The sequence below is a fragment of the Paenibacillus sanfengchensis genome (assembly GCF_036864765.1).
Taxonomy (GTDB): Bacteria; Bacillota; Bacilli; order Paenibacillales; family Paenibacillaceae; genus Fontibacillus; species Fontibacillus sanfengchensis.
On record NZ_JBAGJC010000013.1, the window covers coordinates 57,672 to 115,342 of the forward strand.

Annotated in this window: 42 protein-coding genes (2 of these 42 cut by a window edge); 6 read left to right on the forward strand and 36 right to left on the reverse strand. The window is 53.4% G+C overall.

The window, feature by feature from the left end; genetic code table 11:
* Window positions 1-1,111, reverse strand: the 5' portion of a protein-coding gene (locus V4U84_RS21560) for a transcriptional regulator (protein WP_334075092.1). 1,058 nt of this gene lie to the left of the window's left edge; only the first 1,111 of its 2,169 coding nucleotides appear in the window; the start codon lies at window positions 1,109-1,111; its stop codon lies beyond the left edge, outside the window.
* Window positions 1,112-1,516: 405 nt separating this feature from the next.
* Here V4U84_RS21560 and V4U84_RS21565 point away from each other — a divergent pair, with 405 nt between their 5' ends.
* Window positions 1,517-3,625, forward strand: coding sequence for a vWA domain-containing protein (locus tag V4U84_RS21565; RefSeq protein ID WP_416367285.1), 2,109 nt, complete (start codon window positions 1,517-1,519; stop codon window positions 3,623-3,625).
* Here the strand turns inward: V4U84_RS21565 and V4U84_RS21570 are convergent.
* The 9 genes from V4U84_RS21570 to V4U84_RS21610 all read right to left on the reverse strand — a co-directional run bounded on the left by V4U84_RS21570 (window position 3,588) and on the right by V4U84_RS21610 (window position 14,044).
* Window positions 3,588-4,568 (reverse strand): serine/threonine-protein kinase, encoded by a 981-nt coding sequence (locus tag V4U84_RS21570; protein ID WP_334075090.1) that lies wholly within the window; start codon window positions 4,566-4,568, stop codon window positions 3,588-3,590. The two genes, V4U84_RS21565 and V4U84_RS21570, sit on opposite strands and share 38 nt — an antisense overlap.
* Window positions 4,569-4,595: 27 nt before the next feature.
* Window positions 4,596-5,840: a GGDEF domain-containing protein gene (locus V4U84_RS21575; RefSeq protein WP_334075089.1), complete on the reverse strand. Its 1,245-nt coding sequence runs from the start codon at window positions 5,838-5,840 to the stop codon at window positions 4,596-4,598.
* Window positions 5,841-6,454: 614 nt separating this feature from the next.
* Window positions 6,455-7,135 (reverse strand): DUF1266 domain-containing protein, encoded by a 681-nt coding sequence (locus tag V4U84_RS21580; RefSeq protein WP_334075088.1) that lies wholly within the window; start codon window positions 7,133-7,135, stop codon window positions 6,455-6,457.
* A 21-nt stretch (window positions 7,136-7,156) separates the two neighbouring features.
* On the reverse strand, window positions 7,157-8,494 hold the full coding sequence (locus V4U84_RS21585) for a tetratricopeptide repeat protein (RefSeq protein ID WP_334075087.1): 1,338 nt from the start codon (window positions 8,492-8,494) through the stop codon (window positions 7,157-7,159).
* Complete coding sequence (locus V4U84_RS21590; RefSeq protein WP_334075086.1) at window positions 8,491-8,799, reverse strand: hypothetical protein; 309 nt, start codon at window positions 8,797-8,799, stop codon at window positions 8,491-8,493. Before V4U84_RS21590 ends, V4U84_RS21585 begins: the two co-directional genes overlap by 4 nt.
* A 68-nt stretch (window positions 8,800-8,867) precedes the next feature.
* Window positions 8,868-9,221 carry a hypothetical protein gene (locus tag V4U84_RS21595; RefSeq protein WP_334075085.1) on the reverse strand — a complete coding sequence of 118 codons (354 nt, stop codon included), beginning with the start codon at window positions 9,219-9,221 and terminating at the stop codon, window positions 8,868-8,870.
* A 536-nt stretch (window positions 9,222-9,757) separates the two neighbouring features.
* Complete coding sequence (locus V4U84_RS21600) at window positions 9,758-10,447, reverse strand: hypothetical protein (protein ID WP_334075084.1); 690 nt, start codon at window positions 10,445-10,447, stop codon at window positions 9,758-9,760.
* A gap of 459 nt (window positions 10,448-10,906) precedes the next feature.
* Window positions 10,907-12,064, reverse strand: a complete 1,158-nt coding sequence (locus V4U84_RS21605; RefSeq protein ID WP_334077946.1) for an SEC-C metal-binding domain-containing protein — start codon at window positions 12,062-12,064, stop codon at window positions 10,907-10,909.
* A gap of 24 nt (window positions 12,065-12,088) precedes the next feature.
* Window positions 12,089-14,044: a translation factor GTPase family protein gene (locus V4U84_RS21610; protein ID WP_334077947.1), complete on the reverse strand. Its 1,956-nt coding sequence runs from the start codon at window positions 14,042-14,044 to the stop codon at window positions 12,089-12,091.
* Between the two features lie 251 nt (window positions 14,045-14,295).
* Here V4U84_RS21610 and V4U84_RS21615 point away from each other — a divergent pair, with 251 nt between their 5' ends.
* Both V4U84_RS21615 and V4U84_RS21620 read left to right on the forward strand, forming a co-directional pair.
* A complete protein-coding gene (locus tag V4U84_RS21615) occupies window positions 14,296-16,071 on the forward strand; it encodes an ABC transporter ATP-binding protein (protein ID WP_334077948.1) in 1,776 nt (591 codons plus the stop codon).
* A complete protein-coding gene (locus V4U84_RS21620) occupies window positions 16,058-17,833 on the forward strand; it encodes an ABC transporter ATP-binding protein (protein WP_334077949.1) in 1,776 nt (591 codons plus the stop codon). The genes V4U84_RS21615 and V4U84_RS21620 overlap by 14 nt, the downstream gene beginning before the upstream one ends.
* A gap of 610 nt (window positions 17,834-18,443) precedes the next feature.
* Here V4U84_RS21620 and V4U84_RS21625 read toward each other — a convergent pair.
* The 13 genes from V4U84_RS21625 to V4U84_RS21685 all read right to left on the reverse strand — a co-directional run bounded on the left by V4U84_RS21625 (window position 18,444) and on the right by V4U84_RS21685 (window position 35,917).
* A complete protein-coding gene (locus V4U84_RS21625) occupies window positions 18,444-19,286 on the reverse strand; it encodes a hypothetical protein (protein WP_334077950.1) in 843 nt (280 codons plus the stop codon).
* Between the two features lie 41 nt (window positions 19,287-19,327).
* Window positions 19,328-20,695, reverse strand: coding sequence for an amino acid permease (locus V4U84_RS21630; protein WP_334077951.1), 1,368 nt, complete (start codon window positions 20,693-20,695; stop codon window positions 19,328-19,330).
* Between the two features lie 130 nt (window positions 20,696-20,825).
* Complete coding sequence (locus V4U84_RS21635; protein ID WP_334077952.1) at window positions 20,826-21,857, reverse strand: carbohydrate ABC transporter permease; 1,032 nt, start codon at window positions 21,855-21,857, stop codon at window positions 20,826-20,828.
* Window positions 21,858-21,872: 15 nt separating this feature from the next.
* Window positions 21,873-22,778 carry a carbohydrate ABC transporter permease gene (locus V4U84_RS21640; protein WP_334077953.1) on the reverse strand — a complete coding sequence of 302 codons (906 nt, stop codon included), beginning with the start codon at window positions 22,776-22,778 and terminating at the stop codon, window positions 21,873-21,875.
* Complete coding sequence (locus tag V4U84_RS21645; RefSeq protein ID WP_334077954.1) at window positions 22,775-25,351, reverse strand: DUF5696 domain-containing protein; 2,577 nt, start codon at window positions 25,349-25,351, stop codon at window positions 22,775-22,777. Before V4U84_RS21645 ends, V4U84_RS21640 begins: the two co-directional genes overlap by 4 nt.
* Before the next feature lie 12 nt (window positions 25,352-25,363).
* On the reverse strand, window positions 25,364-25,984 hold the full coding sequence (locus V4U84_RS21650; RefSeq protein WP_334077955.1) for a Yip1 family protein: 621 nt from the start codon (window positions 25,982-25,984) through the stop codon (window positions 25,364-25,366).
* Window positions 25,965-27,476 carry an NHL repeat-containing protein gene (locus V4U84_RS21655; protein WP_334077956.1) on the reverse strand — a complete coding sequence of 504 codons (1,512 nt, stop codon included), beginning with the start codon at window positions 27,474-27,476 and terminating at the stop codon, window positions 25,965-25,967. The genes V4U84_RS21650 and V4U84_RS21655 overlap by 20 nt, the downstream gene beginning before the upstream one ends.
* A gap of 10 nt (window positions 27,477-27,486) precedes the next feature.
* Entirely contained in the window at window positions 27,487-28,359 is an 873-nt protein-coding gene (locus V4U84_RS21660; RefSeq protein WP_334077972.1) for a carbohydrate ABC transporter permease, read from the reverse strand.
* A 58-nt stretch (window positions 28,360-28,417) separates the two neighbouring features.
* Entirely contained in the window at window positions 28,418-29,326 is a 909-nt protein-coding gene (locus V4U84_RS21665; protein WP_334077957.1) for a carbohydrate ABC transporter permease, read from the reverse strand.
* 12 nt (window positions 29,327-29,338) lie between these two features.
* Entirely contained in the window at window positions 29,339-32,269 is a 2,931-nt protein-coding gene (locus tag V4U84_RS21670) for an extracellular solute-binding protein (RefSeq protein WP_334077973.1), read from the reverse strand.
* 114 nt (window positions 32,270-32,383) lie between these two features.
* Complete coding sequence (locus tag V4U84_RS21675; protein ID WP_334075072.1) at window positions 32,384-33,745, reverse strand: ABC transporter substrate-binding protein; 1,362 nt, start codon at window positions 33,743-33,745, stop codon at window positions 32,384-32,386.
* Window positions 33,746-34,080: 335 nt separating this feature from the next.
* Window positions 34,081-35,115 carry a LacI family DNA-binding transcriptional regulator gene (locus tag V4U84_RS21680; RefSeq protein ID WP_334075071.1) on the reverse strand — a complete coding sequence of 345 codons (1,035 nt, stop codon included), beginning with the start codon at window positions 35,113-35,115 and terminating at the stop codon, window positions 34,081-34,083.
* 73 nt (window positions 35,116-35,188) lie between these two features.
* Complete coding sequence (locus tag V4U84_RS21685; RefSeq protein WP_334077958.1) at window positions 35,189-35,917, reverse strand: copper amine oxidase N-terminal domain-containing protein; 729 nt, start codon at window positions 35,915-35,917, stop codon at window positions 35,189-35,191.
* 181 nt (window positions 35,918-36,098) lie between these two features.
* Between V4U84_RS21685 and V4U84_RS21690 the strand changes: the two genes are divergently transcribed.
* A complete protein-coding gene (locus V4U84_RS21690; protein WP_334075069.1) occupies window positions 36,099-36,278 on the forward strand; it encodes a hypothetical protein in 180 nt (59 codons plus the stop codon).
* A 746-nt stretch (window positions 36,279-37,024) separates the two neighbouring features.
* Here V4U84_RS21690 and V4U84_RS21695 read toward each other — a convergent pair.
* The 6 genes from V4U84_RS21695 to V4U84_RS21720 form a co-directional block, all read right to left on the reverse strand.
* Window positions 37,025-39,439, reverse strand: a complete 2,415-nt coding sequence (locus V4U84_RS21695; protein ID WP_334075068.1) for a glycoside hydrolase family 3 C-terminal domain-containing protein — start codon at window positions 39,437-39,439, stop codon at window positions 37,025-37,027.
* A gap of 131 nt (window positions 39,440-39,570) precedes the next feature.
* Window positions 39,571-40,587, reverse strand: coding sequence for a glycosyltransferase family 2 protein (locus V4U84_RS21700; RefSeq protein ID WP_334075067.1), 1,017 nt, complete (start codon window positions 40,585-40,587; stop codon window positions 39,571-39,573).
* Between the two features lie 16 nt (window positions 40,588-40,603).
* Complete coding sequence (locus V4U84_RS21705; protein WP_334075066.1) at window positions 40,604-41,215, reverse strand: hypothetical protein; 612 nt, start codon at window positions 41,213-41,215, stop codon at window positions 40,604-40,606.
* Window position 41,216: 1 nt separating this feature from the next.
* Entirely contained in the window at window positions 41,217-43,667 is a 2,451-nt protein-coding gene (locus V4U84_RS21710; RefSeq protein ID WP_334075065.1) for a beta-glucosidase family protein, read from the reverse strand.
* A 78-nt stretch (window positions 43,668-43,745) separates the two neighbouring features.
* Window positions 43,746-46,670 carry a glycoside hydrolase family 3 protein gene (locus tag V4U84_RS21715; protein ID WP_334077959.1) on the reverse strand — a complete coding sequence of 975 codons (2,925 nt, stop codon included), beginning with the start codon at window positions 46,668-46,670 and terminating at the stop codon, window positions 43,746-43,748.
* A gap of 193 nt (window positions 46,671-46,863) precedes the next feature.
* Entirely contained in the window at window positions 46,864-47,745 is an 882-nt protein-coding gene (locus V4U84_RS21720) for a LysR family transcriptional regulator (protein WP_334075063.1), read from the reverse strand.
* 178 nt (window positions 47,746-47,923) lie between these two features.
* Between V4U84_RS21720 and glf the strand changes: the two genes are divergently transcribed.
* Window positions 47,924-49,027: a UDP-galactopyranose mutase gene (gene glf, locus V4U84_RS21725; RefSeq protein WP_334075062.1), complete on the forward strand. Its 1,104-nt coding sequence runs from the start codon at window positions 47,924-47,926 to the stop codon at window positions 49,025-49,027.
* A 227-nt stretch (window positions 49,028-49,254) separates the two neighbouring features.
* Window positions 49,255-50,802 carry a flavocytochrome c gene (locus V4U84_RS21730; RefSeq protein WP_334075061.1) on the forward strand — a complete coding sequence of 516 codons (1,548 nt, stop codon included), beginning with the start codon at window positions 49,255-49,257 and terminating at the stop codon, window positions 50,800-50,802.
* Between the two features lie 86 nt (window positions 50,803-50,888).
* On the opposite strand, the gene V4U84_RS21735 is transcribed toward V4U84_RS21730, so the two are convergent.
* The 7 genes from V4U84_RS21735 to V4U84_RS21765 all read right to left on the reverse strand — a co-directional run.
* Window positions 50,889-51,866, reverse strand: coding sequence for an aldo/keto reductase (locus tag V4U84_RS21735; RefSeq protein WP_334077960.1), 978 nt, complete (start codon window positions 51,864-51,866; stop codon window positions 50,889-50,891).
* A gap of 17 nt (window positions 51,867-51,883) precedes the next feature.
* The gene (gtfA, locus tag V4U84_RS21740; RefSeq protein ID WP_334077961.1) at window positions 51,884-53,353 is read right to left on the reverse strand and encodes a sucrose phosphorylase; all 1,470 of its coding nucleotides are present in this window, start codon (window positions 53,351-53,353) and stop codon (window positions 51,884-51,886) included.
* Between the two features lie 11 nt (window positions 53,354-53,364).
* The gene (locus V4U84_RS21745; RefSeq protein ID WP_334077962.1) at window positions 53,365-54,324 is read right to left on the reverse strand and encodes a carbohydrate kinase family protein; all 960 of its coding nucleotides are present in this window, start codon (window positions 54,322-54,324) and stop codon (window positions 53,365-53,367) included.
* A gap of 21 nt (window positions 54,325-54,345) precedes the next feature.
* A complete protein-coding gene (locus V4U84_RS21750) occupies window positions 54,346-55,425 on the reverse strand; it encodes a Gfo/Idh/MocA family protein (protein ID WP_334077963.1) in 1,080 nt (359 codons plus the stop codon).
* Window positions 55,426-55,446: 21 nt separating this feature from the next.
* Window positions 55,447-56,241, reverse strand: a complete 795-nt coding sequence (locus V4U84_RS21755; RefSeq protein WP_334077964.1) for a carbohydrate ABC transporter permease — start codon at window positions 56,239-56,241, stop codon at window positions 55,447-55,449.
* A gap of 73 nt (window positions 56,242-56,314) precedes the next feature.
* On the reverse strand, window positions 56,315-57,199 hold the full coding sequence (locus V4U84_RS21760; protein WP_213508146.1) for a carbohydrate ABC transporter permease: 885 nt from the start codon (window positions 57,197-57,199) through the stop codon (window positions 56,315-56,317).
* A 78-nt stretch (window positions 57,200-57,277) separates the two neighbouring features.
* A protein-coding gene (locus tag V4U84_RS21765; RefSeq protein ID WP_334077965.1) for an ABC transporter substrate-binding protein crosses the window boundary here: on the reverse strand, window positions 57,278-57,671 show its end. The gene runs 905 nt beyond the window's last position; the window shows 394 of its 1,299 coding nt (coding positions 906-1,299); the start codon falls outside the window, past its right edge; it ends in the stop codon at window positions 57,278-57,280.

Genomic DNA, 57,671 nt, shown 5'->3' on the forward strand with positions numbered 1-57,671 from the left:
CGTTGACCGTGTTCAGGTAGGTTTCCAGCCGCGGAATGTTCGCGCTCTTCACCAACATTTCCAGCTTCGCGTTGGTCACGAGCAGCGATGGAGCCATCCCTTTGTTTTTGACCGCGTATTGGTCGAAGAACATTTTGACGCCGAGGATTTTTTCCACCAGCGGTTTGACCGTCTTCACGAAATCGTCCTTCGCGGTTTTGTAGAACTCCAGGTAAGTGTTGTAGTTCTGAACCTCCTGCTCGACGTTCACTTCGCCGGCTACGGCGGGCAACGGGCTAAAGGTACGTACAACGAGATCTTTTACGTAACCGGACGGCGCCTCCGTAATGGAGTTGTAATCCTCTTCGAAGACGAGCGCCAAATCGCTCGATCCGTTCTCGTCCAGCAGCACCAGTTCCGTGCTTTCGCTCTTCGGAGCTTCGATGATTTTCAGTTCGCCGCTCTCGCCGATCGTCAGCATCCCGATCTGTACGGCTTCCGCGTCGTTTTCCTCGTTCGAGCCGCCCAGCAAGAGCCGCGTCTTGATATCCTCAATCGCCAGCGGCAGCATCGCCATGACGTTGTTGTAATTGGCGCTGGCCTCCTCGAACATGGCGTTCAGCTTGTCGCCCATATCGAGTTTTTTCGGATCCTCTTCGTCCAGCTTTTCGTATTGTCCGTACAGGTAATGAATTTCCTTCCGGACCTGGCGGATATCGTCCATCACTTTTTTCGGGGAAATCATGTCGAGCAGGTGCTCGAATTTGAAATCCACGTTCGTCATCCCCTGGCTGCGCTTGGTGTCGATCAGCGTAAACAGCATTTTCAGGAAATCGTTGTTCTGATCAATCCGGATTTCCGAGATCGCGTCCTCGGCGATGCCCTCCGGCTTCTTCAAGGTGTAAACCACCTTTTGGTTGGCCGCGTTAAAAAACGAGTATACCGTCGGCGAGAACTTGTTCAAGAACTCGTCGAAGCTGCGGACCAGCAAATGTCCGTTGATCTCCTTGATTTTGTCGTCGCTCAGACTGTCGATGCCTTTGACATCGCCCACGATCGTGATCAGGTCGAGCTTCTCGGGATTGATCTCTTCGAACAGCATCGTTCGATTCGTCTGATTAATAATGTCCACCGTGTTTTTCCTCCTCCCGTTTCCGAAGCGTCTTCGGCCTGACGGCTCGCTCCAAACCTTTCCCTGCCGAACGCTTGAATACTGATGTTTTTCGACGGCAGTCGACCGCCTTAGTGTTTCAGACCCAACCGGTTTGCGAATGGTTCGCACTACCCGGGTCTTGAGGGTAAATATAAATGGCGTCCCGCCAAATTGTCAATATCTTGAATCTCTGTGCCTCACAGGGACTTATAGCCTATACAAAAAAGAATTTGAGGGAGTTTTATCCAATAGAAGTCCTAATTTTTGGAACTGTATACAAAATCAATTGTCTGCTACCGATATATCCTTAGATATACATAATCCGATAGTCACTTTCGCTCCAAACGACATATTCTAGTACATAAGGCGGGTATGAAGATGAGGATGGAAATGAAGCAAAAATTCGCGCCGGCAGGAAAATTGATTTTTAGGACTATTATCCTATTTTTAATTTTTTCGTTATTTGTTCCGATTTTTGTCACTTTCCCACAGGTTTCTGCTAATGATTTACAAAAAAATCCGGGGGATGCGTTCGATGCGGTATTCGTGCTCGACACCAGCTATTCCATGAACCATGCCGACCCGAATAAAACGGCGAACGAAGTGATCCATATGTTTATGGATATGAGCGAGGCCAGCCGGACACGGATCGGATTTGTCGCCTATAACCACCATATCGTGGCGTCTTCGCCGCTGACTCCGATTTCCGTCACGGCCAACCGCACGAAGCTGAAACAGGCGATGGCCGGACTGCGAAGAACCGGGTACACGGATTTGGGGCTGGGTCTGGTAAAGGGCGGCAATCTCTTGTCGTCCGGAAAGAGCGGCGCGGAGAAGGGGGAAGCGCGAATCCCGTTTATGATATTGCTGTCGGACGGGGAGACCGATTTCGGCCCCGTTTCGCCGACCAACCGGACGGTTGCCGATTCGACGAAAGACGTGGAGACCGCGATCAAAAAAGCGCAGAAGGAAGGCTACCCCATCTATACGATCGGCCTGAACCATGACGGGACCGTGAACCCGGATGAACTGGAGCGGATCGCGAACGAAACCGGAGGAGCCTCTTATATCACCAGCAGCGCCGACGATTTGCCGGAGATTTTCAACCGGATTTTCGCCGCGCAAATGAGATCCGTGCTGATGCCGGTCGCCGGCGTGACCGCCACCGGGAAGCTTCAGGAGGTGCCGGTGGACATCCCGAATTCCAGCATGGGCGAGGCCAATATCATCCTGCTGTCCGAGCATCCGCTGCAGGAGACGCAGCTGTTCTACAACTCCGAAAATATCCGGATGTTCAAATCGGGGACCTATACCTTAGTCAAAATCAAGGAGCCGGGAAAGGGAACCGCCAAGGTGAAATTCAGGGGAACGACCGGGGATTTGGTCAAAATCAGCCTGCTCGGAAGCTATGCGCTGGAAACCGAGGCTCGGCTGACCGGGGACTCCGTCATCAAGGGCAAGCCGGCCGGGGTGGAGGCCTATCTGACCGCCGCCGGACCGGGCAAACCGCTGGAGGATCTGGAGGTTTATGCGGGAATGACCGCGAAGCTGGTCGTACTGGACAAAAAGACGAACGAGGAAACCAGCGTGGATATGCGGCTGCAAGGCGGGCGGTATACCGCCGACTATACGTTCCCGAAATCCGGCGATTACGCGTGGAGCGTGAAGCTGAACGGCCCGAGCTTTTACCGGAACAGCCCCATCGTGCCGGTGAAGGTGGCCAATCTGGCACCGGCGGTCACGGGCAAGCTTGAACGGGGGTTAATCAAGGAGGACGGGGTGTCCGTATTGCCGATGAAGGAGTTGTTTACGGACGCAAACGGAGATTCGTTAGTGTATGAAATCAAGAGCCCGGCCGGAGAAGGTGGGAGCGTGTCGGCCGAGCTGGCGGACGGGCAGCTGCGTATCTCCCCACTGCGGACCGGCCAGGGCACCGTTACGCTGGTTGCGACCGACCCGGAAGGCGGGACGGCCACCGCGGTGCTGAAACTTTCCGTGAAATCCAAATATACCGTGGTGTTCTGGTCCATCGCCGGGGGGCTGGTCCTGGCCGCCGCCGGGTTCCTGCTGTACCTGTGGCTTCGTCCCAAGCCGGCTTTTACCGGGAAGCTGGAGGGTTACTTCCTGGCTACGGCCAGCGGCAGCGAGGTTCCGGTGAAGTCGTGGCCGCTGACCTCCTTTACGGGGCGAAGCGTCAGTCTGGGCGAGCTGTTCCGCAGCCTGGACGTCAACGAGCCGCTGCCGGAAGCCGAGCAGATCATGTTTAAGCCGGCCAAAGGCGGCAAGCTGTTCGTCAAGAACACCACGCGCTGCTCCCTGGTGCGCAACCGCACGCCGCTGCCGAAGAATAAACAAGAAATCCTCGAATATAATGACAAATTGTACATTACGTTCGAGGATGGCATTACGGAAATTGAGCTTCGATATAAGCCGATCAAGCCGAATACGAATATTTTTATCCGGACCGACGCCTCCGCAGGGAAGACCGGCTAGCGTAATACTCCAGTCGGATCGCCCGCTTCAGTCCTTTCAACGAGGATGCGCGGCGTTCGGGCGGGACGGTCAGGGCGCGGCGCACGGCCCGGGCCAGAAACGGCCAGGAGCGCCGGAGCCCGGCGCCGAGCGGCTCCAGGCTGTCGTCGAACAGCCGCTGCCGGACATCGCGCGGCGCTTCGCCCCGGCAGCAGTAGTACAGCACGGCCGCCATGCCGTACACGTCGCTCATCGGCCCCTGCCGGGAGTGCTCCGAGTACAGCTCCAGCGGCGAATACCCGGCCGTGGTGAGGATCGGATGCCCGCTCGTCTCATAGCGGACGGCCGAACCGAAATCGAGCAGCTTGGCGCGGCCCTGCTCATCGATGATAATGTTGCCCGGCTTCAAGTCCCGGTGAATCACGCCGCGGCGGTGGAGATGCTCCAGCGTTCCGATCAGCGGCAGGATGCTCCGGTACAGGAAGCCGGGCTCCGCCATGTCCGGGTGCCCGCCGATCACCCGGTCGAGCGTCAGGCCCGGGCAGTACTCCATCACGAGGTACGCCGTGCCGTTCTGCTCGAACCGGTCCAGACACCGGACGACGCCGGGATGCTCGCAGGCCTGAAGCAGGCTGCCTTCCTGCAGGAAGGCCTCCCTTAGCGGCTCGTATTTTTCCGCCGGAGTCCCGGTCCGCCGGTGCACCGATTTGCCGTCCCGGCCCCGGCGCACCAGCGCCCGCGGAAAAAACTCCTTGATCACGCACTTCACCCCCAACTGCTCATGGCGTGCCGCGTAAACGATCGCCAGCTCGCTGCTGGAGAGGACGCTGCGAATCCGGTAGGTTGTTCCCGCGTCCGCATCCCCCGCATCCCCGCCGCTCAATCGCATATTGCGCCCAAGCGCTTCGCCGCCCGCCGATTCGATTGCCCCGATTGATCCGATTGACTCGATTCTCACGCTCACGTTGCTCCCCCTGCTTCTGTAGTTTGCTTATTTACTGACGCAGTTTCTGCCCTTTTTCTTGGCCCGATACAAGGCCGTATCCGCGGATTTCATCACGGTGTCCGGCGTTTTATGTTTGTCGCTCTTTTGGGAAACCCCGATGCTGATCGTTATGTAAATTTGTTTTTGCTTCGCCTTGCCGGTGCCGCGGCCCCGCGCTTTCCGCCCGGACTTGCTTTTGCCTCTGCCGCTTCGGCGCAGTGTAAAGGCCCTTTTCGACACCTTCTCCCGTAATTCCTCCAGATGGGGCACAACCTCGCTGCTATTTTTTCCGGGAAAAAGAATCGTAAATTCCTCACCCCCGTACCGGTATGCCTTCCCGCCGCCCGTCACGTCCTTGATCGTGGAAGCGACCAGCTTGAGCACCTCGTCTCCCGTGTCATGGCCGTAGGTGTCGTTAAATTTCTTGAAGTGGTCGATGTCCAGCATCGCGATCGCGTAATTCATCCCGAGCTTCATCATATCCTGCTTGAGTGCCCGCCGGGAAGGCAGGCCGGTCAGCTCGTCCGAAAACGCCATCGAATAGGAATCTTGAATAATCGATATGATCAGGATGATGCCGGAGACCGCAAAAGCTACCGCATAAAGCACCCGATCGCCGCCGGATTTGTGCAGGGCGTAGAACAGGGCGCACAGTAGCGCGATAAATGAAATATCCTGCGAAGAGCGGTGCGACACCTGCCGGATGACGAGAATCACCAGCGCCGCCAGAAACAACAGCAGCGAGGCTTGCGAAAGGGGCGTTAATGCGCCTGACTTTACCGCCGGGACCCAGTCTTTGCCGAGCGTGTGCAGCAGTTCTTGTTGCCCGGGGTCCAGCAGCCAGTAGGCGAGGGCAACCTGAGCGGCGATCGCCGCGATGCGCAGCAAGCCCCATAAGCTTAAAATCCCCCGCTCCCGGAAAAAAGAGAACAGCGCGATGTTAAACGGCAGCAGCAGCCCCAGCAGCAGGTGAATATCGTTTCTTTGCGCCGCCAAGCCCCTCGTGATTCCGGCAAGATCGGTATACGCCGCCAGCCCCAGGGCCAGCACCGACAGAATGAAAAATTCCCGGCTGCGGTTGAACTTCCAGGAAATGACGCCCCCGATCAGGAAGATGACGTAAGGGGCCAGCTTCACCATATCGAGCTGCGCCGGGGATAAGACGGTTGTCTTGATGTAGAACAGATAAGCCAATGCCAAAATTGCAAAAGGAAGCACAAGCTTAAACGTCGTTTTCATGATTGTCTTCAAAAGATAAGCTCCTCCATGCGAGGTTATGTACACTATTATTATCGGCCGGAGAGGGAACTCGGCTTAGTGTTCGGTTCCCTCTTTCATAAACTTTACGATGGCTTCAACCGTTTGGCGCTGCTACTCCTTTTGGAAAATCTTCGCCTTCCCGTCCCCCTTCTGCTCCCCGTAATTCCGGCTGGTACTAACGCCTGAGAGGAGTCTAACGGCTGTGGCAGCCGCTATTTAACGAAAAGTAGCCCTTTCGAAATTCTAACGGTCGTGAGCGCCGTTATTCTCCTGGATTCTCGCCTTAACAGCCTGTTAATGCGAAAATAAGCGCCGTGGCGACCGTTAGAATGGGAAATCGGCGTTTTCAGGACAAATAACGGCTGTGGCAACCGTTAGCGTTAATTTTCGTCTTTCTTGCAAGGCTGCTCATGCGACGGCGGTTAGGGAAATGAGACACTCACGCCGGATCCAACTCGCCACACCGAGGCGACAAGTTTCAAAATAAGCAGCACCCTGCCAGGTTTGATGCAACTTCAGTGCGCAAAAGCCCTTTATTGACCAGCCCGCTGCCCGCTTCATAAAGAAGGAACTGGCCGCGGCCGAATTACGCCATCCTCGTCAATCTACTCGGGCAGAAGCTCCTCCTTCCAGCTCAGTTTGCGATACAGCAGTGTTCCTTCCGCCAGCAGATCGTACATCGCCGTAATCCTCAAATACTTGGTAATCCCGGGTTTGACATCAAAATAATGGCTCCCGCACAAATAGGCGCAGTAAAACTCCTCCCAGCCCTTATACTTGTTCTGCAGCAGGGTTGCGGCTTCCAGCTTGATTTCCCAAGCTTCCTCCTTGGTCAAAAACCCTTTGGAAACGCCCACTCGGCTAAGCATAACAGCCCAGGCTCCGCCATAAGCACTTACATCGCCGGAAGGCAGCTGATGCAGACATTTATTCACGACGTCCCATTGGGCATGCTCCTTCTCGCCCTGCTCCTCCAGGATCGTCTCAAGATACCGGCTGCGCGCGTCAGCCGTGAGGGCCGTGAGATACCCGTGTCGGCCGAGATATTCCTCCCGTCCCCCGTCATCCAGCAGCCAGCGGATTTGCCGCTTCAGACTTTCGGCATCCTTGATGCTCCATATTTTGAGGGCATCGCGAATGACGCTCTTGCGAACCATCCGTTCCATGAGACCAAACTCGTAAGCCACGTAGTAGTTTTGCAGCGTCCCTTTCAAGCAGCTTGCCGTGAGACAGCGAAAATACAATTCCAGCCGTTTCCGCTGCCGCTTGCTGTATTGATTCGGCATCGGTGAATCCTCTCTTCTTTATTATGTAAAAGACAATCTGGCGGTTCTCCAGGTTTTCCAACCGCATCCTCCCAAAATGACCGGCAGCGCCCAGAGTGATACCGGCGGCAGGTCGAATACAAAATACGCCAGCGCAAACAGAAACAAATACAACCAGCTTAAACGGAACATGATCAGAACGTAAGTCCAGCGGCGGGCTTTTTGCGCCATCTTTTTCAGCTCGGCATAATTAGGATTAGACTCCTGGGAGTAGAGACGGGGATTCCGAAGCATGATCAGCATCACATTGTACCGGAAGTGATAGAATCCTTCCCATGTCGGTCGGGCCTCTGTGTACTCTTCCCAGATGCTCTGAACTTGCCCCAGCTCCAATTTTGCCTTGGCGGACAAAGCGAGGAGGTCCTGATCCGGGGTGTAGTATTCCCGGGCCAGCTCACATTGCTGGAGTACGTCCTCATACCGCCCTTCCGCAAACAACCCTTGGGCGTACAACTGTCGGGCTTCCCGATCCTGGGGACTCAGGTCAAGAGTTCCCTGCAAGCTGGCCATCGCTTCGGACTTCCGTCCCGTCCTGAGGTAAAGTTTTGCCCGCATCAATTGCAAGTCCGGATCCTCCCGGAATATCCCGGCCGCCTCGGTCAATGCCGCTTCGGCCTCCACCAGGTCGTCCTCTCTCATGGCCGACTGAGCTTCCTGCCTGAGCTCCAGGTAATGCTCAATATCGAAATCCAAAGCTTTTCCCGCAAAACATTCGTATCCCAATTCGGCGGTTCCCCGGATTTGCTCCAAGATATAGTCAACTACCTCATCATCGTAAGATTCATATAATGCTTCCTTGGACTCCAGCGGCCGAAAGGAGTCGTCCAGAATCGTCCATACTTCCCGCGGCATATACCGATGCCTCTCCAAAAAATGCACCAGCCCGTTCACCCGCACGTCCTGATACGCCATATTCCACATAAAATCATCCGCCATGAGCGCAATCCACGCCTCGGGATCTATCCGGCGGGGGAAGTCGTCGTAAAGGTGCTTCATCTTTTCAAAAAATACCTGCACCGGATGCGGCTTCGTCCCAACGGGTACTCGAAAGTCCTCCTCCGCTTCAAAAACCGTCTGACGCATGACCGCTATTTCTTCATATGTAGGTTCGTTCCATTCCCCCGCTTCCCGCTCGTCATCGGCTCCGACCCGCTCCAGATCGCCGGCCCGCTTCATCGCCCATTCAAAAGCTTCGCGAAGCTGCTGGTACCCTTGCGGATCCTCTTCCGGATGATGGAGCTTCAATTGCCTGGCGTACGTTTTTTTAATGAGGGCTTTATCGGCCGTTGCCTCAATCCCCAATATCGACCAGTAACTCATTGTCCGGTTATTCCACCTCTCCTCGCTTGAATTTCAAAACATGATTTCATAATAAAAAACTCCCGGCAGCAAATGCGGGAGCTATGTTCATTATAACATAGGAGGCCGTCATACTCATCCAGACCGAAGGGTTTAATCACTTTACACTTTTGGGCTAATGATTTAAATACATCATAACTACAAGTAGATAGTTCACCTAACATTGCGAATTCTGCTTCATCTTGTTGCAGATACTCTACATTATTAGCATCATATACTCTATCTAATTGTTCACCATTAGCTGATTCCAATATAATTTTAAACATGCTATCCCTTCTCAAGTGATGAATCATCCGACGCTAGGCCCACACTATAAATGACACTCTGGTGAGTACTACTCATCTTGAAAACCAATAACGATCCACTCATCGACAACATCCCAAAAGTTTACATTATAATGTGGCTGATCATTTGAAAACCATTCGTAAAAATCCCGAATCGACTGTGGAATTTTACCCCAATTACTTTGTAGTTCGATGTTAGCGTTTTTAATGGATTCTAAAGGATTTCTTCCCTCGTAATAAATAATCTCACCATTTTGTGATTTAACAGAGTATAGAATTGAATATCGGTCATCGAAGTATAACAAATCGATTTCATAAAGGTTTTCCGTTAAATAGGATATTGTGTTTCTTAGTGCAATCGGGGAACAAGTTTTCCATACTCTCTCCTGGAAAAATGTACTCATTACCGCGTTGTTTCCTATGCTCACGAATAAAATTCCTGCAAATCTGCATGTTTTTTTCTTGTACGGAACAAGAATTTCAAAATGCCTGCAATTCTGCAGGAATTTTCGACGAAATCGGCTCATTTCTCTAAAATCGCTAGAAATACCTGCAGATTTGAATCTTTTTTCGCATCCCCTCGGGAATCGGTATAAATACCTGCAGATTTGCATCTTTTTGGAGTTGGAAGTGCGCTAGGTCCCTGATTGCCGTGGGCTAATACAAATTGGATTTCTATGGGCGTGAGACTCAGTACTAGTACTGGCGTATTTATCGATAATCTCACTCCAAAAACTATTGGCTCGCTAGTTCCCAGTATAACGACCCCCTTCCGGATATGAAGGTCCGGTCTGTGGGAGGGGAGATTCCGGAATTTCCTCAGGATTTCCTCTACATCTTGGACCTCGCCGATGACGTACGACTCGGGATTGCTCCGGCTAACTCCAAAATGCGATCCGGTTTACTATAATTCCAATTCGGCAGCGATCGTCCTATTGTCCTATTTTCCCAGATCTTCATCTTCCCAATATATCCCTAACTCCTCAAACGAAGTCCGGCTCTCTCTCCTGCCCTCGGGACTTTCTGCTCCAATCGTTTCGATTTCGCTTTTGGACAAAATGAGGGTCGCGTCAGGGTTGCTAATTTTCCTCTTATATATCGACTTTAGCAAGTTTACTTGTTCTGCGGACATCTCATAATACTCCCGCCAGGATTCGATTGCATCATCGTATTCCATGAACTGACGATCCAGGAAATATCCACCGTATTGCACGATTCTGACGATGTTATCCACTGAAGTCATGGTATCGTTGTCCCCCCAAAAGGCAGTAGTTATGGATGGTGAGATCGTGCCGTCTTCATTTTCATCGAGAAGGTATTCTAAAGTTTCATTTTTGGCCAGCTCAAGAACTTCCCTTGGTGCACCCGAAAAAAAATCCAATGCTGTAGGGATGTCGGTTCGAGTTTCATGCTCAGTTCGAAAAGCAGCGACAAAGCAGTGTTCATTGAAAGTAATCGTTCCTCTTCCTCCCGAATCGTCGACAACACTGTAGTTATCGCCATCCCATGAATGCTCGTATGAAAATTCGGGATAATGGGCAACCATGATGGCATGTGCAATGGACGCAAGTATGCAACCGTCCCATAACTTTTTTTTATTTAATTGACTGTTTAATGTTACTGGCTTCATGTTTTCTCCTTTTCGGTCTAGCGATGTTTTGGGGCTTGGCTTGAAGCCTGCCCACATATTTACGATTGTTCCAATTTAGCATCAGTTGGCCCATGTGCTCTCTTATGTCCCCGTAGGCAAATGCTGGCATTCGGATGGCGGGCAAGAGTGCTGCTCTCACTCTCGCGCCCGAACTCTAACGGAAATGAGAGCCGCTATTTGGGTGATACTGGCTTTTCCAGTATTATAACGGAAATAATGGCGCCTAATCACCACTTTTTCTACAGAAAACAGGCCGTTCCTCCAAAATAGCGGCTGCTGCGTCCGTTAGAAATCCAAACTGCCCTCGACGTGCAAAATAGCAGCTATTGCGTCCGCTAGTAGATATCCGCGCAAGCAAAAAAGGCTCCACACCCCGGCATTTCTCATGCACTCTGGTGTGAAGCCTCCCCGCTGCTTATTGCCCTCCGACATCATCGGCTATTGGCCGCAGCACTTCTTATATTTCTTCCCGCTGCCGCATGGACAAGGATCATTACGCCCGACCTTGACCACGCGAATCGGAGTTTTGCTCGTTCTGCCCATCACGGTCGGTATAGTAGTTGGCTTCCCCGTGCCCAGCTCGGCCGGCGTGTGTCCGCAGTTGGACCACAGTCTCGTGTGGTTGCTGACATCCACCAAAAGCTGAGCAACTTGCCGTACCTGCACCTCATCATCGAACACCAGCTCCCGGCGGTCAAATTCATAGATCATCTGCTGCATCGGAGCTTCCATGGAACAAGCCAACTGGATGTCGTCCACCAGGTAGTGGGCCATTTCTTCGTCCAGTCCCATGTTGCCGACTACGAAATCCTTCAAGGCTTCCAGCTGCGGCGTCATTTCGAAGTAGCCGTCATCGGCGTAACGAAGCAGCTCCGCTTGGTCCGGAACATAATACGGTTTACCCTGAATCCGTTCCAGCAGAGATTCCAGTTCCCCTTCTTCTCCGCTGTGCGCCAGGCCCGCATCGACCAGCCAACCGTCCTGCAGGATAAATTCCCGCTCTCTTTGGAGGATATGCTCCAAATGAGTCTGGAACTCTTCCAGGGTGAGCTCGTCCGCATTTTGATCATTGAAAATTTCCACCAGCTTCTCCGGCTGGAAGGCCCCGTACAAGTGGGTCATGGCCAGCAAATATTGATAGACCCGGGCTCGTCTGTCGCGGGCGTCCCGGAACTCCGCCGTATTGAGCCGGGCATAGGCGGCCCGCACTTCCTCCGGAATCACCAAATGCAGCTCCCCTTCGTGGAAGTAGGTGAATAACAGGCCCCGATCCAGCAAAAAGGCATAGTATCCATAAGGCACGTAATTGTCCTGTTTAGACTTGTGGTCCACCGCCGACGCAAAAAGCTCCCATTCCTCGGCATCCAGAAGGAGCAGCGTCGATTCCAGCCGGTCTATATCCACCAGCGCTTCATGAACCGCCTGGATCAGCTCGTTCTGCTTCATTTTGGATCTGCCGGGAATACTGTACGTTCTGGCCAGCGCGGCCAGCCGGGTCTTTGTGAGCCCGCCCAAAATATCGGACAAGGACGTCTGCATTTCACCCACGATCGCATGCCGGATATTGTTCTCTTCCATCACTTGATTGAAATCCATCTGCTTAAAAACTCCTTTTCATCATTATAAAGCGTGCATTTTGGCTTCCGCCTCATCCCAAGCCACCGTATAGCCCTGTCCCTTGGCGCAAAAAATGGAAGAGGACGTATACTCCGGGTCCGCATCCTTATCGTAGCCGATCCGCTCGATAACCTCCCGCTCAGCATGGCAGCGGTCGTATCCCGCGAACGTCAGACTTAACTTCCCTTTTCCTTGGGTAAAAGAGGCCAATTGGCTGCCGTAGTCCATAAACGTCGCCACCGGCACCGTGCCCGTCAATACCGTCTGTTCTCCCTCCGTAACCGGTGCCTCGAACCGTCCGCTTGCCTGACCGATATCGGAAATCACCCGTCCGATCTGATCCGTTTCCACTTTGATTTTAAAGTGGTAATACGGCTCGAGAAGGACGTTATCCGCTTTTTCCAGCCCCTGGCGCAAAGCCCTGTACGCGGCTTCCCGAAAATCGCCGCCCGACGTATGCTTATTGTGAGCCCTGCCGGTGAGCAGGGTGATTCTCACATCCGTCAGCGGCGAGCCCGTCAGCAACCCGTGGTGATCCCGCTCAAAAAGATGGTGGCGAATCAGATTCTGGTTGCCCACGGATAAATCGTCGGCATGGCAGGCGTTCTCGAAGGCGATTCCCGAATTGCGCTCGCCGGGCTGCAGCCGCAAATGAACTTCGGCGTAATGCCCCAACGGTTCAAAGTGGCCGTGCCCGTCGACCTCGCTGTCGATCGTTTCCTTATATAAAATCTCCGGCTGGTCAAAGGCGACCCTCAAATGAAACCGCTCAAGAACGAGCTGTTCCAATACTTCGAGCTGAATCCGTCCCATGACATGAATATGAATCTGCTGGAGCGTTTCCTCCCAGACCACATTCAAGGAAGGATCCTCGGCATTCAGCAGGTTGAAATAGGCCAGCGCTTCCTTGACATGAATCCCCGGTTCAAAGATCACCTTGGATTTTAACGCGGGCACTGTTTCATACGCTGCCTTTTCCCGCAAAGCGCCGGCGCCATCCCCAACCTGGGCCCGGCTCAGGCCGGTCACGGCAAACAACTCGCCCGCCTCGACCCGATCGACCGTCTTATACTCGCTTCCGTTGTACCTCCGGATTTGGGTGACTTTTTCGCTAACCGGGTTCTGCGCGTCCCCGTATTCCAGGGTGTCCCTTACTTTTAACGTCCCGTTCAACGCTTTGATGAAGGTAACCCGCGTCCCTTGCTCGTCATGGCGAATCCGGTAAACGCGCCCGGCAAAAGGACCCGCGCCGTCGTAGTCTGTCACCGTTAACAGCTCCAGCTTGCGGAGGAATCCCTCGATCCCGGTACCCTGGAGCGCGGAACCATACGCGTAGGGGAAGATCTTGCGCTCTTTGACCAGAGAACGCATGACCTCAAGCCATCGCTGCGGATCATAGCCGTTCTCCAAGTAAGACTCCAGCAAGGCTTCGTCCCGCTCGGCGATAAAGTCAACCAGTTCACCGCTCATCCCGCCGTCATCCGTCAGGCGGTCCGTCATGTCACAGAGCTCCGCCCCGAATTCCGTCCGAAGCTCCTCGGCCACACGAGCCACATCGGCGCCCACCCGATCCGTTTTATTGATGAAAAAGAAGCAGGGGACCCGGTGCCTGTTCAGCAGCTCCCATACGGTTTCCGTCTGCCCCTCAAGGCCTTCCACGGCGCTGACCAGAATAATCGCATAGTCCATCGCCTGGATCGCCCGCTCCGTCTCGGGGGAGAAATCCATATGCCCCGGCGTGTCGATCAGGGAATAGGCGGAATCTCCATAGACAAAGCGGCCCTGATCGGCAAACACCGTAATTCCCCGCTGCCGCTCGATCTGATGGCTGTCCAGAAACGCATCCCGATGATCGACCCGGCCGCGGCTTTTGATACTCTTCGTATAATAGAGCAGCTGTTCCGAGAAGGTCGTCTTCCCGGCATCCACATGCGCCAATATCCCAATGGTCTTGTTCATGGTTGCCTCCGGAAATAAACTGTCGTCTCATATTATAACACAGGACGCAAATGCTTGATTTTTTCAATTTCTACTATATAAAAAGCAACTCGTATCCGGCTGGCCGCAATGTTAATTCTGTACAAAATCACAGTAAAAAACGACAAGTTTATCCTTGGGCAATTGTGCTATAATCACGTTGATTCGCTAAACCGATAAATTTGTAAGGCGTTTCAACAACCGTGTGAAAACACACAGAAACAGGTGATTAAATGTTCGAGCTGAAATGGCTGTGGCAGAACCTGGAGGGAGACCGAACGCGGTATATTCTGGCTCTCTTCCTCTCGGTCGTGGGGTCGTCGCTTACGATCGTGAATCCGTACATCAGCCAGCGCATCGTGGACACGTTCATTTCCGGTGAACACGCGATGCAGAACCTGACGCAGGAGCGTGGGCTTCTGATTATGCTTTGCCTGGGCATGATCGGCTTCTCTCTGCTGCGCACAGGTCTAGCCTATTTGACGACGATGCAGTACGAGTATGCCTCGCAAAATATGCTGTACCGCATCCGCATTTTTTTGTACAACAAAATTCAGGGTCAGGATATGGAGTATTACGACCGCAACCGTACCGGCGATCTCATGACCAAGATGACAGGCGATCTGGACATGGTGCGCCACTCGATGGCGTGGATTATCAAAACGATCATCGAATCGCTGACGATCTTCATCGCGGCCGTCGTTTACTTTTTCTCCATCGATGTGGAATTGACTCTTTGGCTGCTGATTCTTTCGCCGCCGATTTTTATTGTAGCCTATATATTCGCCAAGCGCGTTCGTCCCATGTATGTGGACCTGCGCGAACGGCTCTCCCAGCTGAACACGATCACGCAGGAGAACATCGCCGGCAACCGGGTGGTCAAAGCCTTCGCCCGCGAGGATTACGAGGTGGAGAAGTTCACCGAGAAGAATGTGAACTACGCCAAGGCGAACAAAGCCGCCGCCCTAGTCTGGCTGGATTACTTTCCATACCTGGAGTCATTTGCGCAGGCATTTAACGTCATCCTTATGTTCGTCGGCGGTCTGTTTGTCATGAACGGCCGGATCACTTTCGGCGAGTTTGCGGCCTTTTCATCGCTGATTTGGGCCGTATCCAACCCGATGCGCAACATCGGGATTATCATCAACGATATTCAGCGGTTCTTCGCCAGCTTAAGCAAAATCGTGGACGTCTATTATGCCCGGCCGCACATCGTCAACGAGCACAACGCTATCGATAAACGGCGTTATGACGGCCGCATCGAGTTTGACCACGTCAACTTTAAATACGATAACGTGAAGGTTCTGGATGATGTAAGCTTTACAGTTGAACCCGGTGAAACCGTTGCCATCATGGGCTCGACGGGATCGGGCAAAACGACGCTCGTCAACCTCATCCCGCGTTTCTACGACGTCTCCGAAGGCCGCGTGCTGGTCGACGGCGTTGACGTGCGCAAGCTGGAGCTCGACGAGCTTCGCGGGAATATCGGCGTGGCGACGCAGGACGTCCTCCTGTTCTCCGACACGATCGACGGAAACATCGCCTTTGGCGATCCCGATCTCCCGGAAGAGGACACGGTGAAATATGCCCGCCTGGCCGCGGCGCATGATTTTATCACCAGAATGCCCGAAGGGTACGACACGATCGTCGGGGAGCGCGGCGTCGGCCTGTCGGGCGGGCAAAAGCAGCGCATCGCGCTGGCCCGCGCCATGGCGGTGCGCCGGCCGATCCTCATCCTGGATGACACGACCTCCGCGGTCGATCTCGAAACCGAGGAACATATCCAGCAAAGCCTGCGCGAACTGGACCATCCCTGCACGAAGATCATCATCGCGCAACGCGTGTCCACCACCGCGCAGGCCGACCGCATCCTGATCCTGGATGGCGGCCGCCTGATCGAGGAAGGCACCCATGCCCAACTGCTGGCGAAGCGGGGCTACTATTACGACGTATTTATGCTGCAGAATGAAGGCATCGGAAGGCAGGTGAGCGTCCATGGCAAGGAATAAATTCGATATCGACGAGAACCTGGAATCCCCTTTTGACATCAAGCACTTCCGGCGGGCCATGGTCTATATCAAGCGGCAGAAGAAGCCCATGATCATCGCGTTCGTGCTCAGCGCCCTGTCCGCGGCGATCGCGCTGTCGGCGCCGCTCATCCTGCAGCATGTCGTCGACGTGACAATTCCCGAAAAGGCGGTCGGTGCCTTGTTCGGCTGGTCGGCGCTGATGCTGGTGACGATCGTCGTCAGCGTCATCCTGGCGACGATCCGCTCGCGGATTATGACCCGCGTCGGGCAGGACATTATTTTTGAAATCCGTAGCGATCTGTTCAAGCATTTGCAGCAGCTTCCGTTTAAATATTACGATGACCGTCCGCAGGGCAAAATTCTCATCCGGGTCGTCAATTATGTCAACTCGGTCTCGGACGTGTTGTCCAACGGGATCATCAACTTTATTCTGGAAATGCTGAACCTGATTTTTATCGCGGCGTTTATGTTTGCCGTCGATGTCCGGCTCTCGCTCATAACGTTGGCGGGGCTGCCCGTCTTCCTCGGCATCATGCTGATGATCAAAACCCGGCAGCGCCGGGCGTGGCAGGCGGTTTCCAACAAGAACTCCAACCTGAACGCGTATTTGCAGGAAAGCATCAGCGGGATCGGCGTGACGCAGATCTTTTCCCGGGAGAAGCGCAATGAAGGCATCTTCACCCGGCTCGCCGCCAACTTCCGCAAAGAATGGATGCGGGCGCTGCGCTTCAACGCTCTGATTCCTTTTTCGGTCGACAATCTGGCCACCATCGTGTCGGCGTTGATCTTCCTGATCGGTCTGCTCGCACTGGGTCCCGGGGGGGCGACTTTCGGCGTCATCCTGGCCATGAGCAGCTACGCGGCGCGCTTCTGGCAGCCGATTCTAAGCCTGTCGAACCTGTACAACAGCTTCATCAACGCGGTCGCCTACCTGGAGCGGATCTTTGAAACGCTGGATGAGCCGGTCACTGTCAGCGATGTGCCGAACGCGAAGGAACTTCCGCCGGTGCAGGGCCACGTCAAATTCGACAACGTCACCTTTGCCTACGATCCGGGGCACAACATTCTGGAGAATCTCTCCTTCAACGTCCGGGCGGGCGAGAGCATCGCCCTGGTCGGTCCGACCGGGGCGGGGAAGACGACGGTTGTCAACCTGATCTCCCGGTTCTACAATCTGACCGGCGGGCAAATTCTCCTCGACGGCCACGATATCTCGCAGGTGACGCTGAAATCGCTGCGCAGCCAGATGGGCATCATGCTGCAGGACAGCTTTATTTTTTCCGGCACGATTATGGACAATATCCGCTACGGCCGGCTCGATGCCACCGAGGAGGAAGTGATCGCCGCCGCGAAGACGGTCTGCGCCGACGAGTTCATCCGCGAGTTTGAGCAGGGCTATCAGACGGAAGTCAACGAGCGCGGCTCCAAGCTGTCCCAGGGACAGCGGCAGCTGATCTCGTTTGCCCGGACGCTGCTGGCCGACCCGCGCATCCTCATCCTGGACGAAGCCACCTCGTCGATCGACGCGAAGACCGAGCGTCTGCTTCAGCAGGGCTTGAACGAGCTGCTGAAAGGGCGCACTTCGTTCATCATCGCGCACCGGCTGTCCACCGTGAAAAACTGCGACCGCATCATGTACGTGTCGGACAAGGGCATCGCGGAAAGCGGTTCGCACGACGAGCTGATCGCCCGTCGCGGCCTCTACCACCGCCTGTACACGGCGCAGAAGATGGAAGCGTAAAGCCACACGCAAACAGCAAAAAGGCTGCCGATTCATTCAGGTTCGCGTGAACCTGTTATGAATCGGCAGCCTTTCTTTCTTAAAATGACCCGGCGAGCGGCGGCTTTGGTTGTGAACTCCTGCTCAATCCGCAATTACGTCCCTTCCCCCTGCAAATCCCCGCTATTGGGCGAACGGTGGGACTAACTACGGTGCGCTAGCTAGGGGTGAACTCCATTGAGCTCGATCCAATTAACGGGAATTCCTCCCGTTAATTTTGCTCTTTCTACCTAAGTGGCCCAACTTAGCGGGAATTTCTCCCGCTATTTCCGCCCAAAGGGGCCAATGAGGCCTTCCTTTCGCTGATTAGCTGGAGATTTTCCAGCTAATTGTAGCCGCAGAGCAGAATCGCCCAAATTAACGGGATGTTTTCCCGTTAATTCTCCCGGGCTGGTTGCTCCAACGAACTCATAGAATCGCCTTCCCCCTGCAAATTCCAGCTTTGAGAGGAACGGTGCGACTTGCTGCGAATTACGTCAGTGCCGGGCACAGGCCCGGAAGCGCAGGCCAAGCCGTGCAGGCCCGGGCAACCCCCAGCACCCCCACTGGGCCTACACATCCCACAGTGACTTTATGCAGCTAACCGGACAACCCGTCTCGCATACACATCGCAATCAAAATCGCCTGCGCCGCACATCATCAACTCTTCGAAGGTTTCATCCTTATAATGGGGAGACAAGGGCAGCACGCCCAAAATATAGTAGCCCCCATGCGCCGCTCCCCCTCCGTCTCCGCCCTTCGCGCGAATGGGCGAAAGAACGAGTTCGCAAATGTAAGGATCGTACGCGATATACAAACCAAAGGCATTGGGCCGCTCAAGGTTCGAGGTATAGTAGTACCTTTTATCCTGACAAATGTCCTTCAGCAGTTCCTGGTCGATATGATCTCCGAAAATCCGGGACGTGCCTCCTCCGCACATATATTCCCATTCATCCTCGGTAGGCAGCGAGAACCCCGCCTGCTCGAAGCCGCGGATCACCTCGTAGTAGTTCACCAGTCCGCCGTCCTCACTCTCCATCAATACAATATTCCGTTCCACCAGCATCGGAGAGATCCGCACTTCCCGGCGCGGCGAAAGCACACTCCTCAAATACGCCTCGGCCTTCTGGGGAACTCCGGCTACCTCCAGTTCCGCTTCGATCGCGGCGATGATCCCTGTACTCGCATCCCGTTCATCCAGCCGGTCCCATCCGAGGGTAACCGGGCCGCCGGGTACGAAAATAAACTCGCTGCCGTTCAGATCAAATAGGCCAGTACTCCACTTCCTTCCGTCCCGCTCAACGGTTTCGACCGATTTGAAACGAAACGCCTGCCCGTTCCACCCCTCGAGCGATTTCAGCCATGCTATTTTCTTATCATCATCCATCAGAATCCAGTTATCAAATTGAAGCGCTTCTTCCGGTCTCATGCTCATCCCGTTTCTTCCCCTAGCCTGAGTAATGGATATATTAGCAATCACTCGTTTCGCTGCCGTTTTCCGAGGCCAAACACGAAATATCCTATCGTCATTAACGCGATAAAGGCTGCTCCCACAACGAGGGGGAACCGGGTATCCGGATTGAACCACATGCCCACGATGACCAGCGCAAGGTAAATAATAATCAGGTAGTTGCTGAACGGGAACCACTTGGATTTGAAGTTGTGTCCCTCCAATTCCTGCTGACCCCACCGTTTTCGGAACCCGAACTGGCTGAAAGCCAGCGCGAACCATGGCACCATCCCCGGAAGGACGCTAGCGCTGTAGATGTAGATGAACAACTTGGAATCCGGCATCAAATAGTTCAGCAGGACGCCAATCATCAATAGCGAAATCGTCACCGCGATGCTGTTGCGGGGAACTCCGCTCCCGGACAGTTTTCGGAAGAAGGCCGGAGCCTGCCCGTTCTCGGCAAGGGTATAGAGCATTCGTCCGGCACTGTAAATGCCGCTGTTGCAGCCCGACATGGCTGCCGTCAGTACGACGAAGTTAATGATGCCGGCGGCGGCCACAATCCCTACCTTGGCAAACGTCAGCACGAACGGACTCCCTGTCTCCCCGACCTCGTTCCACGGATACAGCGTAACGATCACAAAGATCGCACCCACATAAAAAATCAGAATGCGCCAAACGATGTTTTTAATCGCCTTTCGCAGGGTGAACCGTGGATCCTCCGCTTCCCCCGCCGTAATGCCCACCATCTCGACGCCCTGATAAGCCGCCGTCACGATGCATAAGGCGAACAAAAAGCCCTTCAACCCCCCTGGAAAAAATCCGCCGTGGCTGTACAGATTCGCTAGCCCGACCGGATTCCAGCCATTGCCGAGGCCAAAGAAGATCATGGCCGTTCCGATAATGATCATGAAGACGATCGCCGTAATTTTGATTAAGGCGAACCAGAATTCAAACTCGCCATACAGCTTTACAGCCGCCAAATTCGCCGCCGCGATGATCAGCATTCCGATCAGCGCCGGAATCCACTGCGGGATGTCCGGGAACCAGTAGTTCGCATAAATCCCGATCGCCGTCACTTCGGCCATCCCCACCGTCACCCAGAGAAACCAGTAGCTCCAGGCGGTCAGAAAACCGGCCAGCGGTCCGATGTACTTATGCGCAAAGGTTGCAAAGGAACCGGTGACCGGCTCCTGAACCAGCATCTCCCCCATAATCCGCATTACGAAAAAAATGACCGCACCGGCCAGTAAATAGGCCAGCAGCACCGAGGGACCGGCCCACTTGATCGTACTCGCCGAACCCATAAACAACCCGACACCGATCGTCCCGCCAAGGGCGATCATCTCAATGTGCCTGGGCTTCAAACCTCTTGCCAATTTTTTAGCTTCCAATTGAAATTCCTCTTTTCTGATGATCCAGGTGATAGTGACCCGCAACACTTTACCGAATTGCAGAATTACTCCACCAAATTTTACGAGAAATTTTCCGGAAACACAATGAGAAAACTTTCAAATTGCTTGCCTAACCCACAACTCCGGTCCGCTCGACGCTCTCCACAAAATGCCGCTGCACGAACAGGTACAGCACAATCAGCGGCAGAATCGCCAGCAGAATCCCGGTATCCACCACGAGCGCCACGTGGTTCGGGTCCGCCTTCGCCGACGCATCCAGGCCCATCAAGGTGGGCAGGAACTGGCTCGCGTCAGCGGGCAGCGAGGCGACCTTCAGCGGCATCAGCGCGCTCTCGCTCATAAACAGCGAAGTATAGAACGTGTCGTTATACTGCCACACGAACGAGAACAGCATCACGGTGATCAGGGGCGGAATCGCGTTCGGCAGCATGATCGTGAAAAAGGTCTTGATCCCGCCGGCTCCGTCGATCAGCGCCGCCTCCTCGATCTCCTTCGGCAGCCCCCGGAAAAACTGGCGGAAGATATAAATGAACAATCCCGCCTTGAGCCCCGTCGCCGTGGCCGAGGTAATGACGGACGGCCAGAAGCTGTTCAGGAGATTGACGCCCTCCTTCCCCGTAAACAGATGGACCAGCCCCAGCACATCGAAGTTTCTGAAGTGCAGGTACATCGGCACCATGAGCGTACTCATCGGGATCAGGATCGTCAGCACCACAAGCCCGAACAGAAGGTTGCTTCCCGGGAAGCTGAACCGGGCGAAGCCATAGCCCGCCAGCGCGGTCGACATCGTCGTCAGCAGCATCGTCACGAAAACATACAGCATCGTATTGAGCAGCAGCGGCCAGTAATCCAGCAGCTCCAGCGCCAGCTTGAAATTATCCATCGTAAAATGTACCGGGATCATGTATATCGTCGGGTTGTAAATATCCTCCTTCGCCTTGAACGCGACCGAGAACTTCATCAGGAGCGGATAAAGGATCACAAACGTAATTCCGGTAATGAGCAAAAAACGGCAAACGGACCATAGCCCTTCCAGCGACCTGTTTTTCACGCGGTTGAGACGGTTGTGATTCGTCAGATCCTTCAGATTCTTCAAATTGTTTAGACGCGATCTATCCGCCAGTTTCAGGTTCAACGCCATGCTCCTGCCCCCTTCCTAGTTGTGGTAAAACGTTTTTCGCGACACAATGTAGCCCATCACGACGAGCAGCAGGCTGACCACAATTGTATACAGCCAGGCCATCGCGGCGCTCAGTCCGAAGTTCTGCGTCTTAAACGCCGTCTCATAGATCATTTTCGTCACCGGGCTGTCCGCGAACGAATCGATAATTGTGTAAATGATGTTGGTCAGGATCAAGGGACTGACCATCGGGAACGTCACTTTCCAGAACGTTTCGTAGGGCGTGGCCCCCTCGATTTTGGCCACCTCGTACAGGTTGCCGGGAACCGACTGCAGCGCCGCCAAGAAGATCAGAATCTGCACGCCCGAGTTGCTGATGATGTCGTAAATCCGCATGACCGCTTCCACGATATAGTCGATAAAGCCCAGCGGAAAGCCCGCCTCCGCCAAAATCATCACCATGGATCGAATATTGAATTGGGAGGAGGCCTGCCCCAGTTGCTCCGCCACCTCGCTGTTTCCGACGAGGTTGATTAGCCCCGAGCTCTCGGCGGCCGCGATCGCCCCGGACGCCAGAATCACGGGAAGGAAAAAGATCGCCCGCGCCAGCCCCCGGCCGCGGAATTTCTGGTTAAGCAGAACGGCCGAGAACAGGCTGAAAAAGAGGATCAGCGGCACGTCCACCGCCATGCCCCCCACCGATTCCGTCAGAATCCGGTTGAAGTTCGCGTCGACGAACAGCGCGTCGTGAAAATTGCTCCAGCCCACGTTTTGCAGCTCATAGCCCTGCGGCGAAACCATCAGCTTGTTGAAGCTGAACCGGATCGATTGGGCCAGCGGCCCCGCAAACAGGAACAGAAAGCCCAGCAGCCAAGGGGCGATGAACAAAAGACCGAGCAGGGAACGTTTTTGCGTTAACGATATCGATATTTTCGGCTTCATCCCTCGTCACCCCCTGCCGTAAAATCCTGCGCTCCCACCGTGATCCCGTTCACGGTCACCGGCTGGTCCGTATAGTTAATCAGCACGGAGGCGCCACCCTCGTATTTCACTTCCACCACGCCCGCCACATGCCGAATATGCTCCTTGATCGGACGGCCGCGCAGCGGGCCGAGCACCTCGCCCACCTCCCGATAGAACCCTACGGCCTCATCCCGCCAATCGTCGGATTCCACCGAGAACATCGCGTCGAACCGTGTGAATTTCAGCGTCTGCGTCGGCTCGCCGGACCACAGGAAATGCGGCGCTGTTCCGTACTCCACGGATTTCAGCAGCTGTTTGCGCAGGTTCTGCTCATCGGCCAGATTCAGCGCCGGTCCGGCATAATCGAGATACCCGTGAATGACCATTTGATAAAAAGGAACCTCCTCATCCGTCAAGCTGAATCGGCTGCTCGAAACCGGCACGTCGATCACGTGCTTGGCATAGGGCCAGCTGTAGGCGTTGGCGTCCGCGACCATCAGATCGGGAAACGCCTCGCGCAAGGCCCCCAGCCGGTCCGCCACGATCCCTTTTGCTTCCTCGCGGAACACGACCCGCTGCACCCGGTAATCCGAGCTCAATACGCCGCCGAGATCGCGCAGCGACAGCCCGCCGATGCCGTATTTGCCGTAGCTGTCGGCGAATGCTCCGACATAGTAGGGCAGCTTCGCGGGGGACAAAAGATAGTAGGTCCCGTAGTAATCATCCTGGCTGTTCAAGTTCCGGTCGTAAGGGTGCAGCTCCGCGACTTCCCGGGTCACGAACCGGGCCGCATCCGCGGACGGATTGAAATTCCCGTCATCCCGGTACACGTACTGGAACGCCACGTCGGGATAGAGGGCCCCGCCTTGCTCTCCAAGCTGTGCGACCAATTCCTTCAGGCCGGCGCTCCCGCCGAGCCCGCGGTCCGGCTTCGCTTTGACCGGCGGCTTATGATGGACGCCCTGGCCGAACCAGCCGAGGTAGCGCATCCGTACATTGGCGATGCCCTCCTTCGCGAGTCCCCGCGCCATTTCCCCGGCTTCCCCGAAGCTGGTCATCGTCACGTCCGCGTCATAAGGGATGCCCAGGAACGATTTTTGCTTATCGACGCTGCCGAGCACATCCACGTAAAAAGGCAGGTTCGCGCCTTCCTCCAGCGGACGCAGCTTGCCGCTCTTCACCAGCTGCTCCCGGTACATCCGGGCCATTCCCGAATAGCTGGCGTCCTCTCCGGTAAGGAACCGGTAGCGCACCGTCAGGTTTCCTTGGTACAGCTTGTCGCTCAGCAGTTGGATTTCCTGGATTTGATCCCCCGTATAAAGCTCCAATTCGTCTTCGCCGCGCACATGAAAACGGCTGAACACATAATTATAAGAATTTTGCTTGCCGCTGACGTCCGCGGCGATGCTGGCGATCGCGTCGCCTTCCTCGATCACCGCAAACCAGCCCGTATCGCCGGCCTTCATGCCGTACACCGGCATGGCCGCCTTCCGGGCCACTTGCCCCCGGCTTACGCTGTTATCGTTGGGATCGTCGCCGTACACCCGCTGCACGTACTGTTCTTCCTTGATTTTCCCGTTATTGAGCCGGATCAGCGCGCCGCTCCCGTCGGGAACCAGCATATAGCCGTCGTCCTTGGTGCCCGCCGCGCCGAAGAAGCGGAGCAGGTCGATGCTGCTGATCCGGTGCTTCCCGCTTTCCGCCACCCGGTCCAGCGGAACCGTCACGACGAGGGAATCGCCGTCCAGCCGGTACTCCAGCGGCACGGTAAATTTCGGCTTCTGCGCGCCGCCCCCGGCAGCCGCCCCGCTCGCCTCATTGTCCGCGGCCAGGTCCTTGGCCGTATACCCGGCCTTTTCAAAGGCGGCCAGCATCTTTTTCAGCACGAGCGGTTTCTTCACCTGCTCATCCAGCCGCTCCAGCAAATCCGCACCGTTCTTGACCGGATAATAGCGGGCCTCGACATAAGCGGCCAGGGTCGCGTCCAGCTTGCTGAGCACCTTCTCCTCCAGCCGGGCCTTGGTAATCCGTTTCGGCAGCGCGTCGATGCCCAGCGAGACATCCCCCAAGGTGTACGTCACCCGCAGGCCGTTCTCCAGACTCTCCGCCGAAAAGTTGCGGTTGGCAACGCTCCAGGGGGAGCTCCAGTACGTCTCCAGCGTGCCGATTTCATCGCGAAACGAAACGGCGAACTGGGAGGACATCACCTCTTTCTCGAACGGGGACGCGATCGCGTCTTCATTGCGCCCCGCCGGGTTGCTGTACCAGACTTCCCCGCTCCTCTGGTCTTTGGCGGCAACCTCGGCCGTCTGCTCGTTATAATACAGAGCCAGCGCCTCGTTTTCGGCCACCAGCGTCATGCCCGGAACGCCGCCGGACCCGGAGTCCCGCAGCGCGCGCAGCTCCTTGCCGACCTCGGGGGCTCCCGGCACCGGTTTGTAATCGGCTGGATCTACCGCGGGCGCCCCCTGATTCAAGAGCAGAAACCCTCCCGCCACTCCCAGAATGACGGCACAGGCGAGCAGCGTGATCGTCAGTTTTCTTTTTTTCATGTCTTCCGCCCCCTACACCCTAAATATGAGCTCTCGGTAGATGTTTGCGAAGAATTCATAGATTTGCTGCAGCATGCTGAAGATAAGCGTCCCCAGAAAGACGATAATCCCCATGACAATGACTGTCAGGATTATCGTAAACACCGTTTTGGACGGGGTGTACTGATGCACGGTCATGATCCCGACAAACAGCAGCCCGATGAACCAAAGGACGGCCACCGTATTCAGCAGATAGAAGAAGGCCGTCTCCTCCTGGACCATAAACCGGCTCGCGAGCGTCATCGGCGGATAGATCAGCACCATCGGCACGAGCGCATATGCAGTCGCCATCACGATATCCCTGAACTTGCCCTCCCCGCCCATGAGCGTCGTCACCGACCAGTTGGCGGTGCACCACAAGAAAAACGGGAACAGAACGAAGGCGATCTCGCTGAGGCTGTTCATCCGCCGGGGATCGTTGAAATTAACGAGAAAATCGGCAAACTGCTTCTGCAAGATCATCGCCAGAATCAACAGCGCCAGAATGACCAGGGCGACGCGGAGCCTGCCTTTTTTCTCATATTTCATATCCCAAAATCCATCGAACGGATGCACGATCACGTGGAGCGGAAATTTAAGATACTCCTGCTTCATGGCCTCTTTTCCTCCTTTGCTTCCAGTGTCTCGCGATCCTGTATGCGGCAAAGGCCAGCGCGGCCGCCAGCAGCACCGACATCACCGTGCCGAAATGCTCCTTCATGACCTCTCTGCGGTACCTTTTATAGGCGACCGAATAATTTTTGCGGTCCATCCCGAGTTTGAAATACTCGAGCGCTTCCTTGTTTTGTTTGCGCATCAGCCGGGCCTTGCCGATTCCGATATACGCGATGTCATAATTGCCGTTCAATTCGAGCACCCGGTTCCAGTAGGATTCCGCCTCGGCGTCCTCTCCCCGGTAATGCAGACGGACCGCGGCGTTGACGTTCAGGCCGAACTCCGTCGGCTCGAACACGACGATACTGCCTTTGCCCCGATCCAGGACAAACTGGCGCTCCCCCATCCGCTCGACGGCGACCGGCGTCTTGAACAGGCCGAGCTGATTGCCGCGTCCTCCGTAGATGTAGAGCAGATTGCCGTTTTCGTCATAGGTAAACACCCTCCCTTTCGTGGAATCCAGCGCACTGTACATTCCGTCGCCCAGCACTTTGATATCCACGAATTTGGAAGGGCCGGTCGTCTTGCGGTAGTAAATATCTCCGGCCACGTCGTAGTAGCCGAACCGCTTGAGCACATCCTCGCCGGACGGATTCAGCCGCTTGATCGGCTCTGTCGATCCGACGTCGATATTGGTCGCGTAAACAAAGCCTTTGTGATCGATATCGAGATTGGAAAATTCGGTCGGGATAAACAGCGCCATCTGGGCCCGCTGCGCTTTTGTGGAAACGAGCCGCCAGAAATAGTCGATATAGTCGCGTTTGACCTTGATTGTACCGATGTACCCGATAAAATCCCCTTGTTCGTCGAATTGCATAATGCCCTCATAAACTCCGCGGGCAACCACAAAGACCCGTCCCGCTTCATCGACCGTCACTTTGAGCGGCGCGAATTGGAACCCTTGCGGCAGCACCTCCGACTGCGGATTCTGAATGATGCGGACCAGACTTCCTTCGGGGCTCAACACCACGACGCGCTGGTGATCCGTATCCGCCACATAGATCCGTTCCTCGGCGTCCGTGAAAATCCCGGACGGATTGGCGAATCCGTCCTGCTTGCCCTCGTTGTCGAAGGAGGAGATCACCCGGGCCTCCGTCAGGTTCTTGCCGATCCGCACGATCCGCTGGTTGCCGGTATCCAGCACATACAGCGCGCCCGACTCCGAAATATGCATATCCGCCGGCTCCGCAAAATCCCCGACCCCCAGCTCCTTGCCGGTGATCGAACGGCCCGGCAGGTAGGCGGCCGGCATCGGCGTCGCTTCCTCCCAGTAATTGTAGTTGTAGCTTTCGTACGGCGCGGGGGCCGGTTCGGACACCGGGGCCGCAGGGGGAGCGAAGCCGGAAGCCGGCTCCGGCGATCCGTATATTTCGCCGGAAGGAAGCAGGAGCGCCGCGATGAGCGCGGAGATGATCCATTTTTTGGCTGTCATGGGCTCCCTCCTAATCTTTCATGCCCGAAGTGGCCATGGTTTCGATAATCCGGCTTTGCGAGAACAAGAACAACGTGATCGGAACGCTCATCAGAATGAGGGCCACCGCCGCCCCGGCCCCAGCCCGGGCAATCCCGCCCAGAATGATCTGATTCGCCGCATAGTGGAGCGTTTTAAGCTGCTCGCTGTAGATAAATCCGTTCCCATCGCTGCCCCACAGCATCTGGAAGAGCAGAATGATCAGCGTCAGCCAGGCCGGCTTGACGTTCGGCATCACGATCGACCAGAAGATGCGGTACTCGCTGGCCCCGTCGATCTTCGCCGCTTCCAGCAGGGCGTCCGGAATCTGCTCCATGAACTGCTTCATCAGATAAAGCCCGAGCGAGTAGGCGAATGCCGGGATAATGACCGCTCCATACGTGTCGATCATGCCCAGCCAGGACAGAATCATATAGTTCGGCGTCTGCGTCACGACCGGCGTGAACATGAGCGACAGCACCACGGTCGTGAACAGCAGCGACTTGCCCGGGAACTTGTGCTTCGCCAGCGGGTAAGCCGCCGCCGAGGCCAGAATGACATGGCCGACGATCCCTATCCCCGTAATAAACACCGTATTGAAAATATAACGGGAGAACGGGACCCACGACTGGCCCAGCAGATTCATAAGATCGAGGAAATTGTTCCACGTCGGATTGCGGACAAACAGCGTCGGCGGAAACAGAAAGATTTCATCCAGCGGTTTGAACGCGTTGTTGATCGCGTAGACGAGCGGAAGCGCCATAAACGCGCCGAACACCGCCAGCATCAGGAACAGGAAAAAAGTGCCGGCAAACGAACGGTTCACCCGTTTTTTTCTGGCGCGCAGCTTCAGCTTGAGCTTCACGGGGCGCCCCCCGCTTCCCAATCCGGTGCCGGGTACACTGGTTGTTTGAGCCTTCACGTTACTCACCCACCTTGTGCAAAAGTTTCTGGACGATCAGGTTCGTTCCGACCATAAGGACGAACAGGACGGTCGCGATCGCCGAGGCAAAGCCCATTTCAAACCGGGTCGTCCCGTAGTCGATCAAGTGGGTGACGATCGTTTCGGCCGCGTAATTGACGCTCGGGAATCCGGCCAGCGCAATCGACACGTCGGCGACGGCAAACGAAGTGGTCAACTGGATGACCGCGCCGAACATCAGCTGCGGCCGCATGGACGGCAGCGTGATGAACCACAGCTCCTGCCAGCGGTTGCGGATGCCGTCGACGGCGCCGGCCTCGTACAGCGTTTTGTCGACCGTCTGAAGCCCGGCGATAAACGCCAGGAACCCGGTCCCGAGGCTAAGCCAGAGCTGAACGAGGATGATGATCGGCATAATGTAGCTTTCCGTCTTGAGCCATTGAATCGGCTCCAGGATCAGACCGAGCTTGATCAGAAACCCGTTGACGATGCCGTACCGGTCCCCCGAGAAAATAATCAGCCAAATAAAATACACGTTCCCGGAGATCGAAGGCGCGTAAAAGACCAGCGTCATAAACGCCCGCATCTTCGGGCTCAGCTCGTTGATGATCCAGGCAAAGATAAAGCAGGCCAAGTAGCTGACCGGTCCGGTGACCGCCGCAAACAGCAGCGTGTTTTTCATCGCGGTCAGAAAAATATCGTCCTCCAGGAACAACCGGGTATAATTGTCCCACCCGACGAACCGGGGAAACTCCAGCATGTTGAAATAGGTAAAACTGAGCACGATGGAGATGAGGACCGGCAGCACCGTAAACAGCATGAACAAAATCATATAAGGGGCCAGCAGAATGTAGGAATGCCTGCTGGCCTTCATCTCCCGCCACTTCAGGGCCCACCGCGTATTGTGCATGTCGATTCCTCCCTACTCCCGCAGCCCGCCGAATTCTTCCTGCTTGTTGCGGATTTCATCGTGGATGTACTGTACCGAGTCCATGATCGCTTCCCGCGGTTCGATACCGCCGATAACCGACCGGTAAAAAGCGTTGAACAGATGTCTTCCCGTGGCATAGCCGCCGGGAACCTCGGGGATACCTTCGACCCAGCGGAACTGTTCCTCCAGGCTTTCGAAATCCTCCACCGGCCAAGGCAGCTGCTGCAAGGCCTTGATATTGGCGGTCGGATAACGGGCGGCCGCCCCCATTAGGCCTTCCATTTCACGGCCGTAGCCCGTTTGCGTCTCATCACTCGTCCACCACTTCAAAAATTCCCAGGCCGCTTCCTTATCCGCCGCGCTCTTCAGCATCAGCACGCCGCTCCCGCCCGCGGGAACGGTGCGATCGATGCTTCCGTCTTCGCGTTTGGTGCCGGGCACCGGGGCGAAGCCCCACAGCCCGCGGATTTCCGGAGCAAAAACGGACAGCTGGTTATAGGCGGTGTAGTCGGTAATGCCGATCGGCATTTGACCCGTCCGGAAACGGTTGGCAAAATCGTACTCCCGCTCCAGCTTGTAGTCCGTGTAGTATTCCGTCCACTGCTTGAACGACTCGATCCCCGTCTTGGAATCGAGATCCGATTCCGTGTCCGCGTCGCGGTAAAACTGCCCGCCGTTCTGCATCAGCAGGGTGGCATACATCGAGTTCGGCGGCAGCGTCGTCCACTGGTTCGGCGCCTGGACTACGACCGGGAGGCCGAAGCCCATATGGTTCTTGTTCAGTACGGCCAGCAAGGTAGCGACATCATCCCAGGTTTCGGGGACTTTCAGCCCCAGCTCGGCCAGTACATCCTTACGGTAGAAGAGCATGTTGAACGTCTGCGTTTCCGGCAGCGCATAGACCCCGCCGCGATATCTGTAAGGCACCATCGCGCTGTCCCGGAACCTTGCGGCGACCTTCTCATAGTCGCCAAACTGCGTCAGGTCCGCGGCCGCGCTCCGCATGGCGAAATTCACCGGCAGGTCGTTGCCGATCTGCATCGCCACGTCCGGACCTTGCCCGGCCAACGTGGCGGGCAGGATTGTCCCCATATTGACCAGCTTCAGATTGACGTTAATGCCCGTCTGCGGCGTAAAGGTTTCGTCGATCATCGCTTTGATCGCGTTTGCCTGGTCCCGGCCGCTGCCGATCCATACCGTCACGGTCCGCTGGTCTTTCTCGTCGGCCACGTTCCCGATCCGGTTGTAGTCGATGAAGAACGATGACGCGAATGTCGACAGCTCGTGGACGATTTTGTCCCCCGCGCCGAGTCCGCCGTCCGGCAGCTTCTTGTCGGGAGAGGCGACGTAAATCTCATCGATCATCAGCGGCTGCTCCCTGGCCTGCTGCAGCCAGGTGCCGAGCCCGCCTGTATTCGTCTTGTACGTCTCCAGCCGGCGCGGGATCGTCTCGGGCTCCTCCACCATTTCCTCCAACTGAAGCGCCATCGTATTGAGCAGCGCCTCCTGATCGCCGGACTGCCCGGACAGCTCCACCAGCCGCGCGCTGACCGCGCGGAGGCGTTCGCTTTCCGCCCGGAAGACCTCCAGCAGCTCGGGTATCCGCTGTTCGACGCGGTAATCCCGGAACTCATCCGGCTTGGTGCCGGTGATCATCAGCACTTTGCGGTACATGGCGTTCAGGTTGAGCAAGCTCGCCTCCACCTGCCGCAGCAGCGGAGCGAACTCGCCGAGACTGGCCTCCAGCCGCAGCACATGCTTGCCTTTGTCGAGTTTGAACAGGTACGGATCGTCTCCGCCCATCGCACCCACTCTGTAACCGCTCTCATAACGAAAAGCGGCCCGGTTCATTTCCGCGAACGGCACTTGTCCGTCAATCGTTAGCCTGCGGGTTGCATAGATCCCGCGCACGAAGTTTTGTTTGGTTCGAAAACCGATCTGATACAGTCCGGTTTCGGGGGCCTCGATCTCCCATTCGATCCATTGCCCCGGCAGCCGCCAATTATAGCCTCCGATCGTGTTGATCCTAACTTGGGAGGCGCTGTACGGGGTGACGCCCGGGCTCGACCGCTCGCTGAGCGGATACAGCGTCGGCGACGATTTGGCAATCGCTTGCTCCGCCTGGACGACGAGCAATTGCCCGGCGGTCTCCCGGACACCCTCCGCTTCGTACCCGGCCTTCACCTGTTCGTACGGCAGCGCCTCCGGCTGCTGAAACAGCTTCAAGTGGTGGATTACCATCGGTTCCCGGGAAGCGGCCAGCGTCAGCGTATGTTCACCCTTGTCAAAATAAAACCGGAACGGCTCGGTCACGTACCCGTCGGAATCCTTGAGCACCGCCTCCCGCCAGGTCGGCCGTTCGACCTGCTTCGGCCTCAGTTCATTGCCCTGATTATCCCGCTCGATTTCCGGCTTCGCGTTGTCCCAGATCCGGTCAAACTGCAAGTATCCCGCCTCTTCAAACGGGAGGCGGCCATCGATCTTCAAAGACCGCTCGATCGCGGAGCTCTTGCCTTCCACCGGATAGTAAAGCAACGACAAATTGTACAGGCCCGCTTCCTCTACGTGGACCTTCCATTCCATTTCTCCCTTTTCTCCGGTGTAAACGGAAAGGCCCTTCTGCCCCTCGTAGTCTCGGAGCTTTCGCGCCTCCGCGTTCTCGGCGCGGACATAATCCGCGGCGGAAATCACGATTTCCTTATCAGGGCGGACGGCGTCTTGGTGCCCGGTCAAATAATCGTCATAGGCACGGCTGGACGAATTCCCTTTCACGCCGGTCACCAGTTTGATCTCCGGAAGCCGGGTTGCGCTCTTGCCGGTGCTCGCTGAACCGCCGCTCCCGGCAAATCCTCCCGCGAGCCAAACGAACAGCAAAATCGCAGCAGCCGCCATCAGCAGCCAGCCCGGTTTCTTGCTCAGCATTCGTATCCCTCTCAATGTCCATCCTCCTCGCACCCGGGTGTGGAACAGGAAAGGGACGCGGCAGCCAGTACACGTCCCCATCCTCCCCTTCTATTCAGGCATGCGGTTCCATCCTTACTTGCCCAGCTTATCGACGGCGGATTGCGCCTGCTGTTTGTATTTTTCCGCCGTGGCGGTCACGGATTGGTTCTTCACGATAATATCCTCGACAAAAGCTCCCGTAGGATAATTCGGATACGCTTCATCGACGGTGATAACCCCGGTCCCCGAAATATGTTCGCGGATCATATCAATGTCTTCCTGATTGGCGTAAATGCTCTCCATATAATCCTGGCCGGGATATTCCTCGGTAGGAGGGATATCGAAAGTTTCTTCATAGATTTGGTACACGATGCCCGGATCTTTCACACCTTTCGGAATGAATTTGGCGGACGCCGCCGTATTCGCATACGTTTGCTTCGGCGAGCCTTGCGGTCCGTTCGGAACCGGCACCACGCCGACCTCGAAGGTCAAGTCCTTCAGCTGCCATTCCGCCGCGATGAACATCGCCACATTGCCGTCCAGGAAGGTGTTCGTTTCCTCCCAGTTTGTTTTGTTGCCGGATTTCACCCGGACAACCTTATCCACGTTGTACAAGCGGTTCACAAATTCCGCCGCCTCGATCGTTCGCGAATCGGACAGCATTTCCTTGCCGTTCTCGTCATCGACGATTTTGCCGCCATTCGCGGCCGTAAAGTGCTTCACCGCATCGATGGCCCAGCCGGAGTAGCCCCACACATCCGTTTTCCCGTCATTATCGGTATCCTTTGTGCCTTGTTTGGCGACCTCCAGAAATTTGTCCCAGTTCCATTCTCCCTTATTGTAAAGCTCTTGCAGATCCGGAAGCCCGAGCTTCTTGAAAATATCGCGGTTGTAGTGGATGCCCAGCGCGGCGGTAACCGGATTGTCGAAAGCGTACTCCCCGCCCCCCAGGGCAGGGGATTTGACCATCAAGTCGCCTTTGCTGTTGATATTGTTCTTGTCGGTCGTGAACTCGCTGAGCGGAAGCAGCTGGCCCTTCATAATAGCGGGGAGCGCCGACTTATATTCCATTTGGACGATATCGGCGAACGGTTCGCCGGCCAGAACGCTCGTCGTAAATTTATTCATATACTCCTGGAAAGGAACGTTGACGAATTCAATTTTACAGTTGTATTTCTTCTCAACCTCGGCGATTTTCTCGAGGCGAGCCTTCTCCCCGGCGGTTGTCCCGGCGGGTTTCAGATCCCACCAGGCCGCTACCTTGATCACGCGGCCGCCCAAGTCGACGGCGGGTTCCCCGGTAGGTTCGGGTTCGGCCGTATTTTGCGGAGCCGTGTTCCCCGGTTCCGGGGTCGGCGCCGGTGAGTTTTCAGCCGCTTTGTTACCGCCGCCACAGGCGGAAAGCACAAAAATCAAACAGAACAAAATCAAAGAAAGCCCTTTCATTTTTCTCATGGATGAAACCTCCCCATTGTTCTATAGACCTTGTCTTGCCTTACCTCAAGCCTTGTCTTGCGTGTAACCCCGCTTGTCTTGCATCAGGATTTTCAAGTTTTCGCCGCTGTTTGTTTTTCTCAAATTTGCTAATAGTACAGAAAACTATGATAACAATTTGAATGAAATCATCACTCCTTGTTAGCTGCGTTTGCAAATAATATACCTCTACCTACAAACCACGTCAATAAAATTATGCTAACGCTTACATATTTATGCTAACTTGTACTGGCCGAAATAAAAAAAGCCCCGGCAATGCGCACATTGCCAGGGACTCCTATCCTAACAGCCTGTCTCTAAATTTCCGGTTCTTTTTGCGTTTTCTCCTTGAGGATAATCTCTGCCTGAATCAGCAGCTTCTCCGCGTTGGAATGCGGGTTGGCCATTCGCCAGATCAGCTTGTCGACCGCCCTCGCGCCCAACATCTCCTTGTCCACATCGACCGTGGCGAGGAGAGGCAGCGAGGCGTCGGTGTTGTCAAAGCCCGTAAGCTGCACGTCCCGGGGAACCTCGATTCCCTGCCTCTGCAGTGCCTCCATAACGAACTGCGCCGTCGTATCGTTGGCGCAAACGAATATCTCCGGCAACCGATGCTTTGCTATCACCCGGGGCACCGCATCGTGAATTTGAGCGATCTCCGGTCCGGTCAATTCGGGAATTTGCCGATGCTCCAGCTTGTAATCCTCCAGCACGGAACGAAATCCCAGCCAGCGCTCGTAATAGCTGGGGGCGTCCCCGATTTGTCCGACAAACTGAAAATTCCTGTACCCTTTGCTGATGAGCTTGATCATCATTTCCCGCATCGCGGACACATTGTCCGTAAACACCGAGTCGCATTGAAACGCCGGATCCTGGTGATCCACCATGACGACGGGAATTTCGAGCCTCCGGATCTCGAGCAGAATCTGCGTGGACACGGAGCCGACCGTAAGGATGCCGCCGATCGCTTTGGGATTGAGCAGCGAAAACATCGAATCGTCCGAGGGCTCCGTCAGCGTGAGTATATCCACCCCCTTCTGGTTCAGGCGGGCGGAGATCCCGTTAAATACCGGCCCCCAGTACAGGGAGTCGGTATTTTGATAGCGCACATTCGGAAAAAGCACCAGAATTGCGCCGGGCCGGGCTTCCCCTTCAACGTCCGGGGCTTGATTCCAGGCGGAAGAGCCTGATTTGCCCCCGTCTTTGAAGTAGCCGAGCTGACCCGCCGCCTTCAGGATCATCTCTCTCGTCTGCGCGCTAACCCCCGGTTTTCCCGAGAGCGCCCGAGATACCGCAAACTTGGAAACCCCGGTGAAATCCGCGATTTCCTGGATCGTTACTTTTTTCATCATATCTACCTACTTGAGTACAGATTTAATTGCTTCTTGCTTTAATAGATTTAAAGTCATCATTTGTTAGGTTCAGTTAGGTCAATTTCATAATAACATGGTTGGACAATAAACCCAAATCCCACTTGCGGACGAGCGCCGGGAAAGAACAATTTTTGATTATTTTATCATAAATCCCAACGATTCCGAATCGTAAGTCGTAGGCCGAATGCTCTGTAATAGCGTTGATGGTAAGTTGAAAAGTTTTATTCTTTTTCTGAGAAATCGTGAAATTATTTATACGAAACCTACCATCAGGATTATCGCTGTATAAGTCGTTCCCCTCAAAACTTTTAAAAGGTTCTCCGACAATGACCCGTTCGTCATCAATCACCAAGAGCTCCAGCTTTTTGTCCCAATGATACTTCATATCTGTTTGATCTAAAAATAGGCGAATCGGCAAAAACATAGCTCCCTCTTTCAGCACAGGAACCGTGTCCATCAACAGTTCTTCGTTATTTACCTTTGCCTCTTCCGACCCCACTGTAAACTGAAATTTTTGATCTAACCACTCTAAACTTGCTGTTTTCGTTGAGGTCTGATAAGTCACCTTTCCTCCGAACAGATCTTCATACGCCCTGAGCGGAATAAGAAGACGATGATTTTTATCGACAAATGGACCTGACGGTTTGGTGTAAAGAATGACGAACTTGTCTACTTTCAGATGAACCCCTGATTTTGATGGAAGTGCGTCTGCCGATGAATCCAATACTAAAAGGTTCGACAGCAACATTAGGCCCAAGATCATGGTAATAAATTTCTTCACAAATTCATCCCTCGGATTCAAATCGCCCTATTCGATCTCAGCCTATCCGGCATCGAGTTCGGCGCAGTGTTGGTTTTTTCATTCGTTATATATAAGCTTACTACTTAGGGCCAACAGAAGGAAACGACCCTTTTTTGTCGAAATTAGTCTAGGAAGATATCCTTAGAAAGGAGGTGTAATCATGGATAAAGCGATTGTACATAAACTTGTGGATGAAGTCATCAATGAAGTAACGGCGGCAAACCGGGAAGCTCTCGAGGCCGAAGGCATTTCCAAGTCCAGCGTCGAACTGTCTGTCCGCATGTCGGCCATGACGACGATTCGAATTCTTGAGAAACTGGAACTGATTGAGAAAGGCTGATCCCCCCCCTTGCTGATGCCGACCTCCCGGGACCAAGTAAGTTCCCGGGTCGGCCGGTGATCCCCTAGCACCCCTCAGAATGTTACCAAAGTTGCCGGCAGCGAAAACTTCGACCGGGGGGCGGACCGGGCCAGACCGGGAACACGCCGGGGCCTTGGCCTAGGGCCGGACGAACTCCACGCGAGCACTTTAGCTCTAACGGACATCATAGACGCTATTCCGTGGAAATCCGTACTTTCGGAATCCTAACGGAACTAATAGCGCCTATTTGTCTACTTTCCCGCCGAATGACCTCATTTTACCAAAATAGCGGTTGCTGCGTCCGTTAGAATCCCAAGTCGCCCTAAATGGACGAAATAGCGGCTATGGCTTCCGTTAGAGTGAGAAAGCTTCGGCCGGGCCGAAACCGGTGCCGTTCCCACTGTCGGCTCAACATCGCCCCGGCTGCCTTTATCCCCCAACTATCGGCTCGGCACTCCCCCGGTTACCTTGATCCCCGCACCGCCCCCAGGCTCTCACTTGTTCTCCCCACCGGGCAGCAGCAAGCGCTATCCTCGCCCGATCCTCACGGCTCGCCCGGCCTCTTCCCGGAGCCGGCAGCATAAAAACGGACTTTCAGTCCGTTACTTCGACGAAATTCTCTACCGAAACAACCTCCCGAAAGCCCGCTATATACATATATCAACTCCGGCACGACCCGCCGCCAATGTTCCAGCCAGTGTGCGAGAGGGGTTCAGGGACCCCCGTTAAGCCCTCTCCGCCCTCAGTTTTAACCGCCTCTGTCTCAAAAAGTGGCGCAAGCCTTGGAAGAAGCGGCCGTTGACCATCATCAGAATGCCGTCCACCATCGGCATGTTCACGGCACCGCCCGTCATTCGGGCAATACCGCGGAACGGAAGATGATAGATGGACATCATGATCAGGTTCGCCGTACTCCGCTTGCCGATCTTTCGCAAAAACCAGTAGGCAAACACGATGCCATGGTAAGCCAGTCTGGCGATCGCCCCCTTGGCGTATTGGCACTGCTCGATCGTGTCGTTGTAGCCGAGCGGTCGGGACCGGTCCCAGTCGGCCACCGGAACGGGCCGGCCGATCAGCTTTTCGAATTCCAAGGCGCCGACATGCCGCACATTCCCTGAGTAATAGGAAGGCAGCTTGTCCTTGTCATAGGGCAAAGGCGCTCCCGTTCCTTCCACAAAAAGCGTATCCTCCAACCGGATATCCGCGCTGGAGGCTCCGATCATCATGCGATATTCCGCCTCTTCGACCTCCCAGGAATCGGTCTTTACGTTGAAATACCGGAAGGTTTTATCATCGAAAGGGATCGTGACCGTCTTGGATTCTCCGGCGTTGATAAACACTTTGGCAAATCCCTTCAATTCTTTGGCGGGTCTAAAGATCTCCCGCGAGTTGCAGCCGACATAAAGTTGAGCCACCTCCATGCCGGCCGTGGCCCCCGAATTGGTTAGTTTAAAGGTGACGCCCGTCCGGCTCACCCGGATATCCGAATATTCGAAAGTGGTGTAGCTGAGTCCGTAACCGAACGGAAAAAGCACGTCCACCTTCGCCGTATCGAAATACCGGTAGCCGATGAAGATGCTTTCCCTGTATTCCGCGGTAATTTCATTGCCGGGGAAATAAGGGGCCGATGGCGTATCTTCGTAACGGAGCGGGTACGTTTCCGCCAATTTCCCCGAGGGATTCACGTCGCCCGAGAGAACCCGCAGAATGGCCCGGGCCCCGGCTTGTCCACCCAAATACCCATGCAGTAATCCTTTCACTTTGCCGATCCAGGGCATCTCGACGGCGGAGCCGCAGGACAGGATCGCCACAATATTGGGGTTCACCCGATGCAGGGCGTCCAGCAAATCGATCTGGTTGTCCGGGATCCTCATATTTTGCCGGTCCAACCCGTCGGCTTCCGTCACTTCATCCAAACCGATATACAGCAGAACGACGTCCGCCTTCGCGGCCAGGGCGCAGGCTTTTTCGATTTCCTTCGGATTTTTCTTTCCGTAACGTTCGAATCCTTGCTCATAACCGATGCTGATAATGCCCGATTCCTCAAAACAGTCCATCGTATGATCAAGAATTGTGGGATTCACGATGGAGGAACCCGCCCCCTGGTATCTGGCATGCTGGGCAAACTCCCCGATCACCGCCACCTTTTTGCCGAATTTGAGCGGGAGAATGCCGTCTTCGTTTTTAAGCAGTACGATCGACTCTTCCGCCACCTTCTGGGATACGCGGTGATGATGCTCCACATTGAAGTCGATATGAGGTCTGCGATAAACTTCCTCCGTCGTAAAAATAAGCTCAAGCAGTCGGTCCACACACGCATCCAGCACTTCTTCCGAAAGTTCACCGCCGCGGACGGCAAGGACGATGTCCCGATTCGTCTCTCCCCCCGTCGTCGGCATTTCCAGTTCGTTGCCGGCCAGCAGCCCGGCCACCCGATCGTTGCTCCCGCCCCAATCCGTGATGACCGTCCCCTGATACCCCCACTCACCGCGCAAAATATCTCGCATCAAATGCAGGCTTTCGTTGGTGTACGTACCGTTCAGCTTGTTATAGGAAGACATGATCGACTTGGTCTTGCCCTCTTTCACGGCGATTTCGAACGCCGTCAGGTAGATTTCCCGCAGCGTCCGCTCATCGACGATCGCGTCGATCGACATCCGTCTTTGCTCCTGGTTATTTACGGCAAAGTGCTTCACGCAAGCGGAAATGCCCTGCGACTGAATGCCCCTGATATAGCTGGCCGCCATTTTTCCCGCCAGATAAGGATCTTCGCTGAAATACTCGAAGTTTCTGCCGCACAGCGGATTCCGCTTCATATTCACCCCGGGTCCGAGCAGAACATTTACCTTCTGGGTAATAGCTTCTTCTCCAAGATACTCCCCGACCTTTTCCCCGAGCTCCGGATTCCAGCTATTGGCCACCGTGGCCGCCGTAGGGAAGCAGGTCGCGGGCACACCGGCATTGAGCCCCAATTTATCCGCTGCCACAGCTTGTTTTCGGATTCCATGCGGTCCATCGGCAAGAAACATGCTGGGGATGCCCAGACGCTCGATATCCTGGGATTGCCAGAAATCCTTCCCCGACATTAAGGATGCCTTCTCTTCCAAGGTCATGCTCGCAATGAGTTCTTTATACTTCATCTCTATTCCTCTTTTATGGTCTAGGCGGTAAGTTCAAGGATGACCGCGTATAAAACATTCTACTATAGATTCCGGGGACATTCTAATATAAAGAAGCAGGAAACCTCATTCGGCTCCTGCTTCCCCAAGGGTTAATTGAACCCTACCAATCTTTGCGATAATTTGTAAGCACCGACAGAAATACTGCGGCCGGCACGTCCCGGCAAACTGATCAATCCGCCCATAATGCCATACTTCAGATGACGGTAGAGTCTTACATCCTTTTCCTTGATATACTTCCACAGCTCTTTTCGCTTCTGCAAATTTTCAACGGTGCCCGAACGGATCAACAGAATGGCCGAGACGACCGTTACTATCTCCAAATGCTTGAGCATATAGCGGCGCAGGTTTTCGTTCTCGACCTGCTCGAGATCCACCTGCTCGATCATCAGCTTGTTCACCTTCAACTGCTGATCGATTCTCTTAATCATGATGCTTTCCTGCACGGACTGGTCTTCCCGGCCGATATAGTACCGGTAGAAATCCACATTGAGATAGTACATCGTCTTCACATGCTCAAGCGGCGTATACACAAACAAATTATCGACGTAAAAAGTATGCTTCGGCAGCTCCAGACCGCAATCCCGCAACAACTGGGTCCGGTAGATCACGGAATGCATCAAAATGTACTGGCCTTTCCGGAAAGGCTTGACTTCATCCCAGGTGAAAACCTTCCCTTCCGGCAGAACATCGTTGTATTTCATGATCTTTCTGTACTTCGCGCCTTCTTTTTCGTACACAAAATTGCTGATCAGCATATCCACCGTTTTATGTTGGCTCGCCAGATCGGATAAGGCTTTTACTATTTTCAGATACGCGCGAATATCGACCCAATCATCACTGTCAACGACCTTAAAATACAATCCGGACGCATGCCGAATTCCCGCATTCACGGCGGCTCCATGACCGCCGTTTTCCTGATGGACCGCCTTCACGATCGTGGGATATCGCTCCGCGTACTCATTGGCGATGTCGGCGGTCTGATCACGGGAGCCGTCGTTCACGACAATCAACTCGACACTGTCCCCGCCGGGAAGCAGGGATTCGATGCAGTATCTCATATAATCCTGCGAATTATAGCAAGGGATAACAATAGATAATAGTTTCATATTCACACTACCTGTTCTACTTTTCGGATTCTTGTTTGAAAATAATTTTGAAAATCGGGAAAAATACCCAGAAGGAAATAGCGCTATTGATGATCATCGTGATCACGTCCGCGGTCGTTTCGCCCACGGAGCCCATCCCCCATGTGTTCATAAACAAGTTGTAAATCGGCGCTTTATAAAATCCTTGCGCGGCGGCTGCGCCGATCGTAATCACGATATAGGCGACGACATACCAGAAGGCCGCCTTCCAGATGTTGCTGTTCGACTTGAACGTGATGCTTCTTTGCGCGAAGAAATTAAGAATCTGCGCGATCGCGATCGTGATCTGCACGGCCAGGAAATAGGCCAGACCGCCCCCGCCGCCGGAAGAAAGCGAGCCTGCGGCATAATCGAACACATAATAAGGACTTCCGTCGAAGTTATGGCCGAACTGCAGCACTTGAAAATTCGAATGGATCAGGGCAGTCCCGGCAAACAGGCTTTTGAACACCGGCATAAGTACGAGCTGCAAGACGGTAATTCCGTTGCTCAACATAAAGAATACCAGAAATTGAGCCGTATTGGGGTGCTTTTCTTTGTACCTCGCCCAGAAGCCGAGCGGGCCCGATGTCGATTTTGGGTTGTTCATCCTATCTCTCCTTCGCTGCCGAAACACGCTGTTCTTTCTGTTTCGCAGCTTTCAGCATCTTGCTTCTTTCCTTTAAGAAATGGCGCAGGCCTTTAAAGAAACGACCGTTGACCATCATCAGAATCCCGTCGAGCATCGGTAGGTTCACGACGCCGCCGGTCATTCTGGCGACTCCCCGAAACGGCATATGGTAGACGGACATCATAATGATATTGGCCGTGCTCCGCTTGCCGATTTTCCGAAGAAACCCATAGGCGAATATCATAAGCCGGTAAGCCAGCCGTGCGGCCCAGCCTTTGGCATATTGGCACTGGGCGATGGTGTCGTTGTAGCCCAGCGGTTTCTTCCGATCCCAGGTCGATACCGGCACCTTGCGCCCGAGCAGCGTCTCAAACTCTTGTTTGCCGACCTTGTCGGCCCGGCCGGTATAGTAGGAAGGCAGTTCGTTCTTATCGTATGGCACCGGCGCCCCGGTCCCCTCCACAAAAAGGGATGCCGCAAGGCGGATATCCGCGCTGGATGCGCCCACCATGATTTGATAGTCCGCTTCCTCCACTTCCCACCGGTTGGTGTTTATATTGAAATAACGGAACGTTTTGTCGTCGAAAGGAATCTTTACGGTCCGCGTCTCGCCCGCGTTCAAGAATACCTTAATGAATCCCTTCAGCTCTTTCCGCGGCCGGAATACCTTACCGCCGCTGCACCCGGCATATAGCTGGGCAACCTCCATCCCCGCCCGGTTTCCGGTGTTCGTGATGTTGAAGGTAACGCCATCCCGGTCTACCCGGAGATCGGAGTACTCATAGGTGGTATAACTTAGTCCGTATCCAAACGGAAAAAGAACCTCTACATTCGCCGTATCGTAATAACGATAGCCAATGTACAGACCTTCTCTATACTCCACGCTGACCTCTCTGCCCGGAAATTGGTGGCAGGCCGGCGTATCTTCATACCGGAGCGGATAGGTCTCCGCCAGCTTCCCGGAAGGATTCACTTCGCCCGTCAAAACACGCAGAATCGCTTTGGCCCCGGCTTGACCGCTAAGATAGGCATGAACCAATCCTTTCACTTTGCCGATCCAGGGCATTTCAACCGCGGCCCCGCAGGACAGCACCACCACAATGTTCGGGTTGACTTGGTGCAAGGCGTGCAAAAGCTCGATCTGATTGTCCGGAATCTTCATGTTTTGTCGGTCCAAACCTTCCGCTTCCGTCGCTTCATCCAGACCGAGGTAGAGCAGAACCACCTCCGCCTTCTCCGCCAGGGCGCATGCTCTTTCGAGCTTTTTCCGGTTCTTTTTCCCGTACCGTTCAAAACCGGGTTCATACCCCAGGCTGACGATGCCGCATTCCTGCAAGCAGTCCAGCGTACGGTCCAACCGGGTCGGATTAACGATCGAGGAGCCGGCGCCCTGATATCTGGCTTCTTGGGCAAATTCCCCGATAATCGCCGCTTTTACGCCCGGGTTCAGCGGCAGGAGGCCATCCTCGTTTTTCAGCAGCACGATCGATTCTTCGGCCGCTTCCTGAGCCGCCCGATGATGCCGGTCGACATCAATTCCCCTCGGCCCGGCCCCTTTGTATACCTCTTCGGTCTTAAAAATCAGGTCCAGCAGCCGATCCACGCATTCGTCCAAGACCTCTTCCTTGATTTTTCCGCTCTTGATCGCTTGAATGATCTCTTCGTTGGTCTCTCCTCCGGTCGTCGGCATTTCCAGTTCATTGCCGGCGAGCAGGCCGGCCACCCGGTCATTGCTTCCGCCCCAGTCCGTCACGACCACGCCGTCGAAATTCCATTCCTCGCGCAGGATTTCACGCATCAAATGAAGATGCTCGTTCGTATATTCGCCGTTTAACATATTGTAGGAGGACATGACCGTTTGGGTCCCGCCTTCCTTCACGGCGATTTCAAATGCGGTCAAGTAAATTTCCCTCAGTGTTCGTTCATCCACGATCGTATCGATGGACATCCGCCGCTCTTCCTGGTTGTTCACGGCAAAATGTTTCACACAAGCGGAAATGCCGTGCGCTTGAATGCCTTGGATATAGGCCGCGGCCATTTTGCCGGCATGATACGGATCCTCGCTGAAGTATTCGAAGTTTCTGCCGCACAAGGGATCCCGCTTCATGTTGACGCCCGGGCCGAGCAGGACGTTTACTTTCTGGGCGACCGCCTCCTTGCCCAGATAATCGCCGATCTTCTTTCCGAGCTCCACATTCCAACTGTTCGCAACGGCCGCCGCCGTTGGAAAACAGGTGGCCGGAATGCTGGGATTCAGGCCGAGGTGATCCGCCGCGGCCGCTTGCTTGCGGATGCCGTGCGGCCCGTCAGCCAGAAACATGCTGTTGATGCCGAGCCGCGGAATATCCTGGGACTGCCAGAAATCCTTGCCCGACATGAGAGAAGCCTTCTCCTCCAAGGTCATTTGCTCTATCAAGTATTTGTGTTTCATCTCCCGATACCCCATCTTGCTTTTGAGCGGTAGCCTCACAGGCTACCGCCAAAGCATTTTCTATTTATTTTCCCGCTCTTACAACGCTTGCGTCTCGGTTACTTCCTTCTTTGCCTTGCTTCTTCTATGCGTCACTTTAAAGAATCCGAAGGTCAGCAGAGCCAAGAGAACGAGGTTCACGAGTCCGAGTCCCAATACCCAGAACGGATAAGGCGTTACATTCATTTCGAAGGCGTTGCTGTTCGCCACGGTATACAGAATGTTATGGCTCGCTTTTCTCATCGCCTGTTTACCGGTATTGGTCTCCGTGCTCAATTTCGTTGGTTTTTCCCCGATCGTCGTCAGCATCAGATCGTTCCCCGCCCGAATCGCCCGGTCCGTATCCATATGCGGGAACAGATCCCAGTCCGTGATGACCATGCCTTTAAAGCCCCATTCATCGCGCAGTACGGTTGTGAGCAGTCCATAGTGCGCGCCCGCCCAAGTCGTTCCGAGTCGGTTAAAGGACGACATGACCGCGGTGGACTTCCCTTCCTTGACGGAAATTTCAAAAGGCTTCAAATACAGTTCGCGGATGGCTTGTTCATTCGACCAGACTGCAACCCCATCCCGGTTGGTCTCTTGGTCGTTCAAGGCATAGTGTTTGATATAGGAATATACACCTTTGGTGAAGGCCCCCTGTACGGCGGCAGCCCCCATTTTGCCCGAAAGCAGAGCGTCTTCCGAATAATACTCAAAGTTTCGGCCCGAGAACGGCGTCCGGTGAATGTTCATGGCCGGTGCGTACAATCCGCTTACCCCGTAAACAATCGCTTCGTTCGCCATGTACTCGCCCATTTTGTGCGCAAGGTCCACGTTCCATGTCGAGGCAAGGACCACCTCGCTCATAAACTGTACGCCGTTGATCCCGGTCAAGAGCGCGTTGACGCCCGCCGGACCGTCCAGATCCGTGGTCGCCGGTTTCTTGATCGACTCGATGGCCTGTGTCGCATATCCGCCAAAGCCGATCAATTGGGCCATTTCATCAATGGAGAGCTGCTCCAGCAACTGGGCCCATTTCGGATCGTTATAATCCAGCCCCGCTACATCTTTCAGCTTCAGTCCATGGTCGGCAAACACAATATCCTGATCTTCCGGATTGTCGACAGGCTGCTTGTTCTCCAATGCCTGGATCAGCTCCGGAGAAGCTTCCTTGTCCGCGGTCCGTTCTTTAGGCAGCGTGCCTTCCCAATCCGCCCGGGACACGTAGGTCAAGTCGCCTCTGGCTTCGTCAAACACATTCGTGGCTACCGTTTGATCCGTAGCGCGCTTGTTATCCTGGTTGTAAACGATCTTGTCCTTCACTTCGTACGTTCGGGTATCGATGACGTCATGCGCGTTGCTCATCAGTTTGATACCGTATACGCCGGCCTCGAGGACGTACGCCTTCTCTTTCCGGTCATCGTAGGAAGCCATCTCCTCCACCGGAATGTCGAGCTTGATCGTCTCGGAAGCGCCCGGTTCAAGAACTTCCGTCTTATCGAACGCGCCCAGCACCACATGGGACTTTTCAATCTCGCCCTCGTAATAAGGCGGCGTGTAATACAGCTGAACCACGTCTTTGCCGGCTTTGTCGCCGGTGTTCGTTACTTTTACTTCAACGGAGATCGTATCCGCCGAAGTTTGATAGTTCGTAATTTCCTGTTTAAAGTTCGAATAGCTTAAACCGTAACCGAACGGATACTGCACGGCTTTTTGGTAGGCGGCTTCATCCACCTGACCCGTCTTGTTGTCGACGTACCGTGTCTCATAGTAGCGGTAACCTACGTAAATTCCTTCGGCATAGTTGAGAAAAGCGTGGTACTTTTCGCTCTCCTTGCCGAACTTGTCGACCGCTTTGTGCTTGGTATTGGAATATCTGAAATTACCCGCATTAAAAAACGCCGGGGAGGTGGTGACATCATAAGCATAGGTGTCTACCAAACGGCCGGACGGATTCACCACGCCCGCCAGGATGCGGCCCACACTGTTATTCCCCGTTGCGCCGGGACCGCCGATCAGGATCGCCGCATCAATGCCTTCTTTCTCCAGGAAGCCCAGTTCCATCGCATTGCTGGAGTTGATGACCACAACCACCTTCTTGAAGTTGCGGGACGTGACCATATCGATCATTTTCTCTTCCGCTTCCGACAGCTTCAGATAGTGACGATCCTTCGAGCCGCCGTACTCCGAGGTTTCAAACGGAAGGTCGCCGCCTTCTCCGCCGGAACGGGACAATACAATCAGCGCCACATCGGAGAATTCCTCCGCCTTCTTCAGCAAATCCTCGCTAAACTCGCCGGTGGCCGGCTCACTTAAGGTGTAGTCGCCGCCATCCAGATTAAAGTTGTCCTGTTTCTTCTTCTCCGGCGCATGCGTGTTATAGAAGTCCGTCAATTCACTGTTGATTTTAAAGCCCGCGTTCTCCAATCCCTGCTGGATGCTGACATTCGCGCTTTCATCACCCGAGCCGGATCCGCTTCCTCCGTATACCATTCGGACGGACGCCTGGCCAAAAACGTTTACATTTTTCTCACTGGCGTTATTCTGGTCGAGTGGAAGGACATTCCCCTTATTTTCCAGCAGGACGATCCCTTCATCCTCGATTTGTTCGACAACAGCTTTCGATTCCGCCGTTACTTTGGCTTTCTTATCTTCATCGATCTTGACTTTGGTCAAATACTGGTTAATGACGACCTGATAGTGACCGATGCCTACGTTAAGGGCAATGACGATAACGAGCCCCAAACTGAGACACGCCAGCCAAAACCTCCGCCAGCCTTTTTTCTCGGCCTGATTTCTTCTTGCCCAAACAAAACCGAATGCGGCGATGAGCACCGCAAGAATGGTGACCGCTACGAGCAGAATTTTCAGCGTTTCCGCGATCGGTACCATTGAAACGGTTACAACAGTACCGATCAGCAGCGCCAAAAAGACAACCGCCCATACCCCGAATGATTTTTTGTTTCTACCAGACTTACTCACTTTGTTCCCCCTCCTATGTAAGACGCACATTTCCCGGCACAATCATGTTCGATCGTTCCCGTTGTATGTGCTTTCATGACTGCAAATTAAGGGTACCGTATAACTTTTGAAATAACTATCAACCAATCGTTAGGGGGAGGTAACTTTTAGTTTAGTATGCAAAAAAGCCGTTTTGATGGCCCCCTCCGGCCCATCAAAACGACTTACATTTCTCTTTCACATAGTTTTGAAACAACGCGACCGCCTTGGATTGGACCCCTCTTTTTCTGTAGACCAGATAGATATCCTGCGGGATCTTTTCCTTCAGCCTGATCCATTTTAAGTTGTCATTCCGAAGCGATTCCTCAACAAAATCGATGGAAACCGCCACAGCTCCGTATTGTTCGCACAGCCGGTGGGCGGAAATCAAATTGCCGAATTCATGGACGACCTTAGGCGTAAATCCATATTCCAGGCATTTTTCGATAAACCCGCTTTCTTTCCCCTGACCCGCTGATTTCGTAACTAATTCTTCGTTAGCCAGCTCGAGGATCGAGATCTCATTCTGCCGGGCGAGCGGGTGTTCTTTGGAGACGACGACAACCACTTCGCCGCCGGCGAGCCGCTCGAACTCACATTCCTCCACTTCCGCTGTCCCGATGACCAGGCCGACATCCACTTCCTCCTCGAACATTTTGGAGATCGGATAATCATCCGGGTATTCCTTCAGTTTAATCTGGATATCCGGATGGTCTTTCGAGAATCGATACAATAGGTCGACCGGGAGCACGGAGGTGATCGAGTAGGTGATCAGAACGTTCAACAAACCTTTGCGGCCGCTGATAATGCTGATTTCTTTTTTGATATCTTCAATCAGGTAATGGATATGCTTGGCCCGGGCATGCAGCAATTCGCCCGCCTGGGTGGCCTCCATCCCCCGAGGGCCTCTGTAAAACAATTCAGCTTCCAGTTCCAGCTCCAATTGCCGGATCGTTTTGCTGATTCCCTGCGGTGTTATGTACAGGTCCTTCGCGGCCGCGGTAACGCTCTTCTTCTCATAGACTTTAATGAAATATTCCAGTGCCTCTGTATTCATGCTGGTTGAACCCCCTGATTCCATACCCTCCGAACCTGCGAACCGGATGGTATGGTTTAGTATAACATATTGGAAGGTTGGGGTGGTTTGTAGTTGATCGCGTTCGTTTTATGCTAAGATGTGAATGTGTTTCTGGATGCCGGCACAGACAATCACGAAAAATAAGGAGTTTCCCACCATGTACGATTACTTAATTGTCGGTGCAGGCTTGTTCGGCGCCGTATTTGCTTATGAAGCGGGATTGAGAGGCAAAACCTGCCTGGTCATCGATAAAAGAGACCATATCGGCGGAAATGTCTATACGGAGGAAATCGAGGGGATTCAGGTTCACAAATATGGAGCCCATATTTTTCATACGAACAGCAAAACCATTTGGGATTATGTGAATCGCTTCGCGGAATTCAACCGTTATACCAATTCTCCGATCGCCAATTACAAAGGGGAAATCTATAATCTTCCCTTTAATATGAATACCTTCAACAAACTGTGGGGAACAGCTACTCCGGAGGAAGCCCAGCGAAAAATTGATGAGCAGCGAAAAGCGGCTGGGATTACGGAGCCCCAAAATTTGGAGGAACAAGCGATTTCTTTGGTCGGAACCGATATTTACGAGAAACTCATTAAGGGTTACACGGAAAAACAATGGGGAAGATCCGCAAAAGAACTGCCCGCGTTTATCATCAAGCGTCTGCCCGTCCGGTTCACGTATGACAATAACTACTTTAACGACCGCTATCAAGGCATTCCGGTCGGCGGTTATCGGGCCATCATCGAGAAGATGCTTGCGGGAGCGGACATCGAGCTGAATGTCGATTTTTTTGCCGTCAGAAGCGAGCTTGAACAGCGGGCCAGAAAAGTCGTTTATACCGGTATGATTGACCAGTACTACAACCACCGATACGGTGTACTCGAATATCGAAGCTTGCAGTTTGAAACGAAAGTGCTGGATACAGCCAACTTCCAGGGAAATGCCGTGGTTAACTATACGGACCGGGAAACGCCTTGCACCCGCATTATCGAGCACAAGCATTTTGAATTCGGCACGCAGGATAGAACGGTCATTACGGAGGAATATCCGACGGAGTGGAAGCCCGGTGATGAGCCGTATTATCCGATCAACAACGAGAAGAACAATGAAATCTACCAACAATACAAAGCGCTAGCCGAGGAGGAACGGAATGTCATTTTCGGCGGACGGTTAGCCACGTACAAGTACTATGATATGCATCAAATCATCGGAGCTGCTTTGGCGGCGGTCGATCGGGAGTTTGAAGAAAGCTAGGCCCGTCGGTAACAGAAGCGGGGCTTATTACTTAAAAAGCAAGACTCGCCAGGCCCTACGCTTGGCGCGGTCTTGCTTTTTTCTTGCACAGACAAACTTCACAACGGTTGTGAAATACTTCACAATAAATAAGATAAACCAGTGGTATAGTGAAAACGGTGAATTCGGAGAGCCGGATGCTCCCGGGTAGCCTAAATAACTAGAGATATTAAAGTGGAGGGTTCAACATGAAAAGGAAAGCATCAGCATCGCTCATCCTCATCCTCTCGCTTATGCTCGTGATCGCGGGTTGCGGCGGCGGAAACCAGAATCAAAAGGAGAGCCAAAACCAAGGTGGCGCGCAAAAGGAAGCCACCGCACAGGAAACGCAGAAGGCGGAAGCCGTTTCGGGCGCATCCGAGAAAAGCTACACCCCATTCGACCAACTGAAGGACAGCTACGATATCATCATCGTCGGGGCGGGCGGAGCCGGAATGTCGGCCGCGCTGGAGGCTAAAGCCAGCGGCATGAACCCGGTGATCTTTGAAAAAATGCCGGTAGCCGGCGGGAATACAACGAAATCCTCGTCAGGCATGAACGCATCGCAAACCAAGTTCCAAAAAGAGCAGGGCATTGAGGACAGCAATGATCTGTTTTACGAGGAAACTTTAAAAGGCGGCCACGGCACCAACGACAAAGAAATGCTCCGCTTCTTCGTGGATCATTCCGCGGAAGCGATCGATTGGCTGGACTCTATCGGAATCCGCTTGAACAATCTTACGATTACGGGCGGCATGAACGAAAAACGCACGCACCGTCCGGAAGACGGCTCCGCGGTAGGCCAATACCTCGTCAGCGGTTTGGTGAAAAATGTGCAAGAGCAAGGCATTCCGCTCTTTGTGAACGCCGATGTCAAGGAGATTACCCAGCAGGACGGAAAGGTGAACGGCGTCAAAGTTCTTTTTAACCAAGCGGACGAGAAAACCATTACCGCAAAAGCCGTAGTGGTGACTACCGGCGGATTCGGCGCCAACATGGACATGATCTCCAAAGTCAGACCCGATTTGAAAGGATATGTAACGACGAACCAAATCGGCAGCACCGGGGACGGCATTCAAATGATTGAAAAATTGGGCGGAACCACGGTCGATATGGATCAAATCCAGGTTCACCCGACGGTACAACAGGAAAAATCCTATCTGATCGGGGAAGCGGTTCGCGGGGAAGGCGCGATCCTCGTCTCCAGCGAAGGCAAACGGTTCACCAACGAACTGGATACCCGCGATAAAGTGACCGCCGCCATCAACGGGCTTACTGAAAAATCAGCTTATCTTGTCTTCGATTCCGGCGTTAAATCCCGCGCCAAAGCGATCGCACAGTACGAAAAAATGGGCTTTGTTATCCAGGGAGATACCGTGGAAGCCCTGGCCAAAGCCATGAATGTTCCGGCCGATCAGCTGCAAAAAACGCTGGATACCTGGAACAGCGCCGTGAAGAATAAAAAGGATGCCGAATTCGGCAGAACGACCGGGATGGACAATGATTTGTCCGGCGCACCATACTACGCCATCAAAATCGCTCCCGGCATTCACTACACGATGGGCGGCGTGAAAATCAACACGAATACGGAAGTATTGAATAAAGAAGGCAAAGCGATCCCGGGCCTTTTCGCCGCGGGCGAAGTGACCGGCGGCCTGCACGGCCAAAACCGGATCGGCGGCAACTCCGTGGCCGAGATCATCATTTTTGGCCGCCAAGCCGGCATTAAATCGGCGGAGTTTGTGAAGGGGAAGTAAGAAAACAAGAACAAACGATGCAACAAAACAAAACGCTTGGGCCGGGTAGGCCCAAGCGTTTATCGTTTTTGATTTGTTATTTCAAGTCAAGGCAAGCCTACACCTCGAGAACTAACGTATAAGGTGTACCATTCATCACGGCTTAATACGATGTTTTCGGCTTCCGCACACGCCCGAATTCGGGAGGGGTTGGTTGTCCCGATGACCGGTTGGATGGCGGCGGGGTGTTTCATCAGCCATGCAAGCACGATCGCTTCCGGCGAAGTTTGCTTCTCTTCCGCCAGCCGTTTCACCAGCAAAGCCGTTTTCTTTACATTTTCGTCTTCATTCTCCAGGCTGGCTCCTGAGTATAAGCCTTTGGCCAATGACCCCCAAGCTTGAAGCTGAATGTTTTCCAACTGGCAGTATTCGAGCGTGCCCTCGGGAAAAATATTGCCCTTCGCCGCGTCTTGATTCACATGGATGCCGGTTTCAAGCCAACCGATTTTGTGCAAGCTCAATTCCAATTGGTTGACCACCAGTTTTTCACTGCAATGGGCTTGCAATAAACGAATTTGCCCGGCGCTCATATTGGAAACGCCAAAATAGCGGACTTTTCCCGACGCTTTGAGCTGATGAAAGGCCTCCCCTACTTCCCGCGCGTCCATGAGCGCGTCCGGTCGATGCAAGAGCAGAATATCCAGGTAGTCAATCCCCAGTCTGGAAAGAATCCCGTCCACACTCTCCAAAATGTAGGCCTTGGAAAAATCATAACGCGCCGGAATGCCGCCCGCTTCATCCGGAAAGCGAATCCCTAATTTGGACTGAATGATCATTTTTTCTCTTAACTCCGGTTTTTCCTGCAACACCTGACCAAAGACGGTCTCGGCTTTTCCGAACGCGTAAATATCCGCATGATCGAACATATGGATTCCGCTGGCCAAAGCCGTTTCCACCGCTTCATGCGCCTGTTTTACATGTTCGGTTAGAATGGGATCCCGGCTCCAGCCTCCGCCAAGCCCCATACATCCAAAAATAAGCCGGCTTGCGTTCAATCCGTGATGATAAATTGGCAATACTGTCATCTTTAGCACATCCTCTGTTATACAAAATATTGTTTCATAGCTCCATGTTCATCCGTGTAATCGATCACCGACTGATTCGTTTTAAGATCAACGAACAAGGTGCACCGCGTTTCATCCTTTTGCCAGGAAAGCCGGATTTCATCCGCCGCGGAGTCAAGCACTTGGAACTCCCCGTTAAACGCCTCATGTTCATTGCGGAACCGGATCAGCTTCAACAATCTCTGAACCGCCGCTTTTTCCAAAGCCTGTTCGATTTCCCCAAGGGTAAAGTTGTGGCGGTTAATTTCCCGCCCTTCCCCGGTTTTTTTCACATTTTCCAGATCGTTTTCCCCGGCCAGCAGTCCGACATAATAGACCTGGGGTACGCCCGGCGTAAAGAACTGCAGCGCCCGGGCAGCCAAATAGGCATCGTCATCGCCATTCAGAACGGAATAATACGAACACCGAATTTGATGAACATCAAAACCATCCTCGGCTTTATGCTCGTCCGATAAAATCAGACTGAGATTCGCCCCTCTTTCCAGACAGGTATCGACTAATTTTCTCGCCTCTCGGGTATCCAGCATATCGTCCAAATCCGGCTTGACCGGAATGCCGTCATGGCAGTCCAGCATCGTAAACTGTTTAAGCGGCCGAGTCTTCAAGTATTGCTTCAGCGATTCGCCGGATTTATCGATTAACGCCTCCAGTATGCGATAAGGCAAAATGAAATCGTAGATCCAATAGCCGTGTTCCGCCAGCTTGTACTGGATGGAGTAATGAGCGTGTACTTCCGGAAGCAGTTCAATGTCCAGGGAGTCGGCAAGCTCTTTGATCCAATCGAGAAATTCGTAGATTTCCGGCTCCACGAAGAAGCAGCTCGACCCCAACTTTTTAATGACATAACCGACAGCGTCGAGACGCACAATTTTTACATGATGCCTTTTAAAATGCATAAAGAAGTCGGTAAACAACTGCTTGACCTTCGGCGAGTTGATATCCAAATCGATTTGTTCGGAAGGATCGGTTTTTCCAAATGTCGTCCACACCTTTTCTTCCCGGCCGGTTTCCTCGATGGTAAACGTTGAATACGGCAGCGGTCTGCGCAAGAACATTTTTTCAATATCCGCTTGTACCGGTTCTCCGTCTCGCCAAATCTTATCCAGCGTAATAAAATAATCAGCGTACTCGGACTTCCGGCCTTTTTGGAGAAAATCTTGAAAATACTCCGACTGCCGCGAAATATGATTCACCATCAAATCAACCAATACGTCAAAGTTTTCGCCAATCGCTTTCACATCGTCCCAGGTACCGAAATTCGGATCAATTTCCAGATACGTAAGCGGAGCAAACCCCCGGTCTCCCGAAGAAGGGAACGGCGGAAGAATATGGACCCCGCCTTTAAAAACATCCGGAAAATACGTGGAAAGAACGCGATTGAGCGTCTTTAAATCACCTCCTAACGAGTCCGGATACGTGATCAGCTGCACTTGGTTTTGGACGGTCACTTGTTCTCCTCCTATAATCCATACATGTTTTTTATGACTTCCAGCCTTGGCAAATCGACAATGGCGCCGGTATATTTCAACTTATATGCGCTGACCGCAAACCCCAGGGCCAAGGCTTGTCTTATGGTATACCCTTTTACCGCCGCCGCGTAAAATCCCGACCAAAAAGCGTCTCCCGCGCCCGTCGTATCCGCCACCTCGGTGGCCAAGGTGTCGAAGCGGACGGTTTCCGTACCGTTGGAAACCAGGGCGCCGTCTTTTCCCAAGGTCAGGATGACGAGTTTCGCGCCAAGCTTCAGAAACGTTTCCAGATAACGTTCTGGAGTTTGTTTTCCAAACAATCTTTCCGCATCGTCTTCGGACGGTTTTACAATATCCACCTTCCCGATGATCGACTTCACATATCGGACGCCATCCTCACCGTCTTCCCACAGCATCGGATGATAGTTCGGATCAAAACAGACCAATAAATTATTCATTTTGGCGGTGGCTATGATCTTTTCAATCGTGTCTCTCGCCGGTCTTCTGGATAGGGGCCAGCAGGAAAAATGTACGATTTTGGAGTTTTTCAAACCCTCTTCAAGCTCCGGGGTGTAAGACAGATGATAATCCGCGCCCCGGTAAAAAATAGGAATCGGTGTGGAGCGGCTTTTGGTTACGACAACCATGCTTGTGGAATAATCCGCCGCCCTTTGAACATATCCCGTATCGATTCCGGCGTTTTCTAATTCATGAATTAAAAAAGAGCCTAGCCCGTCTTCCCCCGTAGCCGAGGCAACAACCGCCCGTATCCCCAATTTCTTCGCGTTCATCGCGATATTGGAGGGCGACCCGCCAAAAAAACGATGATAAGTACCGCTTGTAGAATCATCATTATAATCCGCGGAGATCATATCGATCAGAATTTCTCCCGCCATGAACAGATCGTTTACGTTGTTTTTAAGCTCGATGCGATGATCAAAATTAAACATGTCAGTCCCCCCGGAATCCGCCTACTTCGCCCATATTCTTGTTGAAGTTCTTACTTCTTGGTTCGGATTTTTAAGCGCCGTGTCCATCATCAAAGAAATATAAGTATCTTGCAGCGCTTCTTTTAAAGAATAAAACTCGGTTCCCGTGGCCAGGTATTCACCCATCCGATCCAGGCATGTGGACACGGCAATTTCATCATCGTTCAATCGGGCATTCGCAAACGGATTCCTGTACACAAACTCTTCACCCAACATAATTCCGTTGTGGGACCATTCCTGATTATTGTATTTTCCTAAGTCGATGCGGTTTAATTCCTGCGTTACCGGCACGTTGTCGGACGTAAGATACCGAACGGTCAAGTCGTCGATCTCCCCTCTTACGCCTTGCACGGTCAGTTGGCGGGTACGGATAAACGAGTGGTATTGCGCCGGATCGGAAAAATCAAAAAACGCGACTTTTCCATGGTCGAATTCCAAAGTCAAACGGTCCCTGGTACAGGAAAAAATCTTCCCGTCAAAGTCCATACCTTCACGTCCGTAGGTTTCCGTCACATCGAAGGAAAACCTTTTCCCATAGATCATGCAGTTTTCAAATCCTGCGTTCAAATACTTCCTGATAATGCTGACGCCATGATACCCATGCAGGGACGATAGATTGATATTGCTGATTTCCCCGAGTTTACCGTCCTGGATCACTTTTAACCAAGCGGCATATAACGGTTGTACGAAGTATTGTTCGGCGATTTGAATTCTGGCGTTATACTGATTGGCTTGTTCCCACAGCTCTTCCAAGGCCTCCACCGTTTCTCCCGGCGGGGTCTCGCACAAGACGGGGATCCTCTTTTTAAATATATCGATTAGATAATCGGTAACAATACCTCTTTTGACGGATAACACCACGAAATCGGGCTCGTCCTTCATTAGCTCGTCCAGCGACTGGACGACGTTAACTCCAAACTTCCGCGCGAACGCTTCCCCTTTTTCCCGGCTGCGGATCAGCACCCCGGTTAATTCGAACCTCTCGGGAAGGGCCTTTGCGATACGAATGTAAAATTCGGCTCTCCATCCTGAACCGATAAGACCAAATTTAATTTTACTCATCCTCATTCTCCCTTTGCTGTTTTATCCTTTAATTCCCCCGGAGGTTAAGCCGGCGATGATTTTCTGCTGGAAGATTAAAACCAACACGATAAGCGGAACCGTGACCACAATCGATGCCGCCGCCATGTCACCCCATGGCAGTTCATAATTGCTGGGAAACAACGCGATCCCCACCGGTACCGTGCGCATGCTGTCATCCGTCATAAAAGTTAAACTATAAATGTACTCATTCCAGGAATTGATAAAAACCAACAGGCCTACCGAAAAGGTGGCGGGTTTAATGAGCGGCAGCATAATTCTGAAAAAAGTTTGCAGTCTGGAACAACCATCGATGGTTGCCGCTTCTTCGAACCCCTTCGGCAGTTGACTGAAGAAGTTCGTTAATAACCAGATCGCCATAGGCAAGGCAAATGTGGTATAAGGGATAACTAATCCGGCATAAGTATTTAGCAGGTTCATATTTTTCAAAATTAAAAATAAAGGGCTGACTGTGGAAATCGTCGGAAACATAGAAATCGTCAGGATCGACAGCAGGATGACTTTTTTTCCTTTAAAGCGCAGTCTCGCCAAGGCATAGGATGCCGATGCGCCGATTAAAATGCTTACAACGGTGGTGATCGTAGCAACAATCACACTGTTCAATAAATACCTGGCAAACGGATGTTTCTGGAATACATTAAAATAGTATTCTACGTTAATAGTGCTCGGTATCCATTTGGCCGGAATAGCCGATATCTCCGCAAGCGGTTTGATTGACGTTAAAAATTGCCAGATATAGGGCAGCAAAATGAAGGCTAAAAACAATAAAACCAGCACATATAACAAGCTTGACTTGAACGTTCTCGATACCTTAAGATCCACCGTAACCTTCCCCCTTTCCGAATATATTTTAGGCAAGATTTTTGCCGATCGATTTCATATAAATTAAGCTAATGGCAAATACAACTAAGAAGATCAGAACGGACAGCGCCGAACCATAGCCGAAATTCAGGAACTTCATGAGGTGGGTGTAAGCATATAAAGATACGCTTTCCGAACCGTTTGCCCCGCCGGTCATGACGGAAACCAAATCGAATACCCTGAACGCGTCGATCGTTCTGAAAAGAAGAGCGACGAGCACGGTGCTCTTGACCATCGGTAAAGTAATTTTTACGAATGCCTGAAAAGAATTGGCGCCGTCGATTTTTGCCGATTCATACAAATCGCCGGGAATCATTTGCAGCCCCGCCAAGATAAGCAACGCCATAAACGGAGCCGTCTTCCAGACATCCGCAATCACCAGCGCCATAAATGTACCGCTTTCCGTACTTAACCAAGCTCGGTAGCCATCGATCAGCCCAAGTCTGTAAAGCACATCATTAAACAAACCGTACTGGTCATTATATATAAATTTCCACATCAGGGCCGATACGGTAGTCGGAATCGCCCATGGAATAAGAATCGCCGCTCTAACCAGCCCTCTGCCTTTAAACGTTTTGTTCATAATCATCGCCGCAGCAAAGCCGACGACTAATTCAAAAAAAACGGTCGCTATCGTAAATTTAAAGGTAAAAAAAATCGAAGCTCCCGCTCTCCCGTCCCGAAATATATCCGAGTAATTTTTAAAACCGACAAATGGATATCCTGAGCCCGGGTCTGTTAACACCATTTCATGCAGACTTAACCAAAATGTCCTTAAAATCGGATAAACCGCAATGACCAATAAAATAATTAGCGCAGGGAACATCATCAGCCAGGCATCTCTAGTTTCCTTTCTTTGCTGTAAACTCTTCATCCCCTCATTAACTCCTTCTGATGACATGGGCTGCGGAACATCCGGTGCCAACCCGCAGCCCATGCCGGTTTAATTTCTTTATTTGCTCAATGCTTCAAGATCGCCTTGAATGTTGTCCAAAGCCGTTTTTATATCGATATGATCCGACAGTGCCGCATGGATGTTAGTTTGAATCGAATCGGAAACTCTGGAATATTGAGGAGACATCGGTCTTGCCTTCCCATTCATAATAATGTTATAGAAATCCGCGTAGAATGGATTCGCTTTCAAAACTTCGGGGTCTTGATAAACTGCTTTTAATACCGGTGGTTGCGCTGCGATCAAATTCATCTTCTTCTGTACGCTTTCGCTGGACAAATATTTGATAAAGTCGACGGCAGCTTCTTTATGTTCATCATCAATGTACTTATTGATTACCAGATTCAGACCGCCCAAGGTGGAATGCCCCTCAGTTCCCTTAGGACCAACCGGT

Excerpts from the sequence above, each read along its gene's own strand:
- V4U84_RS21670 (WP_334077973.1), bottom strand. The coding sequence starts at position 32,269 with ATGCTGAGCAAGAAACCGGGCTGGCTGCTGATGGCGGCTGCTGCGATT.
- V4U84_RS21585 (WP_334075087.1), bottom strand. The coding sequence starts at position 8,494 with ATGAGTTACTGGTCGATATTGGGGATTGAGGCAACGGCCGATAAAGCC.
- V4U84_RS21745 (WP_334077962.1), bottom strand. The coding sequence starts at position 54,324 with ATGTTTAATTTTGATCATCGCATCGAGCTTAAAAACAACGTAAACGAT.
- V4U84_RS21590 (WP_334075086.1), bottom strand. The coding sequence starts at position 8,799 with ATGTTTAAAATTATATTGGAATCAGCTAATGGTGAACAATTAGATAGA.
- glf (WP_334075062.1), top strand. The coding sequence starts at position 47,924 with ATGTACGATTACTTAATTGTCGGTGCAGGCTTGTTCGGCGCCGTATTT.
- V4U84_RS21700 (WP_334075067.1), bottom strand. The coding sequence starts at position 40,587 with ATGAAACTATTATCTATTGTTATCCCTTGCTATAATTCGCAGGATTAT.
- V4U84_RS21760 (WP_213508146.1), bottom strand. The coding sequence starts at position 57,199 with ATGAAGAGTTTACAGCAAAGAAAGGAAACTAGAGATGCCTGGCTGATG.
- V4U84_RS21720 (WP_334075063.1), bottom strand. The coding sequence starts at position 47,745 with ATGAATACAGAGGCACTGGAATATTTCATTAAAGTCTATGAGAAGAAG.
- V4U84_RS21650 (WP_334077955.1), bottom strand. The coding sequence starts at position 25,984 with ATGAAGCAGGAGTATCTTAAATTTCCGCTCCACGTGATCGTGCATCCG.
- V4U84_RS21695 (WP_334075068.1), bottom strand. The coding sequence starts at position 39,439 with ATGAAGTATAAAGAACTCATTGCGAGCATGACCTTGGAAGAGAAGGCA.
- V4U84_RS21565 (WP_416367285.1), top strand. The coding sequence starts at position 1,517 with ATGGAAATGAAGCAAAAATTCGCGCCGGCAGGAAAATTGATTTTTAGG.
- V4U84_RS21640 (WP_334077953.1), bottom strand. The coding sequence starts at position 22,778 with ATGAAGCCGAAAATATCGATATCGTTAACGCAAAAACGTTCCCTGCTC.
- V4U84_RS21730 (WP_334075061.1), top strand. The coding sequence starts at position 49,255 with ATGAAAAGGAAAGCATCAGCATCGCTCATCCTCATCCTCTCGCTTATG.
- V4U84_RS21595 (WP_334075085.1), bottom strand. The coding sequence starts at position 9,221 with ATGAGTACATTTTTCCAGGAGAGAGTATGGAAAACTTGTTCCCCGATT.
- V4U84_RS21675 (WP_334075072.1), bottom strand. The coding sequence starts at position 33,745 with ATGAGAAAAATGAAAGGGCTTTCTTTGATTTTGTTCTGTTTGATTTTT.
- V4U84_RS21705 (WP_334075066.1), bottom strand. The coding sequence starts at position 41,215 with ATGAACAACCCAAAATCGACATCGGGCCCGCTCGGCTTCTGGGCGAGG.
- V4U84_RS21620 (WP_334077949.1), top strand. The coding sequence starts at position 16,058 with ATGGCAAGGAATAAATTCGATATCGACGAGAACCTGGAATCCCCTTTT.
- V4U84_RS21605 (WP_334077946.1), bottom strand. The coding sequence starts at position 12,064 with ATGGATTTCAATCAAGTGATGGAAGAGAACAATATCCGGCATGCGATC.
- V4U84_RS21655 (WP_334077956.1), bottom strand. The coding sequence starts at position 27,476 with ATGACAGCCAAAAAATGGATCATCTCCGCGCTCATCGCGGCGCTCCTG.
- V4U84_RS21690 (WP_334075069.1), top strand. The coding sequence starts at position 36,099 with ATGGATAAAGCGATTGTACATAAACTTGTGGATGAAGTCATCAATGAA.
- V4U84_RS21580 (WP_334075088.1), bottom strand. The coding sequence starts at position 7,135 with ATGCCGAATCAATACAGCAAGCGGCAGCGGAAACGGCTGGAATTGTAT.
- V4U84_RS21750 (WP_334077963.1), bottom strand. The coding sequence starts at position 55,425 with ATGAGTAAAATTAAATTTGGTCTTATCGGTTCAGGATGGAGAGCCGAA.
- V4U84_RS21635 (WP_334077952.1), bottom strand. The coding sequence starts at position 21,857 with ATGGCGTTGAACCTGAAACTGGCGGATAGATCGCGTCTAAACAATTTG.
- V4U84_RS21645 (WP_334077954.1), bottom strand. The coding sequence starts at position 25,351 with ATGAAAAAAAGAAAACTGACGATCACGCTGCTCGCCTGTGCCGTCATT.
- V4U84_RS21710 (WP_334075065.1), bottom strand. The coding sequence starts at position 43,667 with ATGAAACACAAATACTTGATAGAGCAAATGACCTTGGAGGAGAAGGCT.
- V4U84_RS21625 (WP_334077950.1), bottom strand. The coding sequence starts at position 19,286 with ATGAGCATGAGACCGGAAGAAGCGCTTCAATTTGATAACTGGATTCTG.
- V4U84_RS21680 (WP_334075071.1), bottom strand. The coding sequence starts at position 35,115 with ATGATGAAAAAAGTAACGATCCAGGAAATCGCGGATTTCACCGGGGTT.
- V4U84_RS21610 (WP_334077947.1), bottom strand. The coding sequence starts at position 14,044 with ATGAACAAGACCATTGGGATATTGGCGCATGTGGATGCCGGGAAGACG.
- V4U84_RS21615 (WP_334077948.1), top strand. The coding sequence starts at position 14,296 with ATGTTCGAGCTGAAATGGCTGTGGCAGAACCTGGAGGGAGACCGAACG.
- V4U84_RS21600 (WP_334075084.1), bottom strand. The coding sequence starts at position 10,447 with ATGAAGCCAGTAACATTAAACAGTCAATTAAATAAAAAAAAGTTATGG.
- V4U84_RS21665 (WP_334077957.1), bottom strand. The coding sequence starts at position 29,326 with ATGCACAATACGCGGTGGGCCCTGAAGTGGCGGGAGATGAAGGCCAGC.
- V4U84_RS21735 (WP_334077960.1), bottom strand. The coding sequence starts at position 51,866 with ATGACAGTATTGCCAATTTATCATCACGGATTGAACGCAAGCCGGCTT.